The sequence below is a fragment of the Bradyrhizobium sp. UFLA05-89 genome (genome assembly GCF_059803475.1).
Genome location: NZ_JBANBA010000013.1, coordinates 57,460 through 114,636, shown reverse-complemented (window position 1 = coordinate 114,636; position 57,177 = coordinate 57,460). Strand labels below are relative to the sequence as shown.

Genomic DNA, 57,177 nt, shown 5'->3' with positions numbered 1-57,177 from the left:
CAACAGCAATCCCCACCAGAAAATCGGCATCGAATACCCGGTGAGCGATATCCCCATCACGCCATGATCGAAGATGGAGTTGCGGCGAACCGCGGCGATGATGCCGGCCGGCAATCCGAGGCACAATGCAAACAGGATCGCGCAAACAGACAGCTCGATCGTAGCCGGAAACAGCATCCGAAATTCAGAGATCACCGGCTCATGGGTGACGATCGAGCGGCCGAGGTCGCCATGGGCCATCCGTGATAGATAGAGGCCGTACTGCACCAGCACGGGCCGATCGAAGCCGTAGTCAGCGCGCAATTGCGCGAGCCGGGCCGGATCGATGCCGTGTTCGCCCGCCATGGTCTCGATGGGGTCGCCGGGGATCAAGCGGATCAGCACGAACACAAGCAACGTGATCCCGATGAAGGTCGGAACCACGAGACTCAGCCGGGTAAGAGCGAACCGGAGCATGCCGTCCTCAGTCATCTCGAAGGAAGGAGAAGGGCAAGAAAAGCGGTGGAACGGCGAAGGCCCCCCCGCTCTGGTCTTCTACTCCTTGACGTCGACGCCATAGAAGTTGTGGCGTCCGAACGGCGACAGCTTGAAGTCGACAACCCTCTTACTGACGGGCTTCAACTGCACCGCGTGCGCGATAGTGAACCACGGAGCCTGTTCCTTGAAGATCACCTGGGCCTGCGCATACAACCTGGCCCGCTCGGCCTGATCGCTGACGGCCTTGGCCTTCACGACCAGATCGTCGAACGGCTTGTAGCAGAACTTGGCGATATTCGAGCCAGATGCCGATTGCGCCGAGTCGCAGCCCAGCAGTGTGTGCAGGAAGTTGTCAGGATCGCCGTTGTCGCCGGTCCAGCCCAGCATACCCATCTGGTGCTCGCCGGCCTGCATCCGCTTGCGGTATTCGCCCCATTCAAAGGACTTGATTTCGGCCTTGACGCCGATCTTGGCGAGGTCGGCCTGCATCAACTCCGCTATGCGCCTGGCGTTCGGATTGTAGGGGCGCTGCACCGGCATGGCCCACAGATCAGTTTCGAAACCATTGGGAAATCCTGCATCGGCCAGAAGCTTCTTGGCGGCCGCCGGATCATAGGGATCATCCTTGACGTCGTCGTTATACGACCACATCGAGGGCGGGATGGGATTTTTGGCCGCGATGCCGGTCGACAGATAGACGGCGTCGATGATCGCCTTCTTGTCGATCGCCATGCTAATGGCCTTGCGCACGCGCACGTCGTCAAACGGCTTCTTCTGAGTATTGAAGGCCAGATAGCCAACGTTCAGGCCCGGCTGTTCCAGCACCGTGGCGTTCGGATCCTTTTTGATCGCGTCGATGTCGGCCGGGTTCGGATAAGGCATCACGTCGCATTCGCCCTTCTGGAGCTTAGCCCAGCGAACGGATGCATCCGGCGTGATCGCGTAGACGAGGTCGTCGATCTTCGCCTTTCCGCCCCAATATCCAGGGAACGCCTTGTACCGGATCACGGCGTCCTTCTGATACTGCACCAGATAGAATGGTCCGGTGCCGATTGGATCCTGGTCGATCTTCTCGGGCGTGCCGGCCTTCAGCATTGCATCCGCATATTCCTTCGACTGGATGGCCGCGAAAGGCATCGCGAGGTCGGCGAGAAATGGTGCTTCCGGCTGATTGAGCGTCACCTTGATGGTGAAGTCGTCGACCTTCTCTACCGACTTCAACAATTTCGGCATCCCCATATCGCCGAAATACGAATGGTTCGGACTCGTCACCTTGAAGTACGGATTGTCCTCCTTCCATTGCCGCTCGATCGAAAATATGACGTCGTCGGCATTGAAGTCGCGCGTCGGCTTGAACGACCTGGACGTCGAATGCCACTTCACGCCCTTGCGCAGGTTGAAGGTATAGGTGGTGCCATCCGGCGAGATCGTCCATTTTTCCGCGAGGGCCGGCACCACTTGAGTGCCGCCGCGCTCGAACTCGACGATGCGATTGTAGATCGGCTCATTGCCGTCGAACGACGTGCCGGTGGTGTTGACGCCTGGATAGAAGTTTTCCGGACTGCCTTCCGAGCAGAAAACCAGGGTTTTGGCGGAAGCAGCCGAAGCAAACACAAGCGCCGAAGCGCAGACGGCGGCGAGCAGAATTGATCTGTCCACTGTTGGAACTCCAGGTGAATTCTTGGTCGCGGTCGATTCAGGCACAAAAGGCTGAACGAGCTTGCTATCGGGTACTGCCGCTGTCAATGCGTCCCCAGGTGATGCGCCACCGGACTCCGAAGCAGACGATGCTGCGGGGACGTGCGAATCCGGTCCGTAAAACCTCCCTCAGAATCTCCACTGATCTTCCCAGGCGGCAAAAGTCGATAGCGGTACAAAACGCCGATCACAACGCAAACACTCCGGAAGTAAGGGTCGTCGCCACATTCGCGCCTTTGCTTCCGATCCCGGTCAATGATCAGGAAAACCGTGGTTGGCTTGTGAGGTGATAGCTCGCACCGCTCACCAGACCACCTCGATCCGCTTTGCGCCAACAGCTTCACCTCTATTCGATCGACGGAATGGTGCGCAACCAGGCAACGAGGGCGTCGAGATCCTGCTCAGTCATCTTGCTAACTGGAATCTAGGAAAGCTCATCGGTGTCCGGACAGGCAAAGCCTTTGGGGTTGGCGCGATCCGGAAGCACGAGGCAGTTCCGGGCTTCTACTCATCGTCCTGAGAAGCCTCGACCGCTGCGAACGAGGACGACAATTGCTGTTTCCGCTTTTCGGAGCGTGTTTTGGGTGTCACCATGCTCGTGAAACGACGGGAGGGCCGCAATGCGCTGGTGTGTCTCGGTCGGGGCGGTGCTTGTTGCGGGGGCGATGGTCGGAGGTGACGTTGCTGGCATTGCCGCGCCGACCCCGAACTCTCGATTCGCCGACGCCAACCACAGTGTACAGCCCGTCAATGTCGAGCTCGTTATCGCCGTCGACGTCTCCTATTCGATGGATATGGACGAACTTGCCATTCAGCGCGAGGGCTATGCACAGGCCATCGTCTCGAAAGACTTCCTTCAGGCACTGAGGGCCGTTCCGGGCAGCAAGGTGGCCGTGACCTATTTCGAGTGGTCGATGTCAGGCGACGAGAAGATCATCGTTCCCTGGCGCATGATCGACGGCCCGGAATCGGCGGATGCAGTAGCCGCCGAGATCATGAAAACCCCGGTTCGCCGAGGTTCGAGTACCTCGATTTCCGGCGCGATTAATTTCGCGGTGCAGCTGTTCGAAGAGAGCCCCTATCGCGGGTTGCGGCGCGTCATCGATATTTCCGGCGATGGGCCGAACAACGATGGAGCGCCCGTAACCGGCGCGCGTGACGCTGCCCTGGAGAAAGGCATCATTATCAACGGCCTCCCGATCATGGTGAAAGAGCCATCGCTCTCGACGACCGATATCGAGAATCTCGATCTTTATTACGAGGACTGCGTGATCGGGGGGCCGGGCGCCTTCATCATGACGATCAAAGATCGCGAAAAATTCCAGGAAGCGATCCGGACCAAGCTTGTTCGCGAAGTTGCGGGCCTCGCGCCAGAGAGCGGGATCGTCCCAGCCGCTGAGAAAGAGCCTCGGGTGCCCTGTCTGATCGGCGAAAGAAAATCGCAGGAGCGCGGCCGGCGGTGAGTGTCGAGACCATCATTCAGAGCCGCCGGACGGATAGACTTTAGACAGCAGTTTATCATGGTCGCCGCCCCACGCGCCGGAGCATTGGAGGTGCTAACGTCCGTTCGTGGCCCACATCGACGAACTCCCGCGCTCGTCCAAATGGCAGTGTTCCGGGTCGACCGGAAATGGCTGACGTATGGCCAAAACGACGCGGCTGGCGAGCAGGTCTTGGAAATTGTGCCCCAGCAGGCCGTCGTGAGCATATATTGGGCATAAGGAGGTGCGATATGGCAACATCAGCTACCCAAGTCGCTTTTGATACGCCAGCGGCGGTGTTCCAGCTTCCGGCCACCGACGGCAAGACTTACGCACTAGACGACGTTGCGGGCGCAAAAGGCACAGTAGTCGTCTTCATCTGCAACCATTGTCCCTATGTTAAAGCGGTGATCGACCGCATGGTTTCGGACGCCCGCGTGCTGATGTCGGAGAGCATTGGCTTTGCGGCGATTTGCTCGAACGATGCGGCGAGCTATTCCGAAGACTCATTTGAGAATATGAAGCGTTTCGCGAAGGCTCATGATTTCCCGTTTCCATATCTCCACGACGAGACCCAGAGAGTCGCTCGGGCGTATGGGGCGGTCTGTACGCCGGACTTCTTCGGCTACAATGCCGACCGCAAGCTCAAGTATCGCGGCCGGCTCGACGAAGGGCGCACAACTCCGCCTCGCGCGGGGGCGCCCCGCGAGCTTGTCGAGGCCATGCGCGCGATTGCGACCACAGGTCTGGCGCCGGCTGACCAAAAGGCGTCTATTGGCTGCTCGATCAAATGGAAGGACAAATGAAGCCGATCCCTGTCAACGGGTTTCGCATTGAGACCGCCGCGTGCGGCATTTGCTGCACATGTGCGATTTGACTAGCGGCATCTCGAGGGCGCCGCGGCTGCTGCCGGGGTCGCATTCGCCGGCAGAGAACGTCACGAGGGCGAGTGCCTTCGTCCGCGTGTTTGCTTTGCAAAGATGAGGACCGACACGAAAGCGGCGAGCGCAAGGCTATCGACTACTAGCGTCAATATTTCCATTGCATGGCAATATGGCGTTGTTCCTGTCGCGCCTTTTCGGCGATTTGGCGCGCATATCGCCGGCGCTCGCCAGACGGATTACCGAGCTGATCCAGCGCACGGGCACTGCGAACCGTCGTGAGGCTTCTACAATGAAGGGCGCAAGCACATTGCTAGCCTGATCCTTCACTGGCTGGCCAGCGAATTCGTCCCCGGCGAGAACGGCACTGCTGCAGATCGGCGCGGGAGGCTAGGCGGGAAAGATTAAGAAATGACGCCGCAGAAAGGTATCATTATCGTTGCAATGGCCGAGGGGCGCCAGGTCGAGCAGGACTCGACGGCATCCTGTGCATCGTTGCCAGCACAACCTGACGAGTCCACCCTACGGGCCGTCATGTCAGGCGTCGGTCATCCCGCCATTCGCGCAAGGCGCGAGCCAACAAATCGCGGATTCCCGGCGTCACCCATGTCCACAATACTGAACCAACGATCGGCTCCTGCATCGAGCCAATTCACGATAGCTGAATCGAAATGCATAATGAAGGCGTCTTCCTGCTCCCTATGACCTGTCTTGAGGTCGAAATAATCGACCTGGCAGGCCGGGAAAAATTCGTTCAGCAACCGATCGAATTTCTGCAAGAGACCCTGCCGGCTCGCATCTCCAGTGGGAAATTCAGAGTGGGCAGAGAAAGAGCCGTACAGGCAGTCGTCAACTGTACCGGCCTCGTAGATGGTTCTGCCAAGTACACCATGCGGGCGCTCAGCATCGCCGTTGGGATGTTTCCTTATCGGATAATGGAATCCGCTGGTATGAAAACTAATCAAGTGGCCGCCGATTTCACGAAGCCGGAGCGGTTCCTGCGTCAGCCGTCCGAGGGCTTCCGCAGTCAGCCCATCAAGGACCATGTGCAAAAAATCCGATGTCAGGCTCTCGACCGTTGGACAAACGCGATAGCCCACTGTTCTGAACTGATCATCCCAAATTGGCTGTATCAAAGTCGACCCAGGAAATGCCGCTAGAGCGGCTGCGAGCAAGCGCCTTTGCGTGTCGAGGCGGCTTTCAAGCCAGACATCGTAAAAGGTTGTCGAACCGCTTAAGTCGCGACACCCTTCTCGCTGCATCTCCTCAGGCGCCGGCAGTGGCGGGCACACTCCGTCGATCGTGATCCCGAAATAGTTGCAAACCTGCTCGATCGACATGCCTCCATGCAATGGAGGACCAAAGCCAACATCCAGAAGGCGGGTCCCATCTGCAACACCGGGTTCGTTGGTCAAAGTCACCGAGAAATTTCCGCCCCGATAGCGGATATACACTTCCTTGCCCTCTTGCGTTTCACCCCAAAACTGCGCTGGCGCATATCCTCCGCCAGATAGTCGCGCGAGGTCGAGGCTCAGCGGCTCCACCTTGGGTGGCGTGAAATACCGAGAGTGCGAGTATTTGGATCGCCAATGATTCATTCTAGTTGCCGATCGACTTCACTCCCACTCAATCGTCCCCGGCGGCTTGCTCGTCACGTCGTACACCACCCTATTCACGCCCTTCACCTCGTTGATGATGCGCGTTGCGGTCTCGCCCAGAAACTTCATGTCGAACCGGTAGAAGTCCGCGGTCATGCCGTCGGTGGAGGTGACGGCGCGCAGGCCCACGACGTAGTCGTAGGTGCGGCCGTCGCCCATGACGCCGACGGTCTTCACCGGGAGCAGCACGGCAAAGGCCTGCCAGATCTCGTCGTAGAGGCCGTGCTTCCTGATCTGGTCGATGTAGACGGCATCGGCCTTGCGCAGGATGTCGAGCTTGTCGCGCGTGATGTCGCCGGGGCAGCGGATGGCGAGGCCCGGGCCCGGGAACGGGTGGCGGCCGACGAAGATTTCGGGCAGGCCGAGCTCGCGCCCTAACTCGCGCACCTCGTCCTTGAAGAGCTCGCGCAGGGGCTCGACGAGCTTCATGTTCATGCGCGCAGGGAGACCGCCGACATTGTGGTGCGACTTGATCGTCACCGAGGGGCCGCCGGTGAAGGAGACGCTCTCGATCACGTCGGGGTAGAGCGTGCCTTGCGCGAGGAAGTCGGCGCCGCCGATCTTCTTGGCCTCCGCGTCGAACACGTCGATGAAGAGGCGGCCGATGGTCTTGCGCTTCACTTCCGGATCGGTGACGCCATCGAGCTCGCCGAGGAACTGTTTTGACGCGTCCACGTGCACGAGCGGGATGTTGTAGTGGCCGCGGAACAGATCGACCACCGTCTTGGCCTCGTCGAGACGGAGGAGACCATGATCGACGAACACGCAGGTGAGCTGGTCGCCGATCGCCTCGTGGATCAGCACCGCGGCGACGGCTGAATCGACGCCGCCGGAGAGGCCGCAGATCACCCTGCCCTTGCCGACCTGGTTGCGGATCTTCTGGATCGCCTCCTCGCGGAAGGCACGCATGGTCCAGTCGCCGGATAGGCCAGCGATCTTGCGCACGAAGTTGCGGATCAGCTTGGCGCCATCGGGCGTGTGCACCACCTCGGGATGGAACATCAGGCCGTAATATTTACGCTTCTCGTCCTGGATGATGGCGAACGGCGCGTTCGGCGAGGTGCCGGCCACCGTGAAGCCCGGCGGCATCCTGGTGATGCGGTCGCCATGGCTCATCCAGACCTGGTGCTTGCCGCCGAGCTTCCAGGTGTCCTCGAACAGCCTGCTCTCGGCCTTCACCTCGACATCGGCGCGGCCGAACTCGCGGTGATGGCCGCCCTCGACCTCGCCCCCGAGCTGGGCCGCCATGGTCATCTGGCCGTAGCAGATGCCCATCACGGGCACGCCGGAGGCGAAGATGAGTTGCGGGGCGCGCGGCGAGCCCTCTTCGTGCACCGATTCCGGTCCGCCGGAGAGAATCACCGCCTTCGGCTTCATCTCCTTGAAGGCTTGTTCGGCCTTGTTGAACGGGACGATCTCGCAATACACGCCGTCCTCGCGGACGCGACGCGCAATGAGCTGCGTCACCTGGCTGCCGAAGTCGACGATGAGAATCTTGTCGTGCGCCGAGGCCACATGGGGCGACGACGGGGAGCGGTCGTTCTGTGCTGCTGTCATGGCAAGCAAATACGCGAGCGGGGACAGCCCCGCAATGCCGGAAACCGGCTTTCCCGCCGGATTTTTGGGCCGATTTCGGGGGAAAATAGCCGCGTCGGCAACAGGTGAGCGAAGACTCACTTGCGCCGTTCCCACCCGACTGCGCTGAGCCGTGCCGGCAAGGACGGTAGCCAAACAAGGACGGTATACCCAAGATGCAGCGCAAGATAGAAAAGTCATACGATTCCCGACCCGCGGGCGGCGCCTTGAAGTAGCCTGAATATCTCGTTATATTTCAAGCATCGATACTTGGCCGAACGACTGGGCCGCTTCGCCTCGTTTTTGACGGGCGCGCACGCTTCAGATGATTTCTCCAAAACATCGACCAATCCGGATCATGGGCGCATTGATGCGTACCGGTCCACGTGCGTACTTCCCAAATTAAAGGATATTCCCATGGCTATGGGCACCGTGAAGTGGTTCAACAATCAGAAGGGCTTCGGTTTCATCCAGCCGGATGACGGCGCGAAGGACGTTTTCGTTCACATCAGCGCGGTCGAGCGCGCGGGTCTCAGCACCCTCAACGAAGGCCAGAAGGTCTCGTTCGACATCGTCGCAGACCGCCGCAGCGGCAAGTCTTCGGCCGACAACATCCGCGCCGGCTAGTCCGCCCGCGCGACGCATTAGCGCGCTCTGTCCACGGACGTACTGGCAGAGCGTAAGCGATCAAGCCCCGGCACCGAGCTTCGGTGTGCGGGGCTTTTGCTGTTGCCACGGGACAGCGCCGCCCGCTTTCCGCGGTCATTCCCCGCGAAGGCGGGGAATCCAGTGCGCCGCGGCCTATCAATTCAATACGGACGTCTCGGAGTACTGGATCGCCCTGTCCCGGCTGCGCCAAAGGCTTCGCCGGGCGCTCCGGTGTTGGGCCGGCGAAGCTTCAGCGAAGACGGCAAGCAGGGCGATGACAGTTGTGATTGTGGATCCACATCGCGCTTGGGCGGTGTGGGTTACGCTGCCTTCTTCAGCACCGACACGAAGAAGCCATCAGTGCCTGTGCGCCTTGGCGTCATCAGCCAGCCTTCGTCGGATTGCAGCGCGGCCTCGGCAAAGGCTTCCGCCTTGTCCCAAAGCACGCTCGCAGTCTGCTCACTCGGCACGACCGAGAATTCCGGATGGCGCGCCACGAATGCCCTCACCTGCTCGCCGTTCTCCTCCGACAGCACCGAGCAGGTGACGTAGGCGATGCGGCCGCCCGCCTTCACCAGCGGCACGGCGCGCTCGAGCACCTCGGCCTGGTCCTTCAGCCGGATCTCCAGCGCACCCGGGCGCATGCGCCATTTGGCGTCGGGGTTGCGGCGCCAGGTGCCGGTTCCCGTGCAGGGGGCGTCGATCACGACGAGGTCCGCCGAGGCGCGAATCTCGGCGAGCGGATCGGCCTCGCCCTTGGGCGTGCGGATCTCCGCATTGTGGACGCCTGCGCGCGACAGCCGGTCATGGATCGGGGCGAGCTGGCGCTTGTCGCGGTCGGTCGCGATCAGGCGCCCCTTGCCCTGCATGAGGGCCGCGAGCGCCAGCGTCTTGCCGCCCGCACCGGCACAGAGATCGATCACCTGCTCGCCGGGCTTTGCCGCCGTGAACAAGGCTGCAAGCTGCGAGCCTTCATCCTGAACTTCAATGGCGCCCTTGATGAAATCCTCCTCGGCCTGGATGCCGGGATTGCGCGCGTCGGCGCCAAGCTCGATGCGCAGGCCGTTCGGCGACCACGGCGTCGGCTGCGCCTTCAGATGAGATAATCGGCCGAGGACCTTGTCACGACTGCCTTTCAGCGTGTTGACGCGCAGATCCAGCGGCGCGCGGCTCGCCATTGCCGCGGCTTCGGCCGCGCGGGTCTCGCCGAACACTTTTGCAAGGTGCGGATCGAGCCAGTCGGGATAGTCGCCGGCAACCGCTGCCGGTGCATCCTCGAGGGAACGCGAGGCGAGCGCGGCCGCTTCCGCCTCCGTCAGCGGCGCCGGCGCATAGCGGCCGCCGTCGAACAGCGCCGCCATGGTCGGGGTATCCATGTCGCGCTCCAGGCGCAGCATGCCGATCAGGCGGGCGCGCGCCGTGTCGGACTCCATGAGATACGCACTCGAGGCGTAGCGGCGCAGGACGTCCCAGACGAGGCCGGCGATCGCGGCGCGGTCGCCGGAGCCGGCAAAGCGATGCGCAGTGCCCCACTCCTTCAGCGCCTTCGCCGCGGGCACTCGGTCTCTCTCAATGGTGTCGATCAGTTCGATGGCCGCGGACAGCCGGGCAGCAGGGGTCATTTCACTCTTTCAGATCAAGTCTGACGACCAAGCGTCAGATCAACAACAGAATCTTCAGCGCGAAGTAGACCCACATCGCAAGCAGCACAAGCATGCCGGCGAGCCAGACGGTCGAGCGCTGGCCGAGGTCGTTGGAGTTGACGAAGACGCCGGCATGGACGAACCGGGCCACCACGAATACCCATGACATCAGCACGATGAAGAGATCGGCATGGCGCAGCGGCAGCGCCAGTGCGATCAGCACGTAGAACAGCACCGGCAGTTCGAACTGGTTGGCAAAGCAATTGGCGATCTGTGTGGCGCGCTTCGGCCAGTTCGGCTCGCCGAGCGCGATGTCGCGGATTTTGGTCTCGCCGGAGACCAGCGTCTCGCGCCGCGCCAGCGCCATCCAGATCAGGAGCGCGAAAGTCAGCGCGACCTGAGCGAAGACCGGCAGCAAAACCATTTGAACGGACATCGGAATCCTTTCCGCCTGGTGCGGAGGCAAGACCGTCATTAGCCGGCGCCGCTAGCCCTGACAATCAACGACTTGAACCGCCGTTCCCGCATCTGCCACCAACTATCGATAGTTTAAGCGATTTTGGCCTTCGCCGCCGCGCGCGAGCCGCGTGCTGTGACCGTCACGGTTCCGACGTCTGTCGGGACTAACATGGCGCCATGTCCGAATTCCGCCTGACGCAGATCTCAGACACGCACCTTGGCCGCCGCTTCCCGGGCCTCATCGCGAACTTCCAGCGGGTCGCTGGGCACATCGACGCCGCCCGGCCCGATCTCGTCGTCAACACTGGCGATGTGTCCTTCGACGGCCCGACCAGCCGCGACGACATGGAGTTTGCAAAAACCCTTCACGACGCGCTGCCCGCGCCGTGCCGCTATCTGCCGGGCAATCACGACATCGGCGACAATCCGACCGCGATCGGGCCCGCACCCGCGCCTCCGGTGGACGAAGCGCACCGCCGGCAATTCTGCTCCGTCTTCGGCCACGACCATTGGCAGTTCGAGGCGGCCGGCTGGTGTTTCATCGGCCTCAACTCGCTGGTGATGAATTCGGGACTTGGGTTCGAGCCCGAGCAGTTCGACTGGCTCGCCTCGCAATTGTCTCGCGCAGACGGCAAGCCGATCGCGCTTTTTGTGCACAAGCCGCTGTTCTTGAACAGACCCGACGACCCCGAGACCGTCGACACCGCGATCCGCTACGTGCCCCAGCCGGCGCGGCAGCGCCTGATCGAGATGATGGCTGGCGCCGATGTCCGCCTCGTCGCCAGCGGGCACGTCCATCAGCGGCGCGATTTCACCTATGGCCGCACAAGGCATGTCTGGGCGCCCTCCGCCGGCTTCGTGATCTCCAGCGATACGCGCCAGGTGCGGATCGGGATCAAGGAGACCGGACTGGTCGAATACCGCTTTCAGCCCGACGGTTTTGAGGTGCGCCACGTCAGGGCGGCCGGACAGGTCGACGTCGACATCGAGGAATTGCTGGCGCAGATGGGCCAGCCTCATCCCTAGGCCGCGCTCTTCAGAACGCGACCAAGGAGGTCGAGCTGAAATTCCTGATCCGCCAGTCGCCGGCCCATGTCGGCGTGCGCCAGGGTGAGCAGAACCTGCTCAACTGGATCAACACCGACATCTTCACGAACAAGCTCAACGGCAAGCTCGGCGCGCTGCATCTCAAATGGTTCAAGGAAGAACAGTTGCTGCCGACATTGTAAGCTTGGGCAACGCTCCTGCGCGCCGTGCGCGGGAGCTCACCTTCACGAGGAGAATTCAGATGATCAAACGTTACGTCGTCGGCCCCCGTATGAGCCAGGCCGTCGCCGCCGGCGGCATGGTGCACATTGCCGGTCAGGTCGCCGATGACCGCAAGGCCGGCATCGTGTCGCAAACCCAGCAGGTGCTCGCCAAGATCGACGCGCTGCTGAAGGAAGCCGGCTCCGATCGCTCCAAGCTCGTGGCGGTCAACGTCTTCCTGCCGCACATCACCGATTTCGACACCATGAACTCGGTCTATGACGCCTGGATCGATCCGGCCAATCCGCCTGCGCGCGCCTGTGTCGAAGCCCGTCTCGCAGATCCCGATCTGCGCGTCGAGATGACCGCAGTCGCCTTGCTCTAAAGGCCCTTTGTTCCAGCCTTCGGCCGGCGTCGGCGACGACGCGGCCCTGAGGCCATCCATGCATACCGCACTTTTTCACGAGATCCTGGTCGAGCGCGGCAGCGTCTAACGCTTACGCGACATCCCTCAGATCCTGCTGGATCGCGGCCAGCAGCGATTGCAGGGCGTCGCTGTTCACGGGCTTTGCACTCGCGACCACCCGCGGCGCGGGGCGCTTGGGAAAGACCGGCCGGGCCGGAAATGGCGGCGGAGACAGCGCTGCGGCTGCCGTGCTTTCGGCCTCATCATCGCTGTGAACGAACTTGCCATGCAGCACGTCGTCGTGACGGCCCATGATGAACATGGTCGCCCAATAGCCGGCGGCCAGCACAATTACGCTGAAAATACCAATCTCTAACATCATCGCACCAAAATATGCGCGATGATTCAATGCCTTCGCCGGCCCGTCAATGAACGGAGGGTCACACCTGCGGCTTTTACGGGCCGGTGTTGCCGATTGGTGACTCTTTGTGAACCAGGCGCCGGCGCGCGGAGGCCGGCGACCGCCCATCAAGTCTTATCCGGCCCGACCCGAACGAGTTGCTTGCCGAAATTGGCGCCCTTCAGGAGGCCCATGAAGGCGCCGGGCGCACTGTCCAGGCCCTCGGTGACGAACTCCTTGTACTTGACCTTGCCCTCGCGGACCCAGGCGGACATGTCGCGCAGGAAGTCGCCGTGGCGGGCGGCAAAGTCGCTGACGATGAAGCCGCGGAAGGTCAGCCGCTTGGTCAGCGTCGCGCGCATCATGCTGGCTGCCCATTTCGGCGGCTTGGCCTCGGTGTCGTTGTAATGCGCGATCAGGCCGCAGACCGGCACGCGAGCGAAGGCATTGAGCTGCGGGAAGACCGCTTCGAACACCGCGCCGCCGACATTCTCGAAATAGACGTCGATGCCCTTGGGGCATGCGTCCTTCAGCCTGGCCGCGAGATCGGTTTCGCGGTGATCGACGCAGGCATCGAAGCCGAGCTCCTTCACAACGTAGTCGCACTTGTCCTTGCCGCCGGCGATGCCGACTGCACGTGCGCCCTTGATCTTCGCGATCTGGCCGACGGCCGAGCCCACCGCGCCGGAGGCGCCGGCCACGACGACGGTCTCGCCGGCTTGCGGCTTGCCGATGTCGAGCAGGCCCGTATAGGCGGTCATGCCGGGCATGCCGAGCACGCCGATCGAGGTCGAGATCGGCGCCAGCTTCGGATCGACCTTGATCAGTCCCTTGCCGTTCGAGACCGCATGCGTCAGCCATCCGGCGCGCGTGCGCACGATGTCGCCCTTGGCGAAATCGGCATTGTTGGAGGCTATCACCTCGCTGACCGTCTCGCCCTCCATCACGCCGCCGATCGGCACCGGCGCGGCATAGGACGGACCTTCGCTCATGCGCCCGCGCATATAGGGATCGAGCGACAGCCAGATCGTGCGCAACAGCACCTCGCCTGCGCCCGGCGTTGGGACTGCGAATTCCTCGATGCGGAAATCAGACGGCTTTGGCTCGCCAACGGGACGCGCGGCGAGAACGATGCGCTTGCCTTGGGACATGATGGCTTCCTCACTGTTTTATTCGTCATAGCGAGCGAAACGGAGGGAACGAGGCGCGTCAATACAAAAGGACTAGATTGGGGGATGACGGTGGCGCGCACGCGCTCACAATATTCTCGGTGTCATCGCCCGCCTTGTGCGCAATTGCGCACTGGAGCGGGCGATCCAGTATTTCAGAGGCGGTGATGGATACGGAGAAGCCGCGGCGTACTGGATGCCCCGCTTGCGCGGAGCATGACAGCGATACGCGAGGCGAGCGCGCGAAAACCAGCGCGCAGCCCGGACGCCTAACCCCCGCCCGGATAGTTCGGGGCTTCGCGCGTGATGGTGACGTCGTGGACGTGGCTTTCGCGCAGGCCCGCGCCGGTGATGCGGACGAAACGCGCCTTCTCATGCAGATCCTTCATGTCGCGCGCGCCGACATAGCCCATCGCGGCGCGCAGGCCGCCGGCGAGCTGATGCATGACGTTACCGACCGGCCCCTTGTAAGGCACCTGGCCCTCGATGCCTTCGGGCACGAGCTTCAGGGTGTCCTTGATGTCCTGCTGGAAGTAGCGATCGGCCGAGCCGCGCGCCATCGCGCCGACCGAGCCCATGCCGCGATAGGCCTTGTAGGAGCGGCCCTGCCACAGGAACACCTCGCCGGGCGTTTCGTCGGTGCCAGCGAGCAGCGAGCCGACCATCGCAATGTCGGCACCGGCCGCGAGCGCTTTCGCGAGGTCGCCGGAGAACTTGATGCCGCCGTCGGCGATCACGGGAATGTCCGCCTTCTTCGCCGCTTCCACCGCATCCATGATCGCGGTGAGCTGCGGCACGCCGACGCCAGCGACGATACGCGTGGTGCAGATCGAGCCCGGGCCGATGCCGACCTTGATGCAGTCCGCGCCCGCATCGATCAGCGCCTGCGCGCCGTCTTCGGTCGCGACGTTGCCGGCGACGACCTGCACCGAGTTGGACAGACGCTTGATGCGGTTGACGGCATGGAGCACGTGACGGGAGTGACCGTGCGCGGTGTCGACGACGACGAGATCGACGCCGGCGTCGATCAGCCGCTCGGTGCGCTCGAAGCCGGTATCGCCGACGGTGGTCGCGGCAGCGACCCGCAGGCGGCCCTGCGCGTCCTTGCAGGCGAGTGGATGGGCGACCGCCTTCTCCATGTCCTTGACGGTGATCAGGCCGACGCAGCGATACTGGTCGTCGACGACGAGCAGCTTTTCGATGCGATGCTTGTGCAGCATTCGCCTCGCTTCATCCTGGCTGACATTCTCTCGTACCGTGACGAGATTTTCGTGCGTCATCAGCTCGGAGACTTTTTGCCGGCGGTCGGTGGCAAAGCGCACGTCGCGGTTGGTGAGGATGCCGACCAGCTTGCCCGGCGTGGTCTTGCCCGCGCCGGTGACGACGGGAATGCCGGAGATGCCGTGATCGCTCATCAGCTTGAGCGCGTCGTCCAGCGTGGCGTCGGGGCTGATGGTAAGCGGGTTCACCACCATGCCCGACTCGTATCGCTTGACCTGCCGCACCTGCGCGGCCTGCCCTTCGGGATCGAAATTGCGGTGGATGACGCCGAGGCCGCCGGCCTGCGCCATGGCGATCGCCATGCGGGCCTCGGTGACGGTGTCCATGGCGGAAGCCATGATCGGGATATTGAGCGGAATGGCGCGCGTGACGCGAGAGCGGATGTCGACCTCGGATGGAAGCACGTCCGAGAGGCCCGGCTTCAACAGCACGTCGTCGAACGTAAAGGCTTCGCGGATGCCTTGAAGTTGCACCGTGGCCATATGCCAACTCCTTCCTGCGGCCGTGCCGCAAATGCTTATGGATGAGCGCCGCCCTCGGCGTACCTTGCGGCAGCACCGTCGAATCGGAGCCCATCGGTGGGGTTGACGCCGGTCGATAGCACGGCCGGGTGACGAATCAAAGCAATTCGGCCCGATTGCCAGCCATGCACAGGCTTTTTTGCGCCTTTAGCGCGGATAACCTGGCGGCGGGCCGTGCTGGCGAATCGCGTCCACGACCTCCCGATGCCGCCGGTCCTCCCGCTTCATGTGCACCGCGATGACCGCATGCGCCGACGGGACCAGCAGCAAAATATGGAAAACCAGGCCGAAAATCACGCAAACCACGCACAGGACGAGGTTGAAGATCGCCGAGAACGGCTGCCCGTTCAGGAGCAGCCCGATCGGCGGAAGAAGCGCGGCAAGGATGTAGATCATCGCGGGATCTCCAGCAGGCGCTGCAACCCGGGACACAGTCTGGGGGCCGCACCGTCACGCAGGATTTAGGTGCTATGCGCGGTTCCGCAATGGTCTCGAAGCAGCGACGGTGTTAAGCCGCATCGCTCACCTCTCCTTCCGATTTTCCATTAAATATCCGTCATGTCGGTCAACAAGCAACGCGTGATCCCGCTGATCGTAGCGACCGCCCTGTTCATGGAAAACATGGACTCGACGGTGATCGCGACGTCCCTGCCCGCGATCGCCGCCGACATCGGCACGAGCCCGCTGACGCTGAAGCTCGCGATCACCTCCTATCTGCTGTCGCTGGCGGTGTTCATCCCCGCGAGCGGCTGGACCGCCGACCGGTTTGGCGCGCGGCTGGTGTTTGCCATCGCGGTGGGCGTGTTCATGGTCGGCTCGGTCGGCTGCGCGCTGTCGGGCTCAGTAGTCGACTTCGTGTTCGCGCGCATTCTCCAGGGCATGGGCGGCGCGATGATGACGCCGGTCGGGCGGCTCGTGCTGCTGCGTTCGATCGACAAGAGCGACCTCGTCAACGCCATGGCCTGGGTCACCGTTCCCGCGCTGATCGGTCCTGTGGTCGGCCCGCCACTCGGCGGCTTCATCACGACCTACGCGTCGTGGCACTGGATTTTCCTGATCAACCTGCCGATCGGTCTGCTCGGCATCTTCATGGCGCTGCGCTACATCGATCCGATCAAGAGCGAGGCGCAGGAGCCGTTCGATCTCAAGGGCATGCTGCTCGCGGGCATTGGACTTGCCGGTATTGCCTTCGGCCTGTCGGTCGCGGGCCTCAATCTGCTGCCCTGGAGCACCGTGCTCGCGCTGGTCGCGGGCGGCGCGATCTCGATGACGCTCTACGTCGTGCATGCGCGGAAAACCGGATCGCCGGTGCTGGACTTTTCGCTGCTGAATCTCGCGACGCTGCGCGCGGCCGTCATCGGCGGATTCATGTTCCGGCTCGGCATCGGCGCGCTGCCATTCCTGCTGCCGCTTCTGATGCAGATTGGCTTCGGGCTGACGCCGTTCCATTCGGGCCTCGTGACCTTCGCCTCTTCGCTTGGCGCCATGGGCATGAAGACGCTGGCCGCGCGCCTCATCCGCGCCTTCGGCTTCCGCAACCTGATGACGGTGAATGCGATCATCAGCGCATTCTTCCTCGGCGTATGCGCGCTGTTCACGGTGACGACCCCGCTGCTCATCATCATGGTCATCCTCGTGGTCGGCGGTTTCTTCCGCTCATTGGAGTTCACCGCGATCAACACGGTTGCCTATGCGGAAGTCGAGGCTCCGCAGATGAGCCGCGCGACCACGCTCGTCAGCGTGAACCAGCAACTCGCCGTCTCCGCTGGAGTCGCGGTCGGCGCCTTCTCGGTGGAATCGACGATGTGGTTCCGCCACGTCACCGAGATCGACGCCACCGTGTTCTGGCCCGCTTTCATCGTCGTCGCGCTGACGTCGGCGGCCTCGAGCTGGTTCTTCTGGCAGATGCCTCAGGACGCCGGCCACGAGATCTCCGGCCGCAAGGCGGTCGAGATCGCCAGCCGCAAGGGCGCCGCCAAGAGCGCGGCGAGCGCCGCCGTCAAGGCGGCGACGGAGGATACGCAGGACATGCGGGATCAGCGCCTGGGGTAGGCGAAAGCAGAGTGCCAATCCCTCATCCTGAGGAGCGCGGAACGCGCGTCTCGAAGGATGAAGGCCCCGCCGGTGGCCTCGCCCTTCGAGACGCCGCTACGCGGCTCCTCAGGGTGAGGGTCAGCCGCCTGAATTCACTACTCTCGCGCAGCGTCGAGCCGTTTCGGAAGCGGCTCGCCAAAAATCCGGAAAATAACCCATGCAAAGTAGCAGGGAGCGCCGCGACCTACTTCGTATTTTTCGAACTCGCTTGACGCGTCGGGCAAATCATTGGCAATATGCGACCGTGGCGCAATTCGCGAAAGTCTAAAGGACCCGTCCGAAAGCGGCATTCAATTGGGCGTAGGGCAGCGTCGGCGCACGGGTTAGGCCGAGCGCCTCGGCGCCTTGAGCTTGATCATTTGAAGCCGTTACCCGTTCTGCGTTCCATCCACGTAGCCGCCGCCAATCTGTGTTCCTGGAGCGAGCAGCCCTTTGCCGGGAACATGATTGATCTCCAGCCTCGTGCCGTCTGGATCCTCGAACAGCACCGAGTAGTAGCCGGGAGCAAAACTGTCGTCTCGCGGTTCGTGGATGATATGTACGCCGATCTTTACGAGGAAGTCATACGCCTCGTCGACATCGGCACGCTCTCGCGCGCGGAAACAGTGGTGATGCAATCCAACGGAGCCCTGGCGGAATCGTTGGCCAACATACTCCTCCGCGGGCGCATGAACGCCAAATCCCGTACGGCCGCCGACACAATAGAAGGTGTTCACCGTGTCGGCCACGATCGTAAGGCCCATAAACGGTAGTAGTTGTCCGTAGAAGGCACGTGCGGCTGGAAAATTTCCAGCCGTGATGAATGTGTGGGCAACGCCATTGATTTGCATGCTCGGTCCTCCCGCAAATATCCATTTTCGCAATGATCAATTTTACGAACAATAGTCTGGGCATGCTTAGGTCCGCTGCACCTCAGATAGCGGCGCAATAGCCGACCTCGCCAGAAGTTCGAGTTGGGCCATCCCACTACGACCGTCCTCGTGGAAAGTGTTGAACGGGCTCAGGGATCACAACCCAATCGTGCTTGCCTTCCTCCCAAACTGACCGAACGGGAGCCGGGTATGTTGGATCGCATATCGCCCCGACAACGATCCCGATCAAGGTGGGATGCTTTCCGGCACGGGCATAGACGGTAGACCCGCAGGTTGGGCAGAAGAATGTCTCGAACGTGCTACCTGTTGCAGTCGGCCTCTCATAGCGGGTCGCCTCGCCTGTGATCTTGACGCTATCATTGGAGTAGTAGGCTAGTACGCCGAACGGCGACCCGCTTCGCCGCTGACGGTCGCTGCAATGACAAGCGACAACCGACGAGCTCGGGCCCGGTAAATTCACGGAGAGCTGCCCGCACTGGCACTTGGCATCCATCGTAGACTCCATTGCTTCCTTCCTGGCACAGTAGCGCTGGGCACAAGGTCCGCAATGGATCAAAATGAAGGGCTCAACGTCAGTAGCGGATCTCAATGAAGTCTCTGTCCGCTACTTCGCTGACGCCACGAGCGGGCTGGTGAATGACGGTCGCGCCCTAGTTGTTGCCGCGGAACCCCGTCGCCAGCACGTAGCGCTCCGACGAGTCCTGCCTACTCGCCGCCGGCTTGACGTGCCGCACGGTCGCAAAATCGCGCTTGAGCTGGGCGAGCAGCTCGGCGTCGGCGCCGCTCTGGAATGTCTTGGCGAGGAACGTCCCACCGGGCTTCAGCACGTCACAGGCAAAGGCCGCTGCTGTCTCGACGAGACCCACGATGCGGAGCTGGTCGGTCTTGCGGTGGCCGGTGGTGTTGGCGGCCATGTCGGACATCACGATGTCGGCGCCGCCGCCCAGCATCGCGGTGAGCTTGTCCGGCGCCGCGTTGTCCATGAAATCGAGCTTCGCGAAATCGACGCCGGGAATCTCCGGCATCTCCAACAGATCGATCGCGACGACCTTGCCCTTGCCGTCGACCGAGCCGACGCGCTTGGCCGCAATCTGGCTCCAGCCGCCGGGCGCGGCGCCGAGATCGACCACGGCCATGCCGGGCTTGAGAAGGCGGAATTTGTCGTCGATCTCGAGCAGCTTGAACGCGGCCCGCGAGCGATAGCCTTGTGCCTTGGCCTTGGCGACATAGGGATCGTTGAGCTGGCGCTCCAACCAAAGCTTCGACGACAGCTTGCGCTTGCCGCCGGTCTTGACCTGGACGTGCAAGCGGCCGGTGGTGTCTTTCGCCATCTCACCAGCTCCTGAGCGCGCCGTCCTCGCGCATCATCTCGACCAGCATGCCCTCGCGAAGGCCGCGGTCAGCGACGCGCAGGCGCGGCAGCGGGAAGGCGCGGCGGATGGCATCGAGAATGGCGCAGCCGGCGAGCACGAGATCGGCGCGCTCGATGCTGATGCAATTGTTGCCCGCGCGCTCCTCATAGCTCATGCCGAGCAGCCTGTTGATGGTTGCCGTGATGTCGGCATCGTCCATCCAGATGCTGTCGATGCGACGGCGATCGTAGCGCGCGAGATTGAGGTGAATGCCGGCGAGCGTCGTCACCGTGCCCGAGGTGCCGAGCAGATGCATGTCGGCGAGATCGCGGCCATGCTCCTCGGCAAAGGGGGCGACATGCCGGGCGACCTCCTCTTCCATCGCCGCATAGGTCTTCCGCGTCACGTCGCGGCCGCCGAAGTGCTCGGCCAGCGTGACGACGCCAAGCGGAATCGACATCCAGGCCTTTATGCGCGGCTGCGGATTCTCGTCGGCCGGGTCGCGCTCGATACGCACCAGCTCGGTCGAGCCGCCGCCGATGTCGAACAGGATCGCGCCGCGCCCCCTGGGGTCGACCAGCGGCGAGCAGCCGAGCACGGCGAGCGCGGCCTCGGTTTCGCGGTCGATCACCTCGAGCTCGATGCCCGTCTCTGCCGCGACGCGACTGCGAAAGCCTTCCGCGTTCGACGCGGCGCGGCAGGCCTCGGTGGCGATCAGCCGCAGCCGCTTGGCCTTGCGCAGCTCGATCTTGTCGCGGCAGATGCTGAGCGCCGCGATGGCGCGCTCGATCGCGGCCTCGCTGATGCAGCCGGTGGCCGAAACACCCTCGCCGAGCCGGATGATGCGCGAGAAGGAATCGACCACGCGAAACCCGTCATTGGTCGGACAGGCGATCAGCAAGCGGCAGTTATTGGTGCCGAGGTCCAGCGCCGCGTAGACGCCGGTTCCCGACATTTGCGCAGGGACGGCGGTCGGTTCGACGGCCAGTGCCGCCGCAGCCATCGTCCCCAGCTCTCCGTGCGGCGCAAGGCCGTCGCGGAGCCGCGTGTGGTCATTCATACAAACTGTCTTTCCACGGCCCGAAAGGGCCGACCCGGAATTGCTTTTTCGCGGGAAACTTTAGCAGCGCTTGGGCCTCGCGCAACAACCCATCACAATGGGACCATGCCTATTCGTGCGTTGTCGTGAACGGGCCCGTGCGTTATCTGAACGGGGGTCCGGGCCTTCCGCCGCCCGCGAAACCCGCGCAAAAGCCGGCTTTTCAGGTCATTTCAATGCAAGAACACACCAAATCGTCTTCGCTCGAAAACGCTATTGCACTGCAAAAATACGGCGTCGGACAGCCGGTCCGGCGCAAGGAGGACGATACGCTGGTCCGCGGCTTGGGCCGCTATACCGACGATTTCAACCTGCCGGGCCAGGCCTATGCCGTGATCGTTCGCTCGACCCACGCCCATGGCGTGATCCGTGGCATCGGCACCGAGGCGGCCAGGGCGATGCCGGGCGTGCTGGGCGTGTGGAGTGGCACCGACCTTGACGCCGCCGGCTACGGCCCGTTCACCTGCGGCCTGCCGCTGAAGAACCGCGACGGCTCGCCGCTGCTCCAGACCAACCGCCAGCCGCTTGCGACCGACAAGGTCCGCTTCGTCGGCGATCCCATCGCCTTCGTGGTGGCGGAAACGCTGGCCCAGGCGCGCGATGCCGCGGAAGCCGTCGAGGCCGACATCGAGCCCCTGCCCGCGGTCACCGATCCCGAGGAAGCCGCGCAAACAGGTGCGCCGCAGCTTTACGACCACATCCCCGGCAACGTCGCGCTCGACTATCACTTTGGCGATGCCGAGAAGGTCGAGGCGGCCTTCGCCAGCGCCGCGCATGTGACCAGGCTCGACATCGAGAATACCCGCGTCGCCGTGGTCTCGATGGAGCCCCGCGTGGGGCTCGCCTCCTACGACAAGAAGACTGAGCGCTACACGATCCAGGTGCCGACGCAGGGCGTTTCGGGCAACCGCGCCAATCTCGCCAAGAACCTCAAGGTGCCGAACGACAAGGTGCGCATTCTCACCGCCAATGTCGGCGGCTCCTTCGGCATGAAGAACATCAACTACCCCGAATACATGTGCATCCTGTTTGCGGCGAAGACGCTGGGCCGTCCGGTAAAGTGGACCGACGAGCGCTCGACGAGCTTCCTTTCCGACAGCCACGGCCGCGCCCAGAAGATCCACGCCGAGCTGGCGCTCGATGCCGAGGGTCATTTCCTCGCAGCAAAGCTCTCCGGCTACGGCAATCTCGGCGCCTACATCACCGGCGTCGCGCCGAGCCCGCTCTCACTCAACACCGGCAAGAACTTTTCCAGCGTCTACCGCACGCCGCTGATGGCGGTCGACATCAAGACGGTGTTGACCAACACCACCTTGATGGGCGCCTATCGCGGCGCCGGCCGGCCCGAGGCGAACTACTACATGGAGCGGCTGATCGACCGCGCCGCCGACGAGATGGGGATCAGCCGGCTGACCTTGCGCAAGCGCAACTTCATCAAGCCGAACCAGATGCCGTTCCCGGCTTCCTCCGGCGTGACCTATGACAGCGGCGACTTCCAGGCCGTGTTCAACAAGGCGCTGGAGCTGTCGGACTATGAGAGCTTCTCCAAGCGCAAGAAGGAGAGCAGGAAGAGCGGCAAGCTGCGCGGCATCGCCATCGGCTCCTATCTCGAGGTCACCGCCCCTCCCGGCGTCGAGCTCGGCAAGATCGTGTTCGATCCCGATGGCACGGTGCAGCTCATCACCGGCACGCTCGACTACGGCCAGGGCCACGCGACGCCGTTCACGCAGGTGCTGTGCGCGCAGCTTGGCGTGCCCTTCGAGAACGTGAAACTCGTGCAGGGTGACAGCGACATCGTGCACACCGGCAACGGCACCGGTGGCTCGCGCTCGATCACCGCGAGCGGCATGGCGATCGTGGAATCCTCCCGCCTCGTCATCGAGAAGGGCAAGCGCGCCGCGGCGCATTTCATGGAGGCGTCCGAGGCCGACATCGAGTTCGCCGACGGCCGCTTCACCATCGCGGGCACCGACCGCAGCATCAACATCATGGACTTGGCCAAGCGCCTGCATGACGGCAAGGTGCCGGAGGGCGTGCCCTCCTCGCTCGACGTCGACCACACCACCGAGCCGGTGCCGTCGGCCTTCCCGAACGGCTGCCACGTCGCGGAGGTCGAGATCGATCCGGACACCGGCGTGGTGGAGATCGTGCGCTATAGCGCGGTGAATGATTTCGGCACGGTGATCAATCCGATGCTGGTCGCGGGCCAGCTCCACGGCGGCGTCGTCCAGGGCATCGGCCAGGCGCTGATGGAGCATGTCCGTTACGACGAGAGCGGTCAGCCGATCACGGGTTCGCTGATGGACTACGCGCTGCCGCGCGCGGAGGACGTTCCGTTCATGAGCGTCGGTGATCACCCGGTGCCGGCCACGAGCAATCCGCTCGGCACCAAGGGCTGCGGCGAGGCTGGCTGCGCGGGCAGCCTGTCGACGGTGGTGAACGCGGTGGTCGACGCGCTCTCCGACTACGGCATCAAGCACATCGACATGCCCCTGACGCCGGAGCGCGTGTGGCGGGCGATTCAGGACGCGAAGGGGACGGCGTGAGGGACGGCATTTTCGCCTCACACCTACCACTGTCATCGCCCGGCTTGCCCGGGCGATCCAGTACGCCGCAGCCGTCGTAATAGATCTCGATGTCTCTGGAATCCTGGATGCCCCGCCTTCGCGGGGCATGACAGCGAGTGAGAGGCACCCACCTGCCCCTTCCCGCGTTACGCCGCCGCCTGCTCCCGCGGCTGGTAGATCGCGATGTGCTGGCAGTGGGCGAGCGGTGTGTTGCCGTTGGCAACGACCAGCGCGTCGAGCTCGACGAAGCGGTGGCCCTTCTTCTCGTAGTTCGCGGTGACCCTTGCCCGCGCCGTGATCTCGTCGCCGGCGCGCGCGGCCGACAGCAACTGCATGCGGCTGCCGACATGGATCCATGGTCCGAGAACCGTGTTGTCGACCAGCACGCGATTCATGACGCGCTGGATCAGACCGGGATGACCAAGTCCTTCCCGCGCGAAGATCGGATCGGCCTCCCTGACCTCAGCGAGATACTCCGCAGCCGTCTCTCCCGCCCAGCAGCGCGGCGCGGTGCCGAGCCATCTGCCAACCTCGAAGGTGACCGCATTGACGGGCTTGCGCTCGGCCACGGCGGGGACCTCGAGATAGTCGGCCAGAACGAGCGCGGGAGCGGACTCGGGCAGTGACGCCGCTCCGGTCGCGCAGAGCTCTCCGCGTGAAAACACCTCGATCGTGAGCACGCCGTTGTGCTCGACCGCGTCGACGTCGGCCGTCTCGCCGTCATAGACGGGCTTGACGAAGCGCGCCTCGATCAGGCCGCGGCCGAGGAAATCGCGGCCCCAGCGGGCGACCGGCACGTGCATCATGTAGGCAATGACGTCAACGCCGGGGACCAGCCCGCCGGAAAAGCCGAAGCGGCGCGCCACGGTGTCGTCGTGCATCTTGTTTTCAGATTGTTTGGCGGTGTTGTAGGCCTCAACACGGTAGGTTTCGAGCCGGGTCGGCATGCTGTCGCCCTGATTTTTGCTGCTTCAGAGGCCGATCGTAGGCCTGCAGGAACCCCGGTCAATCCCCTCGCCTTTGAGCGGCGAATGCGGTACCACGCGGCCGATGACGAGCCCTGCAGCCACGCCCCGCATCTATGTCGACGCCGACGCCTGTCCGGTCAAGGACGAGATCTATCGCGTCGCTGTCAGGCATGGCGTGCCCGTGAGCGTGGTCGCGGGTAATTTCATCCGTGTGCCCCAGGACCCGCTGATCGAGCGCATCGCCGCGGGCGCAGGGATGGACGCTGCTGACGACTGGATCGCGGAGCGGGCCGGTGACGGCGATATCGTGATCACCGCCGACATCCCGCTCGCGAGCCGCTGCGTGAAGACGGGGGCCGACGTCATCGCGCCGAACGGCAAGCCGTTCACCGAGGAGTCGATCGGCATGACGCTCGCGGTGCGCAACCTCATGACAGATCTGCGCTCGGCTGGCGAAGTCACCGGCGGCCCGAGATCGTTCGCGCCGCGCGATCGCTCCGCATTCCTGTCCGCGCTGGACCAGACCATCCGCCGCATCCAGCGCCGCCGAGCCGAGCAGGCCGCAACGGTCAAGGGCTGAGCATGGCGCCGCCGCTGATCCAGCTGAAAGACATCCGCCTCACATTTGGCGGCACGCCTCTGCTCACGAGCGTCGAGCTCAACGTCGCGCCGTCCGAGCGGGTCTGCCTGATCGGGCGCAACGGCTCCGGCAAATCGACACTGCTCAAGATCGCGGCCGGTCTCGTCGAGCCGGACGGCGGCACGCGCTTTGTGCAGCCCGGCTCGACTATCCGCTATTTGCCGCAGGAGCCGGATTTCGGCGATCATGCGACGACACTCGCCTATGTCGAGGCCGGGCTCGCGCCCGGCGATGACCACCATCAGGCGCGCTATCTGCTGGAGCAGCTCGGGCTCACCGGCGAGGAGAATCCGGCCAATCTCTCCGGCGGTGAGGCGCGCCGCGCGGCGCTGGCGCGGGTTTTGGCGCCCTCGCCCGATATCCTGCTGCTGGACGAGCCGACCAATCATCTCGACCTCACCACCATCGAATGGCTGGAGCAGGAGCTCAACAGCCGGCGCAGCGCGCTGGTGCTGATCAGCCACGACCGCCGCTTCCTCTCCAATCTCTCGCGCTCGACCGCATGGCTCGATCGCGGCAGGATCAAGCAGATCGATCGCGGTTTTGCCTCGTTCGAGGCCTGGCGCGACGAGGTGCTGGCCGAGGAAGAGCGCGACCAGCACAAGCTCGACCGCAAGATCGTCGACGAGGAGCACTGGCTGCGCCACGGCGTCTCGGGCCGGCGCAAGCGCAACGTCAAGCGGCTCGCCAATCTGCATGCGCTGCGCGCGCAGCGCCGCAATTATCGCGGCACGGCAGGCAGCGCCAACCTCGCCGCCGCGGAAGCAGAGGCCTCCGGCAAGCTGGTGATCGAGGCAAAGGGCATCACCAAGGCCTATGGTGAGCGCAGGATCGTCGAGAATTTCTCCACCCGCATCCAGCGCGGCGACCGGCTCGGCATCATCGGGCCGAACGGCGCCGGCAAGACCACGCTGGTCAATCTTTTGACCGGCGGGACAGAGCCGGACTCCGGCACCGTGCGGCTGGGGGCCAATCTCGAGATGGCGACGCTCGACCAGCATCGCGAGAGCCTCGATCCCAAATCGACGCTCGCCGAGGCGCTCACCGGCGGCCGCGGCGATCACGTCGTGGTCGGCGGCAAGCCGAAACACGTGGTCGGCTACATGAAGGACTTTCTGTTCGCACAGGAGCAGCGGGGCACGCCGCTGGAAGTGCTCTCGGGTGGCGAGCGCGGCCGCCTGATGCTGGCGCGCGCATTGGCGAAGCCGTCGAACCTCCTGGTGCTGGACGAGCCGACCAACGATCTCGACCTCGAAACGCTCGACGTGCTCGAGGAGATGCTCGGCGATTACGAGGGCACGGTGATCCTGATCAGCCACGACCGAGACTTCCTCGACCGCGTCGTGACATCGGTGATCGCGCCCGAGGGCAACGGCCGATGGATCGAATATGCCGGCGGCTACAGCGACATGCTGGCGCAGCGCGGCGCCGACCTGAAGCGCGAGACAGTGAAGGCGCAAGCTCCCGCCGAGAAGAAGGAAGATCGCCCCGCTGCCCCGACGTCCGCGCCAAAACGGCGGCTGAGCTTCAACGAGAAGCACGCGCTGGAAACGCTACCGAAGAAGATCGACACCCTGCATGCCGACATCGCAGAGCTTCAGCACGTGCTTGACGATCCCAATCTCTACGCCAAGGATCGCAAGAAATTCGACGATACATCTGCCGCGATCGCCAAAGCGCATGAGGAACTTTCCGCCGCGGAAGAACGCTGGCTTGAATTGGAAATGCTCCGCGAAGAGATCGAACAGGCATAGCGCGTATTCCGCAAAAATGGGCACCGGTTTTGCGATGGAAATACGTGCCAACTAAAGGATTCCCATGACAACGCCCCTCGCCGCCAAGATCGCTCGTGAATATGGCACGCCCTGCGCCGTCATCGACATGGACAAGGTCGAGCGCAACATCGCGCGGATCCAGAAGGCCTGCGACGACGCGGGCGTTGCCAACCGTCCACACATCAAGACGCACAAGAATCCGACGCTGGCAAAGATGCAGGTCGCGGCCGGCGCGAAAGGCATCACCTGCCAGAAGCTCGGCGAGGCCGAGATCATGGCCAATGCCGGCATCGACAACATTCTGATCAGCTACAATCTGCTTGGCGAGGAGAAGATGGCGCGCCTGGGGGCGCTGCAAACCAAGGCCAACATGACGGTGGCAGCCGACAACTCCACCGTGATTGCGGGATTGCCCAAGGCGGCCGCGGCCTCTGGCCGGCCGCTGTCGGTCGTCGTCGAATGCGACACGGGGCGCAAGCGCGCGGGCGTCGAGACACCGGCCGAGGCGATTGCGCTGGCGCGCGAGATCGCCGCCTCCAGGGGACTGCAATTTGCCGGCTTCATGCTCTATCCGACCGAGACCGGCTGGGCCGAGGCGCAGAAGTTCTACGACGAGGCACTGGCTGGCGTGCGCGCGCAGGGGTTAGAGGCCACGATCGTCTCGACCGGCGGTACGCCGAACCTCGTCAATATCGGCAAGCTCAAAGGAGGCACCGAGCACCGTTTCGGTACCTATATCTACAACGACCGCATGCAGGTGGCGGCCGGCTCCGCCACCTGGGACGACTGCGCGCTCCAAATTTACTCCACCGTCGTCAGCCGCGCCGCGCCCGAGCGCGGCATCCTCGATGCCGGCTCGAAGACGTTGACCACGGATACCGGCGGGCTCGACGGCCATGGCCTGATCCTGGAGCACCCCGAAGCCAAGATCGCGCGCTTCGCCGAGGAGCATGGTTTTCTCGATCTCTCCCGCAGCAATACGCGGCCGAATGTCGGCGATGTCGTCCGCATCGTGCCCAATCATGTTTGCGTCGTCGTCAACATGATGGACGAGGTCGTGATGGTGCGCGGCGACGAGATCATTGGAACGCTGCCAGTGGCTGCGCGCGGGAAGCTTAGGTAGGCGCCCCCGGGGGGATTCAGCCGTAGGGTGGGCAAAGGCGCGCAGCGCAGTGCCCACCATCTCTCAAAGATTGCGACAGAAGAGGTGGGCACGCTCCGCTTTGACCACCTACGATTTCGAGAGCCACTTCAACACGCCCCGCCCCGCGGCAACGCCGGTCGCGAACGACGCCTGCAAGAGATAGCCCCCCGTGGGCGCTTCCCAATCCAGCATCTCACCGGCGGCGAAGACGCCTGGCAATTTGCGGATCATGAAGTCCGCATTGAGTTCGTCGAACGAAATGCCCCCGGCGCTGGAGATCGCACGTGCGATTGCGGCCACGCCGATGAGCCTGACCGGCACGGCATTGATCAAGTCGGCGAGCCGCTCGGGCGGCTGTGATGAGAGCGATAGGCCCTCCTTGATCGCTGCCTCTTGCAGCAGGCCAACGGCAACCGGCGAGAGCTGAGCAGCTTTGCGCAGGAAGTTGGAGACCGACTGTTTGCCGCGCGGAGCGGAGAGCCGGTTGGCGAGCTGGCCTCGATCGAGATCTGGCCGCAGTGCGACGTGCAGAACCGCCTCGCCTTTACCCGCAATCGTCTCGCGCAATTCGGCCGACAGCGCATAGATCGCGCCGCCTTCGATGCCGGTACGGGTGATGATCGCCTCGCCGCGCACCGCGTGTCCGCCGAAGACGAGGGCAATGCCTTTCAGCGGCTGGCCTTCGAAGCGCGTCCGGAACACCTCGGACCAGGCGACATCGAAGCCGCAATTCGCAGGCCGTAACGGTGAAATCGTCACACCCTTCCCGGCAAGCGTACTTGCCCAGCCGCCGTCAGAGCCGAGGCGCGGCCAGCTTGCGCCGCCCAGTGCGAGCACGGTGGCGTCGGCCCCGATGGCGGAGGGGCCCTTCGGCGCCAGAAACAACAGCGGCCCCCCATCATCCCATCCGGTCCAGCGGTGGCGAAACGCAAACCGAACGCCGCCGGCGTCGAGCCGGCGTAACCAGGCCCGCAGCAGGGGCGAGGCCTTGAACGCCCTCGGAAACACACGCCCGCTGGTGCCGACGAAGGTCGGCTCACCCAGCGCCTCGCACCATTCACGCAACGCGTCCGGCGGAAACGCGTCGATTGCGGCTTGCAGCTTCCGTGCCGCCTCGCGGTAGCGTGCGATGAACTGCGGCAGCGGCTCGCTATGCGTGAGGTTGAGCCCGCCGCGGCCGGCCATCAGGAATTTGCGCCCCGCAGAGGGCATGGCGTCATAGACGGTGACGGCAGCGCCGCCCGCTGCCAACACCTCCGCCGCCATCAGCCCGGCGGGACCGGCGCCGATGACAGCGACGTTGGTCAGAGTTTTACCCCCGCGCGCGCGGCCGCCTGTGCGACGTACTTCTGCGTCTGCTCGAATGCGCCTTGCAGCGCCTTGGCCTTCGACATGTCGCTGATCTCTGCAAAACGCGCGGCGATCGCGTCCGGCGTCCAATCCGACTGCGCCAGGTTGATCCCTTCGCTCTCGACGATCCTGATCACCGCGAAGGAGCCCGCGCCGGCGCCCATGATGGTGCGGGTCGGGGCGTCCTCGCTGAGCATGTATTCGACTGCCGGCGTGATCGCCTCCGGTCTCATCAGTTGCAACGCCTGCGGCGGCAGCAGCTCTTCGGTCATGCGGGTGGCGGCCGTCGGCGAGATGATGTTGACGCGGATGTCGGTCTTGCGGCCCTCTTCGGCCAGTACGTTCATCAGGCCGACCATGCCGGATTTCGCCGCGCCGTAATTGGCCTGCCCGAAATTGCCATAGAGTCCGGACGACGACGTCGTCAGCACGATGCGGCCGTAGTTGCGGTCGCGCATGCCGGCCCACACCGCTTTGCAGCAGTAGAAGGTGCCGACGAGATGCACGTCGAGCACCTTCTGGAAGTCGGCCGCTTCCATCTTGCCGAACGACTTGTCGCGCAGGATGCCGGCGTTGGCGCAGAGCAGATCGACGCTGCCCCACTCCTTGGTGGCGCGCTCGACCATCGCAGTGACCTGCTCGAAATTGGAGACATCGGCGCCGTCGGCCATCGCGGTGCCGCCCGATTTACGGATCTCCTCGACGACGGCCTCGGCCGGCGACAGCGAGGCTCCGGTGCCGTCGCGCGCGCCGCCGAAATCGTTGACCACGACCTTGGCCCCGCGGCTCGCGAGCCCCAGAGCATGCGCCCGCCCCAGACCATTGCCCGCGCCGGTGACGATGGCGACGCGTCCGTCAAACCTGATTGCCATGGGAATGCTTCCTGGATGTTAGATCGTCATGACCGAGCTCGACCCGGCCATCCATCAGAATTGACAGGCCTTTGAGCAGCGATGGATTGCCGGGTCAAGCCCGGCGATGACGGGTACGTTCAGGCGAAATAGATCAACCCGAGCCATTCGGCGACCAGCGCCGGCTTGTCCTCGCCTTCGATCTCCACCGTGACATTGGTGCGAGACTGCAATTCCGTGGGCTTGCGGAGCTTGGCTTCGGCGAGCACGAACCGGCCGCGGACGCGCTTGCCCGAACGCACCGGCGAGATGAAGCGCAGCTTGTCGAAACCGTAGTTCACGCCCATCGTGGTGCCGATGATCGCCGGCATCACCTCGTAGGACATGATGGACAGCAGCGACATCGTCAGGAAGCCATGCGCGATCGTGGTGCCGAAAGCGGTCTCCTTCTTGGCGCGCTCGGGATCGACATGGATGAACTGGTGATCCTCGATCACATCGGCGTAGGTATCGATGCGCGGCTGGTCGATCAGGTGCCACGACGACACGCCAACCTCCTTGCCGACCAGGGCCTGATAGGCCTCCAGCGTGATCGGCGGCTTCTTCCAGACTTCGTTCATTCGCTTCAGGTCTCGCTTCTTGCTTTGGGCAGCTCAGGAAAATCCTCCTCGCGGAATTCCCGGCCGCGCAGCGGATCGCCGCGATCGTCGTCGCGTTCGAGCCTGCGTAGCTGCACGCGGCGGATTTTTCCAGAGATCGTCTTCGGCAGCTCGGTAACGATCTCGATGCGGCGGATGCGCTTGAATGGCGCAAGGCGCGCGTGCAGATGTTTGAAGATCGACAGCGCCGTTTCCGGCGAACGCTCGGCGCCCGAGGTCAGCAGCACGAAAGCCTTGGGGATGGCAAGCCGGATCGGATCCGGGCTCGGCACCACGGCAGCTTCAGCGACCAGCTCATGCTCGAGCAGCACGCTCTCGAGCTCGAACGGGCTGATACGGTAGTCGGAGGATTTGAAGACGTCGTCAGAGCGGCCGACGAAGGTGAGATAGCCCTCTTCGTCAGCGAACACCACGTCGCCGCTGCGATAGAGCTCGCCCTCGACGCCCGACAATTTGCCGTCGTCGCCCTGATAGCCCTGCATCAGCCCGGCGGGACGGCTGTCGCCGAGCACGAGCGTCACCTCGCCCTCCTTCGCGGGATTGCCGTCGGCATCGCTGATCTGCACGCGAAAGCCCGGCAGCGGCCGGCCCATCGAACCGATCTTGACCTTCTGGCCCGGCGAGTTGCCGGCAAGCGCCGTCGTCTCGGTCTGGCCGTAGCCATCGCGGATGGTGAGGCCCCAGGCGGCTCGCACCTGGTCGATGACTTCAGGATTGAGCGGCTCGCCGGCGCCGCAGGCTTCACGCAAGGACACCTTGAACGCGGCGAGGTTCTCCTGAATGAACAGCCGCCACACGGTCGGCGGCGCGCACAGCGTGGTGACGCCGCAGCGGCCGATGGTGGCGAGGAGACCTTTTGCGTCGAAGCGCGGCTGGTTGACCACGAAGACAGTGGCGCCGGCATTCCACGGCGCGAAGAAGCAGCTCCAGGCGTGCTTGGCCCAGCCGGGCGAGGAGATGTTGAGGTGGACGTCGCCGGGCTGCAGGCCCAGCCAGTACATCGTGGAGAGATGACCGACGGGATAGCTGCGCTGGCTGTGCCGCACGAGCTTTGGCTTTGCCGTGGTGCCCGAGGTGAAATAGAGCAGCATTGGATCGTCGGCGTTGGTCGGCCCGTCGGATGCAAAGCTCTCCGAGGCCTTCGCCGCCTCGTCATAGGAGAGCCAATCATCGGCAGCCCCGACGACGATGCGCACGAGCCCGTCCGCACCGAGGCCAGCAAACTTCGCGACCTGATCCTGCGCCGCGACCACCGCCTTCGCCTTGCCGCGATCGAGACGATCGCGCAGCTCATCCGCTGTGAGCAGCGTCGTGGCTGGAATCACGACGACGCCAAGTTTCATCGCCGCAAGCATGGTCTCCCAGAGTGGAACGACGTTGCCAAGCAACAGCAGGAGATGATCGCCGCGCTTCAGGCCCTGCGCGCGCAGGAAGTTGGCAACCTGGTTGGAGCGGCGCGACAGCGCGGCAAAGGACAGCTTGGTCTGCCGATCCTGCGCGGCATCGACGATCCAGAGCGCGGGCCGATCCCTGCTTTCATCGTTCACCGCCAGCTCGGCATCGAACCAGTCGAGCGCCCAGTTGAAGGGAACCGGATCGGGCCAGCGGAAGCCTTTGACCGCGGCAATGTGATCCGTGCGGTGCTCTAGCAGAAACGCGCGCGCTTCCTGAAATGTCGTCATGATCCGAGTCCGTCGAATTGACCTTCGAGCGTAGCTCGGATGGAGCAAAGCGCAACGCGAGGCCGGCTACGCGATTCGAAGAAGCCGTCCCGGATTTCGCTTCGCTCCATCCGGGCTACGAGCAAAGCCTCGCTATTGTCCAGCGAGGCTGCGAACGTGCTTGATAATTCCGGAAAAATCCACCCCGCCGTGACCGGCTGCGTCGAAAGACTGATAGATCTCCTGCGCATGCTTGCCGAGCGGGGTTGCGGCGCCCGCGGCCTTCGCGGCGTCCTGGGCCAGGGTCAGGTCTTTCACCATCAGCGCCGAGGCGAAACCAGGCTTGTAGTCGTTGTTGGCGGGCGAGGTCGGCACCGGTCCCGGCACCGGGCAATAGGTCGTCAGCGACCAGCACTGTCCCGACGAGGTCGAGGCCACATCGAACAGCGCCTGGTGTGAGAGGCCAAGCTTCTCGGCGAGTGCAAAGGCCTCGCTCACGGCGATCATGGAAATGCCGAGGATCATGTTGTTGCAGATCTTTGCCGCTTGGCCGGCGCCGGCGCCGCCGCAATGGACGATCTTCTTGCCCATCTTCTCGAGCACAGGTCTTGCCGCCGCGAAGGCCTTCTCGTCGCCGCCGCACATGAAGGTAAGCGTCGCACCCTTCGCGCCACCGGTGCCGCCGGAAACCGGCGCATCGACCGAGAGCACGCCCTGCTTGCCGGCAAGCGCATGTGCCTGCCGCGCACTCTCAACGTCGATCGTCGAGCTGTCGATGATCAGTACGCCCTTGCTCATCGCCGGCACAATGTCGTTCCAGACCGCCAGGACATGCTTGCCGGCCGGCAGCATGGTGACGACGACATCGGCACCCTTCACGGCACCGGCTGCGCTCTCAGCGATGCTGGCGCCGTCGGCCTTGGCCTGGTTGCGCGAGGCCTCGACGAGATCGAACGCGACCACCTTGTGGCCGGCCTTGACCAGGTTGGCCGCCATCGGGCCGCCCATGTTGCCGAGACCGATGAATGCGATCGTGGCCATCTTCGTTTCCTCCACTTGAAAGCCGTTGTTAATTGAATTTCAGTTCGTCGGTGCCGATCTCGGCGAAGTACGGCGCGACCATGTCAGGCGTGACATTCTCAATCCGCGGCGGTGACCATTTTGGATTGCGGTCCTTGTCGATCACAGCGGCACGCACGCCCTCGCGGAAATCATCGCTGCGGAACACTTCGAGCGCGGCCCGGTATTCGCGGACGAGGCATTCTTCCAACGTCGACACCTTGCGCGCTAGCCGCAACAGCTTCAGCGTCACCACCATGCCGCGCGGCGATTTCTCGCCGAGTGTCGCGAGCGTGGACCGCGCGAAATCCGAGCCGTCGCCCTTGAGTGCAGCGACGACGTCTTCCATGCGATCGAAGGCGAACAGTGCATCAATCGTCGCCTGCTTTGCGGCTACGGGCCCTGCGGTCTCGTCGGTTGCAAAGTTGCCAATGAGCTTGCTCACCTCAGCCGCGGTTACGCCCGGACGAGCCTTCGTGAGCGCCTCGCGCAGCTCCGGCAGCTTCGCGGCGGGCACGACAGCATCGGCAAACTTCGCGTAGACCGCATCCGGCCCGTTCATGGTCTGGCCGGTCAGGCCGAAAAACGTGCCAATCTCACCCGGCGCGTGCGACAACAGGTAGGTGCCGCCGACATCGGGGAAGAAGCCGAGGCCGACCTCGGGCATCGCCAGCTTGGTGCGATCGGTGACGACGCGATGGCTCGCATGCGCGGAGAGGCCGACACCGCCGCCCATCACGATGCCGTCCATGAAGGCGACGTACGGCTTTGAAAACTTCTTGATCCGTGCGTTGAGGATGTACTCCTCGCGCCACAGGATTTTTCCGAGATCGCCATCGACCTTCGAACTCTCCCAGAGCGCGCGGATGTCTCCGCCGGCGCATAGGCCGCGCTCGCCGGCGCCCTCCAGCAGAATCACGCCGACGGCCGGATCGGACTCGAAACGGTCCAGCGCCTTGTCGATGTCGCGAAACATCTCCAACGTCACCGCGTTGATCGCCTTGGGACGGTTGAGCCGGATCACGCCAGCCGAACCTTCGACACGCGCGATCAGATCGCCCTCTTCCACCGCAACCGTCATCGCGCACCCTCGATCAGCTTGCGCGCCACGATCAGCCGCATGATCTCGTTGGTGCCTTCGAGGATCTGGTGCACGCGCAAATCGCGCACGATCTTCTCGATGCCGTATTCGCTGAGGTAACCGTAGCCGCCGTGAAGCTGGAGCGCATGGTTGGCGACCTCGAAACCGACATCCGTGCCGAACCGCTTTGCCATGGCGCAGAGCATGGTGGCATCAGGGTCTTTCCGGTCGAGCGCCGCCGCAGCACGCCACAGGAGCGTGCGGGCGGCCTCGAGCTCGATAGCCATGTCGGCAAGGCGGAATTGCAGCGCCTGAAATTCGTCGAGACGTTTTCCAAACGCCTTGCGTTCCTTCATGTAGGCGCGCGCCTTGTCGAGTGCGGCCTGCGCGCCACCGAGCGAGCACGCCGTGATGTTGAGGCGGCCGCCGTCGAGGCCGGCCATCGCGATCTTGAAGCCGATGCCCTCCTCGCCCAGCCGGTTCTCCACGGGCACCCGCGCGTTCTCGAACGTCACGGCGCGGGTCGGCTGCGCGTTCCAGCCCATCTTGCGCTCGTTGGCGCCAAAGGAGACGCCCGGCGTCTTGCCGTCGATGACCAGCGTCGAAATGCCGCCCGGACCGTCGCCGCCGGTCCGCACCATCGCAACGAGCACGTCGGTGCCGCCGGCGCCCGAGATGAACTGCTTTTGGCCATTGAGAACGTAGTGATCGCCGTCGCGCTCCGCGCGGGTGCGGAGCGCCGCCGCATCGGAGCCTGCGCCCGGCTCGGTCAGGCAGTAGCTTGCGATCAGCTCCATGGTGCAGAGCTTTGGCAGCCACCTCTGGCGCTGGGTGTCGCTGCCGAAGGCATCGATCATCCAGGACGCCATGTTGTGGATGGAGATGAACGCCGAAGTAGTCGGACAGCCCGTCGCGAGCGCCTCGAAGATCAGCGCCGCATCGAACCGTGTCATGGCGGAGCCGCCGACGTCGTCGCGGATGTAGATGCCGCCCATGCCTAGCTTTGCGGCCTCGCGCATCACGTCGACGGGGAAATGCTTCTCCTCGTCCCAGCGCAGCGCATGCGGCGCGATCTGCTCCGCCGCAAACGCCAACGCCATGTCGCGAACCGCGACCTGATCCTCGTTCAGAGCGAACTGCATCTCAATGCCCCCGCCGGCTAGGGTCACCTCTCCCCTCCGGGGAGAGGTCGATTTGCGCAGCAAATCGGGTGAGGGGGTGCTGCTCCAACGAGAGACCGTAACCCCTCACCCGGCGCTTCGCGCCGACCTCTCCCAAAGGGAGAGGTGATTTCCCGATGCCGCCGGAGCTCACGCCAGTCGCACTACTTCATCAGCGGGATCGAGAACTCCGCGCCCTCCTTGACGCCGGACGGCCAGCGCGAGGTCACCGTCTTGGTCTTGGTGTAGAAGCGGATCGAATCCGGGCCGTGCTGGTTGAGATCGCCAAAGCCCGATTTCTTCCAGCCGCCAAAGGTGTAATAGGCGATCGGCACCGGAATCGGCACGTTGATGCCGACCATGCCGACGTTCACCTTGGCCGCGAAGTCACGCGCGGCATCGCCGTCACGGGTGAAGATCGCAACGCCGTTGCCGTAGTCATGATCCGACGGCAGGGCAAGCGCCTCGTTATAGTCGTGCGCGCGCACCACCGAGAGCACGGGGCCAAAAATCTCTTCCTTGTAGATCCGCATGTCCTTGGTGACGTTGTCGAACAGCGAGCCGCCGAGATAAAAACCCTTCTCGTAGCCCTGCATCTTGAAGCCGCGGCCGTCGACCGCAAGCGTCGCGCCTTCCTTGATGCCGATGTCGATGTAGCTCTTCACCTTCTCGACAGCCTCGCGCGTCACCAGCGGACCGTAATCGGCTGACGGATCGATCGAGGTGCCGATCTTGAGCGACTCGACCCGCGGGATCAGCTTCTCCATCAGACGGTCGGCAGTGGTCTTGCCGACGGGAACGGCTACCGAGACAGCCATGCAACGCTCGCCGGCGGAGCCGTAGCCGGCACCGATCAACGCATCAACCGTTTGGTCCATGTCGGCATCGGGCATCACGATGGCGTGATTCTTGGCGCCGCCAAAGCACTGGCAGCGCTTGCCGGTCTGGGCTGCGCGCTCGTAGATATATTGCGCGATAGGCGTCGAGCCGACGAAGCCGATCGCCTTGATATCGGGATCGTCGAGGATCGCATCGACCGCTTCCTTGTCGCCGTTGACGACGTTGAGGATACCGGCCGGCAGCCCCGCTTCCATCATCAACTCGGCGAGCCGCATCGGCACGCCGGGATCGCGCTCGGAGGGCTTGAGGATAAACGCGTTGCCGCAGGCGATCGCGGGCGCGAATTTCCACATCGGGATCATCGCCGGGAAGTTGAATGGCGTGATGCCGGCGACGACGCCGAGCGGCTGGCGCAGCGAGTAAATGTCGATCCCGGGCCCGGCGCCTTCGGTGTATTCACCCTTCATCAGGTGCGGAATGCCGCAGGCGAACTCGGCGACCTCGAGGCCGCGCTGGATGTCGCCCTTGGCGTCGGGCACGGTCTTGCCGTGCTCGCGCGCCAGAAGCTCGGCGAGCTTGTCGTAATCGCGCTGCACCAGTTCAACGAATTTCATCATCACGCGGGCACGACGCTGCGGATTGGTCGCGGCCCATTCCGGCTGCGCAGCGCGGGCATTCTCGACGGCTGCACGGACTTCCGCTTTCGACGCCAGCGCCACCCTGGCCTGGACGTCACCGGTCATCGGCTCGAAGACGTCCGCGGTGCGGCCCGAGGTGCCCTTGACCTCCTTGCCACCGATGAAATGTCCGATTGCGCGCATGGAAATATCTCCCTGAGACCGAGCCTGATCGCTTTGACAAATCCTATTGACCTGCATTTTATAGGATTCAAGTCTGAGATAATGCACCATAGATGTGCGAAAATGCTGGATCAAGGCGCGATCGATTGGGACGACTTCCGCTTCGTGCTGGCCATCGTACGGGGCGGCTCGGTGTCGGCTGCGGCAAAACAGCTCGGCGTGGATCATGCGACCGTGATCCGTCGGGTCGACCGGCTGGAGAAGCATCTCTCGGCAAAACTGTTCGACCGGCGGAAGACGGGCTACCTGCTCACCGAGGCCGGCCAGCGCGTCGCCGACAGCGCGGAGGCGATGGAATCGACCATCGTCGCCAACCAGGAGCAGGTCGGCGGATCGCTGGCGCGGCTGACCGGTACCGTGCGGATCGGCGCGCCCGACGGGTTCGGCACCGCCTTCCTCGCGCCGCGGCTCGCGCCGTTCGCGGACCGGTATCCCGATCTCGATCTGCAACTTGTGGCTACGGCTCGGCTTTTCAGCCTCTCCAAGCGCGAGGCCGACATCGCGATCAGCCTGACCATGCCGAAGGAAGGCCGCATCGTCGGCCGCAAGCTGCTCGACTACCGCCTCGGGCTCTATGCCGCCCCCGCCTATCTCGATCGCTTCCCGGAGATCACCTCGCGCGAAGCTCTGCTACAGCATCGCTTCGTCGGCTACATCGAAGAGCTGCTGTTCACGGCGGAGCTCGATTATCTGCCGCAGGTGTCGCCGAAGATTTCGGCACGTTTCCGCAGCGCCAATCTGATCGCGCAGCTCAACGCCACGCTTGCAGGTTTCGGCATCGCCGTGCTGCCGCATTTCATGGCGGCCGATTATCCGCAGCTCAGGCCGGTGCTGCCTGCGGAGATCTCGATCACCCGCACCTTCTGGATGCTGATGCATGCCGACAGCAAGGACCTCGCGCGGATCCGCGCGGTCGCCGATTACATCTGTGAGATCGTGGAGCGCGAGCGGGCGCTGTTTGCGGGACGGTGAATTGGGGATCTCGTAGGGTAGGCAAAGCGACTTGTCCGCCGTAGCTCGAAGAGCGAAGGCGGAAGCGTGCCCACCTCATTTCTCGCCGGGGGGACAGAAGCTGTGGGCACGGCGCTGACGCGCCTTTGCCCACCGGCATCCCGCCTAGTTCTGCTTCGGCTTCCTGGCCGCCGGTTCACGACGCGCGTTGTCGAGCGCGGTATCCTTGCCGACCTTCAGCACCTCGTCGGACAGCTCGCTCGAGCCGGCAATCCGCGCCAGCAGCATGGTGCCGGCCATCGTCGCAAGCGTCGCGATCGCCTGCTTGCGCGCGGCCCTTCGAGGCACGCCGGTGACGTGATCGGCCAGCATTTCGATCATCTCGTCGAGCTTGCCGGCAAAGGCTTTGCGTGTCTTCGGGCTCTCGCGGGCGATCTCGGCGCCGAGGGCTGGGATCGAGCAGCCATGGCCGGGATCATCGCGGTGCAGCGCGGAGAGATAGCTCTCCGCGATCAGCGGCAGCCGCTTCTCGGGAGCGACCTCGCCGGTCATCTTGCGCCAGTGGTCCATCGAGCGATCCATGGCATAGGCAAAGGCCTCGATCACCAGCGCCTCGCGGGAATCGAAATGCGCATAGAATCCGCCATGGGTCAGGCCCGCCTCCTTCATGAGGTCGGCGACGCCGATGCCGTGGGCCCCCTTCTCGCGCAGCCGCACGGAGGCCTTCCTCACGATGCGGTCGTGGGTTTCCTGCTTGTGTTCCCTGGAATAGCGCATGCTGGTCTCATTGGATGTCGGAAATCATCTAATAACACGCCACTTGCGAAAATGGAGCATTAATTCGCTGTCAGGTTATTGCCGATCATTGCAAAGGTCGCGGTTGCGTGCACCGCAAGGTCGCCCTTGCCATTGCGGACGAAGCCTTCGGTGTAGCTGGTCTGACGTCCGAGCTTGATCACCCTGCCTTCCGCCGAGATCAGTCCCGAGCGTACCGAGAGCGGGCGCAGGAATGTCAGCTTCAGATCGAGGGTGACCGAGCCCTGGCCGGCTTCCAGCCTGGTCGTGATCGCGCAACCCATGGCGGTATCGAGCAGCGCGGCGGCGGTGGCCCCATGCAAAAGCCCGATGGTGTTTTCGAGGTCTTCCCGCGGCTCCAGTTCCATGACGATCCGGCCCGGCTCGACCACCGTCATGATGAAGCCGATCAGCATCGCGAGCGGCGGACCGGGCAGCCGGCCGTCGCGGATCCCCTCCATGACTTCGATCCCGGATAATCCCATCGCAGCCTTGGCGACCGGCCTCGGCGCCTGCCAGCCCACCACCCGCTCGCGCCGCAGCGCAGGCGAAAACAGCTCGAACGTATCGGACGCACTCACGACCGCCTCTTTTATATGACATACATCATACTATAGGGCGGATTTCGTCCTTGGCAACTCGATCTCGCCAGCGCTTGACAAGCCCTGCGTTCGGACCGGAAGTGACGCTGACCCGTGCGCCCCGCACTCGTGTCCACCAACGTTCGAGTTCCCACGATGGAAATGCTCAATGCCCACTGCGGCGTGACGCGCGATGTGCGCGGCGTCGTCCACGTCACGATCTGCAATGCCGGCTCGCTCAACATCTTGAGCTCACCCGTTACTGATGCCATGCGTGACGGCTTGCAGCGCCTCGCCGCCGACCGCAGCATCCGCGTGCTGGTGCTGCGCGGCCAGAGCGAGAAGAGCCTGATCGGGGGCGCCGACATCAAGGAGATGGCGAAGCTCGACCAAGCGTCTGCCGAGGCGTTCATCTGCCGCCTGCGCGATCTCTGCGAAACCGTACGCAACTTCCCTGCCCCTATCATTGCGAGGATGCCGGGTTGGTGTCTCGGCGGCGGGCTCGAGGTCGCGGCGGCCTGCGATTTCCGGATCGCCGCGCATGATGCGCATTTCGGCATGCCAGAGGTCCGCGTGGGCATCCCCTCCGTGATCCATGCGGCGCTGTTGCCGCGCCTGGTCGGCTGGGGCCGTGCGCGCTGGCTGGTGATGACGGCGGAGAATATCGATGCGCCGACGGCGCTGGCCTGGGGCCTTGTCGACAAGGTCGCTCCGGAGGGCGGACTCGACGATGCGGTCGAGCACACGGTGAAGGCGCTGCTCGCCTGCGGCCCCGAAGCGCTGCGATCGCAGAAGGCGCTGCTGCGGCAATGGGAGGAATTGCCGCTGACCGAGTCGGTCAATCTCAGCGTCAAGGCGTTCGGCGAGTCCTTCCTGACGGATGAGCCGACGCGACTAATGCGGGAATTCGTGAATCGGAAGCGGTAAGTCGCCTCCCCCTCGGTGATGTCATGCCCCGCCACCGGGTCTCGCCTTCGGCGAGCCCGATGACAGGCTCCAGCGGGGCATCCAGTACGCCGCGGCCTCTCCAATATCCTTGCGCTGCCTCTGGAATAGTGGATCACCCGCTTTCGCTTTCGCCGGTGATGACGGCGTTGTTTGTGGCGCGGCCGCACGACGAAGGCTAAAAATCTCATCCCACACACGATAATTTGTCATGACTGGCACGGTTGCATTTTTTGCGGCGCATCATATGATGATCGTAATCTTACAACGTCATCCTAGGGAGCCCGCCATGGCCGCCGATCCCGTCGTCATCGTCTCCGCCGCCCGCACCCCGCTCGGCCGCTTCATGGGCGAGCTGTCGCCGCTCGCTGCGCACAAGCTCGGCTCGCACGTGATCTCCGCGGCACTGGAACGCGCCAAGCTGGCGCCCGAGAAGGTCGACGAGGTCTTCATGGGCTGCGTGCTGCCCGCCGGCCAGGGCCAGGCGCCGGCCCGCCAGGCGGCGCGTGCTGCGGGCCTGCCCGATGCCACCGGCGCGACCACCGTCAACAAGGTCTGCGGGTCCGGCATGAAGGCGACCATGCTCGCCCACGACATCATCCGCGCGGGCTCGGCCGACATCGTCGTCTCCGGCGGCATGGAGAGCATGAGCAATGCGCCTTATCTCCTGGCGAAGGCGCGCGGCGGCTACCGCGCCGGCCATGACCGCATCATCGACCACATGATGATGGACGGACTGGAGGACGCCTACGAGACCGGCCGCTCGATGGGCGACTTTGGCGAGGCCACCGCGGAAGCCTATCAATTCACACGCAGGGATCAGGACGCCTTTGCAATGGAGACGCTGAGCCGCGCGCGCAAGGCGGTGGAGAGCGGCGCGTTCAAGGCCGAGATCGCACCGATTACGCTCAGCGAGAAAGCCGGTCCTCGCGTCATCGCCAATGACGAGCATCCGCTGAAGGTCGATCCGGCGAAAATCCCCGGATTGAAGCCGGCGTTCCGCGCCAACGGTACCATTACGCCGGCGGCCTCCTCCGCCAATGCCGACGGCGCGGCCGCGCTCGTGCTGACAAGGCGCGCGCTTGCCGATCGCAACGGCTTGTCGGTGCTGGCCGAGATCAAGGGCCACGCCACCCACAGCCAGGAGCCGCAATGGTTCACCACGGCGCCGATCCCGGCGATCCGCAAGCTGCTGGACAAGATCGGCTGGGGCGTCGATGACGTCGACCTCTTCGAGATCAACGAGGCGTTTGCCGTTGTCGCCATGGCCGCGCAGCGCGATCTCGGCATTCCCAGGGAGAAGCTCAACGTCAATGGTGGCGCCTGCGCGCTCGGCCATCCCATCGGCGCCACCGGCGCGCGGCTGATCGTGACGCTGTTGCATGCGCTGGAGGCGCAGAATCTGAAGCGCGGCGTCGCGGCGCTGTGCATCGGTGGCGGCGAAGCCACCGCGATCGCGGTGGAACGTTTTGTGCGCTAGGCACAATGTCCGAAATTGAGGGAAGTCTGGCATTTTAGCCGCGCCTGATCCGTGGCAAGATGCCAGACTGAAAACAGACCACGCAGATTTCTAACCGACGTGGGGGCCCAATGATTTCGAACTGGCTCGCGGCAGCACTTGGCCGCCGTAACATCCACTACGGCTGGGTGATGGTCGGCGTGACCTTCCTCGCCGCGCTGATCAGCGCCGGCACCGTCGGCGCGCCCGGCGTGTTCATCGTGCCCCTGCAAAAGGAATTCGGCTGGAGCACCGCGGAGATTTCCTCCGCGCTCTCGATCCGCTTCATCCTGTTCGGCCTGATGGCGCCGTTCGCGGCCGCCCTCCTCAACCGCTACGGCCTGCGCAACGTGACACTGACGGCGCAGCTCATCGTCGTCTCGGCGCTGGTGGCTTCGCTCGCGATGACACAGGTCTGGCAGCTCATGCTGCTGTGGGGCGTCGTGATCGGCATCGGCACTGGCATGACCGCGCTGGTGCTCGGTGCCACTATCGCCACGCGCTGGTTCGCCGCGCGGCGCGGCCTCGTGGTCGGCATCATGACCGCGAGCGTTGCCACCGGGCAACTCGTGTTCCTGCCTCTGCTTGCGAGCCTCACCGAACGCTTCGGCTGGCGCCTTGCGCTCAGCTTCGTCTGCGTAATGCTCGGCGTCTCCGCCACCGCCGTGGCGCTCGTGATGCGCGACCGCCCGAGCGATGTGGGCCTGCGCCCGTTCGGCGACGAGGGCAGCGAACCACTGCCCACGCCGCCGGTCAGCCACGCGCCGATCACGGCTGTTGCACTCGGCACGCTGCGCGATGTCTCGACGTCCAGCGCATTCTGGATCCTGTTTGCGACCTTCTTCGTCTGCGGCGCCTCGACCAACGGCCTCGTCCAGGTCCACCTGATCCCGATGTGCCTGGATTTCGGCATCCCGCAGGTGCAGGCGGCGGGCCTGTTAGCTGCGATGGGCATCTTCGACTTCTTCGGCACCATCATGTCCGGCTGGCTGTCCGACCGCTACGACAATCGCTGGCTGCTGTTCTGGTATTACGGCCTGCGCGGGCTCTCACTGGTGTTCCTGCCGTTCAGCGACTTCTCCTTCTACGGCCTGTCGCTGTTTGCGATGTTCTACGGCCTCGACTGGATCGCCACCGTGCCGCCGACGGTGCGTTTGACCGCGCAAAAATTCGGCCCCGAGCGCGCCAATCTGGTGTTCGGCTGGATTTTTGCCGGCCACCAGCTCGGTGCCGGCACCGCCGCCTTCGGCGCCGGCCTGTCGCGGACGCTGCTGGCGAGCTACCTGCCCGCCTTCTTCATCGCCGGCGCACTCTGCGTGTTCGCCGCGCTGATCGTGCTGGCGCTCGCGCGGCATCCAAAGCCCGTGGTGGCGTAAAGGGCCGCCATGCCGCGCTGTCGAAAGTGGCCCATGCAGGGATGACAGCGCGAAAGAGGGCATCGCTCATGGTCGCGGGAGAGAGACGCGAGACCTAGGATCCAACAGCCCGATTTGGCGCTACCTCCACTCTGGCGCTGTAATCCGCCTGCCCAACGGAAAATGGAAAAAGACTGAGGGCGTCTCCGGCGAGAACCGCTTCTCCGGATGTCAGATGATTCAGGCCCACCCATCCATCGCGCATCCAGACCACACCCGGCTGTACGTCGCTGGTGATGCAGGCCTTTGCCGCAAACTCACCCCGGTCGTTGAAGATCCTGATCGCATCGCCGTTGGCGAGCTGGCGCGCCTCTGCATCCGCCGGAGATATCCACAGCTGCGGAGCGACGTTGTGCTTTGCCAGGGACGAAAGCGCTTTGCCCTCGTCGTAGAACGAATGGAAATGTGTAAGCGTTCTTCCGAAGCTCAACGCCAGCGGATAGCGTGAACTTTGGCTAACCTCGTGCACCGGAAGTGCCGGCAGTCCGAGCATTGCTGCTTGTGATGAGTAGAGTTCGATCTTGCCGGACGGCGAATCAAACTTTCGCTCAGCATAGGCGATTGCGGGTACTTGCAGAGGCACAATGCCACCCGCAGCGCGCAGGGAAGCGACCGTCGCGTGGCCGGTCGTCGGATCATTCAGGAGCAGATCGATCACCTCTTCTATCGACGCCCACGGAAAGAAGTCGACGACCCCCAGAGACGTCGCCAGAGATCTCAGGATTTCGTGGATCGGACGGGCCTCTCCCTCGCGATCAAGCGCACGCTCCATCAAATAGAGATGCGTGTTCGTCACCTTGAATCCCAATTCCTCAAGCCAGGCGGTTCCCGGCAACACGACATCCGCGTAGCGCCGCGCGGTCTCGTTCATGAACAGATCGACGCAGACGATCATCTCTGTGTTGTCGAGGCCGCGTGAGATTTCTCCGGCATCGGCGAAAGATGACAGCATGTTCGTGCCCAGGAGCAGCAGAACCTTGAGCTGCCCATTGGACAAGGCCTTTGCAATGTCGGGCATCTGGTTCGGAATGTAGTTGCCCGGCGGGCGCGTCAGACCCGCGCTCAGATGGCGCAGGCTCGCGCTCTGGGCGCCGTGACGTGGCCCAAGACCGCCGCCCGGGACCCCAAATTGGCCGGTCAAAGCCGGCAGGCAGCTGATCGCACGCGCTGCGTGCCAACCGTTGGTACTCTTGTGCATGGAACTGCCGCCGAGCAGGATCATGGCGGGACGCGTGGAAGCGTATGCTCTGGCGAACGCAACTATTTGGCCTTCCTCAAGACCCGTTTCTCCTGCTGCCCATGCGGGGGTGAAGGGCAGCACGTGTGACGAGAGCTCCTCAAATCCAACGGTGTGGGCTCCGACAAACGCGGGGTCATGGAGCTTTTCCGTCACGATGACGTGCATGACGGCCAGTGCGAGGGCGGCGTCCGACCCGGGTCGGATCAGGAGAACCTCATCCGATTGCGCCGCGGCTTCCGTTCTTCTCACATCGATGGTGACAACTTTGGCACCGCGACGCCGCGCCGCGACGATATGGCGGGCCGTATTGGGCTGGCTCGAAATGTTTGAGCCCCAAAGGACGATCATGTTCGAGTTCTCGGCCATGTCCTCCTTGGTATTGACCTTGAGTGCGCCGGACAGGCCAACGCCAAACCCGCCAAGGCCCCAGCAGATCATTGCGGGATGCCAATTCTGACATCCGTACATATTCGCGAACCGCTGCATCAACTGGACTGTTATGGCGCCGCCCGCAGTGAAGCCGCCATGGCCTGCCCACAGGCCGACCGCCTCGGGTCCGACTGACCGCATCCGCTTCGCCATGAAATCCAGCGCCTCGTCCCAACTGACGCGGCGCCAAGTGTCTGTACCGCGGTCATCGCGAATCTGCGGATAAAGAAGACGTTTCGAATTGCCGAATATCTCACTCGTGGCGCGGCCGCGCACGCAGAGAAACCCGGAACTGTCGGGATTATCCTTGTCTCCGCTCAGCGTCTTGAGCCGGCCGCTCTCGACCTCGACCAGCATTCCGCAGAAAGTCGGATGACAATTCATCGGACACATGGTGCGGACAGTCTTCGAATCGACAGCCGACATCACCGGATCCTCCTGGTCCTGCTCTAAAGCGCGATGAGGTAGGCATGAATCGTCATCGCGCTTTAGGTTATTGTTTGAGCATGATCTTTTCGGAAAACCGCTTCACATCATGCTGTAGACTCATCCTATCAGAAGCGGCATGGGCCGGCAGCCCCCAAGCCGGCTTCCCGCGGCAGCCGAAGCCATAGCCGGCCACCCGCGTGAGAGCATGCAGGAACGTCGGCGCTGCCAGGCCTAGTACTTGATCGTCGTGGTCAGCCCGAACACCGCGGCATCGCCGATACGCGAGAGACCGCTCGGATCGTTCGGATTCGGGATGCCACCGGACGGCCGCCACACGTATTGGAAATAGGGCGCGAGCAGCCAGCCCGGCTTGATGTGCGCCTCGTAGATCACCTCGAGCAGGGTCTCATTGCTGCGAACGGGGCTCTGGATGCCGTTGAAAAACTGGGTGTCGACATCGAGGCTACGGGCAGAGCCCGAAATCCGCATATAGGCCATCCCGATTCCGAACCGGTCGAGGGGACGGCCGGGGGTAAAGCCGACGAAGCCGACGCCGCCGTCGAGATAGAGGTCGATCAGGTTGCGGTCCGGCGGGCTGTAGGCGATCCGGCCGAACGCGGTGACACCCGGCAGCGACGCCGAAACCGTCTTCTCGGTCACGCCTGGCGGCCGCCAGAGCGCCTGCTCTACGACCGCGTAGATTCCATAATTGCCGCGCAGCTTTGCCGGAATGCCGCTTCCGGTAGGATCGGCGATAGAAAGGCCCTCGGCTGTTAAGCGCTGACTGTCGAAATCGCCGAAATGATACCAGCCTCCGGGCGTGAAATTGCCGGCGAGCGAGTTTCCACCGACATCGAGACGATAGTCGAAGTGAACCTGCCCGATGACCCATGACGGATCATTGACGCGAAACGCCAGGCCGTGATTGTCACGCAACTGCGGATCGCCGTCGCCGGGCCGCGCCGGATTGCCATTGAACACGGCACCGAAGACGGTGACGTTGTCCGAAACCGCGGCCTTGACGCGAATCCCGGGCACCGCGATCGGCGGCGCCGGCCCGCCGGCCGGCAGGTTGGTGGCCTTGATAGCCGGCCAGCCGAAGGTGCCGTTGATGAAGAGGTCGTCGGTCTCGCTGTCAAAGAATTCGACGTCCGCGGCCTGCTGGCCGGCCCTGATGTTCAACCTGCCATCGAAAAGGCTCTGCTCGAAATAGGCGTTGTAAAGCCTGGTGTCGGGCAGCGCCTCGATCTCGCTGATGGTGGCGAGATTGTAGATGTAGTTGCGCGTCAGCCCGCGCCCGTAGATCTCGAAGGCGTTGGCGTAGAAGCGGCCACCCGTCCAGCCGACGAGCTTGTCGAGGTCGGCGTCAACAGAGAAATCGAAGCGACCGAAATGGATGGCGCCCCGCGCGACGCCTCCGGACACATTGCCGATGTTGTCGCCGATATAAGTGAGGCCGAAATTCAGGCCCTTGTTGGCGAGCCCATCGTGCCAGTCGTTGAACCATTTTGGCGTCAACCATTCGGCCACGGTCTCATCCTTGGCACCGGCGAGCGCGCCCGTGCTTGCCAGCGCGCTGGCAAGACACGCCACCACGATTGCGACCCGACTTCGCAGCGGAGGCATGACTCTGCACATATGGCTGATACCGGCTGGGCGCCCTATTTGAAAATGCCCATGCGCCGCATGAAGACGTAGGCAAGACCGACCGACGCAGCCATCAGGCCCATGGCGTAAAGAAACCCCGTCTCGACGTCGGTGAGCGGCAACCCCTTCGTGTTCATGCCGAACACGCCGGTGATCAGCGTCGGCGGCAGCAGCAGCGTCGTCACGATGGACAGGGTGTGGAGATGGCGGTTGCTCTCCTCCTCGGTCTTGAAGTGCAGCTCTTCCTCGAGGAGACGGCTGCGCTCACGCAGCTCGACGATGTCGTGGTCAAGGCCATCGAGGCGCTGAGCGAGCTTGGCGGCGTGAAGCCGTAGACCCGGCGGGATATTCTCCGGGCTCTTCAGGTCGAGGCGGTGAAACAGGATGCGCAGGCCCGTGAGCTGCCGATGCAGCCGGACGCAGGTGCGACGAAGCCGGCTCAGGCTGCGGCGCATCTCCGGCTTGGCCTCATCGGCGGCGATACGCTCCTCGATGCCGTCGATGTCCTGGCCGATCTTGTCGGCCATGCGGTCCATGGTGTCGGCGACCTCGTCGACGATCTTCTCCAGAAGCGCCGCGACATTCTCGACGCGGTAGCCGCCCTCCAGCACCCGCCGCGCCGCGTCCGCCGAACACAGCGCCTGATGGCGGCCGCTGACAAGAAGCCGCTCCGTCATCGCAAAGCGCAGGAACGCAGTTTCCTCGGTCGGGCTCTCGATGTCGCGCACGAGGTCGGAAAACACGCCGTAGACGCAGTCATCGATGACATGGAGCTGCTGAAACGTGTCCTTGGACAGGAGCAGATCGCGCGCAAGCTGCGGCAGGCTGGACTCGGCGACCCAGGGCCGCGACCGCGCATCAGTCAGATTGAAATGCAGCCAGAGGCGGCCGTCATGCGTGAACTCGATCGGTTTGTCGATCGGCAGAGCCTCCGCGCTGCCGTCGCCGTGGAGGCGAAAGGCCCATACCAATCCCGGAATAGCGGATGCGGCATCCGAGAACGCGCTGACGATCTTTGCCGGCTCAGCCATGGCCAACCCCACGGTCAAACGATGTGATTTCTCCCGGCTGGCCAATGCCGCCCGCCGGGACCCGCGGGTACTCAAATACGTGTGTGTTACAGCTTGATGATGGGCCGCCCTACTCCGCCGCGAGACCCGTCGCGGCCGCGGCTTCCTTGACATAATCATGCACGACGCGGCCGAACGGCAGGGTCAGGTCGGCGATGTAGTGATGCGCGCCGACCACGCGTCGGACCGGGAAGTCCGCAACCGGCGCATTGACGTGGGGCACGAGGTGCAGCCGACCGGGCCCCATCCAGGAGCCCTTCGGAACGATGTCGGTGAGGTTGATCGCGACGAGCTGGCAGACCTCAAGATGGCCATCGACGCCCGGGATCATCTTCAGATTGATTTGCGTCTTCGACAGTGTCGCACGGGTGAGATCGCCGTTGCCGGCCATGCTCTCGTGCTTGTAACCCATCGTGCCCATGGCGACGAGCTGACCGGCATATTCCAGCGTGCCGGTCAGCGTGTCCTTGACGATCTCGAGCTTGGGATGGGCGTACTTCTTGGGAAAGCCCCAGATTTCGCGGCCCGCGGCGATCGGCGGATCGTCGTCGAGATACATCTGCGAGACGAAGTTGACCTCTTCGCCATGCAGGCGCGCCGGGATCACCAGGCCGGACTCGGTGTAGCTGCCGAAGCCGGAGGAATCCGGCATCCTGATCCACTCATAATGCACGATCGGCTGGTCGATCGGCTCCAGCGGCTCAGGCAGGCCACCGCGGATCAGATCCGGATCGGTCTCGTAGGTGATGACGAGAAATTCGCGGTTGATGAAGCTATACGGACCGGCGGGATAGCTGGGTCCGGCGGCCGGCATGGACGGGAGTCTCAGAACGTCTTCCCTGCGCATCGCTGATCTCCTGTGTGACGCTAATGTGATGTCCGCCTGGCAGCTACAAGCCTAACGCGAATTGCTAGCCGTCGTCATTGACTGCGGTGTGATGGATTTCCGTCAGGCGCGTGACCCTCCTGTCATGTCAGGCGCGACTGACCTGCATGCCCACGACGCATCGGCACCGCAACTGTCATCACGCCGTCACTGCCGGGCGCAATTGCTTGTTGTTCAAGCATGATCTTGTCGGAAGACCGCTGCGCACTTTTCCGGATCATGCTTGCCAGGAGACAGCGCCATGGACGCCCGCACGTCGCAACCGACTTATCAGACACATCAGCCTGCCTCGCGGGGCTGGCGGCCCGAGCGCTGCGATCGCGTCGCGCTGGTGCTGCAAGGCGGCGGCGCGCTCGGCGCCTATCAGGCTGGCGTCTATCAGGCGCTGCACGAGGCCGGCATCGAGCCGGACTGGGTCTGTGGCGTCTCGATCGGCGCGATCAACTCCGCCATCATCGCGGGCAACAAGCCGGAGAAGCGGCTCGATCAGCTCCGCATTTTCTGGGAGCGCATCACCAACCGCAAGATCTGGCACTACACACCGGATGGCGACGTCTTCCGCCAGTGGCGCAACCTCACCAGCGCGTGGATGACCTCGGCGATGGGGCAGCCCGGCTTCTTCACTCCGCACCAGGTCAATCCCTGGTTCAGCCCGGTCGGCGCCAGGACGGCGACCAGCTATTACGACACGACGCCTTTGCGCGACAGCCTGCGCGAGCTCGTCGACTTCGACCTGATCAACGAAAAAAGGATCCGCTTCGCGGTCGGCGCCGTGAACGTGCTGTCCGGCAACTTCATCTATTTCGACAATGCCCACGACGAGATCGAGCCCGAGCACATCATGGCCTCCGGCGCGCTGCCGCCGGCGCTGCCCATGGTCAGGATCGGCACCGATCATTTCTGGGACGGCGGCATCGTCTCCAACACGCCGCTCCAGCACCTGCTCGACCAGGAAGACGATCTCAACTCGCTGGTGTTCCAGGTCGACCTGTTCAGCGCGCGCGGCGTGCTGCCGCGCTCGATCCAGGACGTGATGGCCCGCCACAAGGACATCATGTATTCCTCGCGCACGCGCCACAACACCGACGTCTATCGCCGGACGCACAATCTGAAGGCCATGCTCTACAAGGCGCTGGCGAAGCTTCCCGACGAGCAATTGTCCGAGGATGAGCGCAAGCTCAAGGCGAACCTGCGTAACATGCCCGAGATCGCGATCCTGCATTTGATCTATCAGCAGAAGGCCTATGAGGGCGACGCCAAGGACCACGAATTCTCAGGTACCTCGATGCGCGAGCACTGGACGAGCGGCTACGAGGACACCAAGCGCACGCTGAAGCGCCGCGACTGGATCAAGATGCCCGAGGAAGGCATGGGTCTCGTCGTCCACGACGTGCACCGGGAGACGGAGAGCGCGTAAGGCCTGAAACTGCCTTCGCGCGTGCAGGAGCGCGCCCCCTTCGGGGACGCTCCGACCAAAAGTGTGAAAACAACCCCATGCACAGTAGCCGACGGCCGGCGGGGACGACTTTCGTATTTTACGAAATCAAGTGACACGTCGGGCAAATCAGGGGTATTATGGCATCATAGGGCATTGCGCATGACGCTCTTGCCCTAGGGCCCCACTTCCACATCAAGCGTCCTTGCCTGGGCGTCCGCGACGGGCGGTGCACGACACGAAGTCCAGCGGGTCGCTGGCGAGCACCTCGATTTCCGCCCGCTCCAAAGGCGTCAGCGCGGATCCGAAGCCGGGATCGGCCAGGCGCTGGCGCAAGACGGCGATGGCGGCCTGGTGGTCCGAGTTGGCATACGCCGTTGTTGCAACCATCAGACCAGGTTCGCCGAAGAAGCGATGAATGACCTCGCCCATACTTTTTCGATTCTTGAAATATTGCAGGATCATGGCATCCCGGCCGGCAGGAGACGACGCTCCGTTCACGAGTCGGGCGGTCGAGACGCTCACATCCAGATAGCGCGGCAGCGAGATCGTTTCGCCGGCCTTTGGCACCTCCGTGACGTAATGGAGGCCACGATCGCCAACCGTATAGCTGTCGGTCTGAAAGCACCGTGCCCGCCGGACTTCGGCGATCTGCTCATCCGCGGTCGGAACATTGCTGAACGTGCCGTTCGGCCGTCTCTTGACCCCGCTCTCCTGGGGGCCAAAGGGGATATCCGGCTGCAATTTCTTCATCAGCGTTACGAGAATGCCGGCATCGGAACTGCGGGCCGCGAGCATGTTCTCGATCGCTTCCTGGTCGCATCCAGCCGGCGGCGCACTCCTGAGCCCCAAGGCCCCGCCGATTCCCTGTCTCTGGCAACGCGCCCCCTCGCCTACCGCCGCGAAAAAGGTTCGCAGCGACCCGGGGTCGAGGGCCCGCACGAGCGCGGAGGGCCTGGTGAGGTCGGCGCTGTGGGCCCACAGAAACAGGCAGATCGCGGCGACTGCGCCAACCGTCATCTCGCGCGTCAGCCCGAGCCGATTGAAATTGGCATCGAATGATGCCGGCGAGGTCGCGAGACTGGCCTCGCGCAGTGAACCGCGCAGACCCGTGACGTCGAAAGCGGATGCCGACCTGCGACCGAAGCTGGCCGCGGCACGAATTTCCTGCGGCCTTGTGTCGCGCCGCGCAGGCGCGATCAGGGCCATCGAACCTGTGACGGAGACGATCGCCGCGATCCGCTCGGCGATCGTGGGATGCGTGGCGAAAGCTCCCTTGTGCGCGCCATCGATCATCATGGCGTCCTGGCCGGCCGCGAGGCCCGGTATTGCACTGCGCCCCTCGATGCGTTGCAGCGCCGAGACGAGCGCGGCAGGATTCTGGGTCAGCCGGACGGCTTCTGCATCGGCGATGAATTCGCGTGCCGACGCTATCAGCAGCCGCACGAGGTGACTTCCGTCATGCGCCAGACGGTGCAGGAACCAGAAGATGAGAATGAGCACAACCATTATCGGAAATACCAGAGCCAAAACCGGCAGTGCGAGAGCCTGCGAGATCCGGTTGGCCTGCATCCAATTGCTGCGAGGCTGCAACAGGCTCAGCGTATCGAGGCAGACGTTCGTAGCCGCGATCAGCCGGATGTCTCCGTTGACCACGTGCATGATTTCATGCGCAGCGACCGCCGCGAGCTCATCGTCGTCAAGTGCGTCGATCAGGCCCTTGGTGAAGACCAGCACGGCATCCTTCTGCCGGATGCCGCAGGCAAACGCGTTCAGCGCCGGACTGTCGATGACGGCGACATAGGGGGTCGGCAGGCCGGCCGCGATCGTCAGCGGTTCGACGATACGGCAGAGCCGCGGCTCGTCCTGATCGTCCACGAAGCGAAATTCCGTTCTTCGCCTGATGGTGCGGACGTGCCATGCCATCTGCACCGCAAACAGCAAGGCGCCGACGATCGTGACGACCGGCACCCAGCGGATGAAATAGCCGGTCCATCCATAGAGCGGCGCATGCTCCGGATCGTGCATGGCCAACGGCAACAGCAGCGCCAGCATGGCAAGCAGGTGAAACGCCAGCACAAAGCCCGCGAAGAGCAACAGCGAGCGCGCGTCATTGCGACTGACGTGGCCGTAGAGCCCGTTCACCGGCATGGCGAATCCCCGTATTTCGATCAGAATTTGACCGCGAGAGGTTCGTCGATCAGAACGCGTTCGATACCGAGATCGTAGGGCGTGCGCGCGTCCATCTTGAACAGACGGCCGATATAGCTGCCGGGAAACTGGCGCAGCGTGGTGGCGTATTCTTCGACGGCGAGGTTGTAGAAGCGGCGCGAGGCGGTGATGCGGTTTTCGGCGTCGACGAACTCGCGCCGCAGCTCGGCGAAGTGGGTGGACGCCTTGAGCTCTGGAAAGTGCTCGGCCATGCCGATCAGGGCGTTGATGTTTTGCGTCAGATTGTTCTCGGCGCTGAGCCGCACGTCCGGGCCGGCTGCAGAGAGCGCTTCGGCGCGGGCCTTCGTAACGCCGAGCAGAATGTCGCTTTCATGTTTGACGAAACCGCGCACCGTCTCGACCAATGGCGGGATCAGATTGTGGCGATGCTTGAGATGAACGTCGATGTCGCCGAACGCAGTTTCGCAGCGCTGATCGAGCGCGACCAGACGATTATGCGTCGCATAGGCGACGTAGGCAGGTATCGCAATCGTCATCAATAATGTCGCCAGGCAAATAAAAATGACCGTCAATAGCATGACCCGCTCTCCCTTGGGGTGCATCCCAAGGTAGCGTCAGGCGGTTGCGGAAACGTTGCAAAGAACAGCTAAAATTTGCTGAAAAGCATAAGGCCACCTTAAATGGATCGGGTGTCTACTCGACGCGGATTTTCACACAGGGGTTTTGTCCATGGCTGAATCGATTTTCGCGCGTGTGTCCCGTCTGCTCTCGGCGACCGTCGAGGACACTGTCGACCGTATGGAGCAGGCCGGCAGCGATGCCGTGATGCGCGAGGCGATCCGCGAGGCGGATCGTGCGATCGATCAGGTGAAAGCGGAGCTCGAATCCACGATGGCGCGCCGGCTGCAGGCCGCCCGTCAGCAGAAGATGCTCGGCGAGCGTGTCGAGGAGCTCACCGCCAAGGCCCAGTTCGCCGTGAACCAGCAGAGGGATGATCTGGCCGAAGCCGCGTTGTCCCGCCAGATCGATTTCGAAGCACAGGCCAAGAAGCTGGACGCCGTGCAGGAACAGGCGCGTGAGCTGGAGAAGCGTCTGGAAGACAGTCTCGCCGCGCTGCACGCCCGCAAGCGTCAGATGGAGGACACCCTGCAGGCCTTCCTGATTTCGCGGCAGCAGGCTGCGCTTGGCGGCGATGGCCCGGCTCAGCCCAACCGCTCCGCAGAGAAGAAGCTCGATGCGGCCGAACAGGCCTTTGATCGCGCCATGGTCGGGGCCGGCGGCGTAGGTTTCACTCGCACCGACGCCAGCACGATCAACCGCGTCGCCGAGATTGATGGCATGCAGAAGAGCGCGACGGTGGCCGAGCGGCTGGCCGCGCTGAAAGCCGGTCAGGCCGCCTGATGATCCGCAAACCGCCAGCATCATGGGATCGGATCGACGAAGGCGCAGCCGTCAGAACGATCCGCACAGCTTCCGCCGTCGCGACCACGGGCGTCGGCGTCGCGCGTCGCAGCGGACAGGCCGTCATTGGCCTGATCTGTTTCTTCTTTGCAATCATGTGGGGCTTTGCCGCGATTGGCTCCGGCCTCGGGGGCAGTTTTCCAAGCCTGATCGGCATTGGAGCGATGGCTGCCTTCATGTTCTGGCGGGGCCGTCGCGCTTTCGCGAAAGCGCGGGGCGAGTAAAGTTCAATCGCCGTCAGAACGAAGTTTTCCGTGGCGCAACAGCCTTTTGCGTCACGGCCTGATCGTCATGTTCGCCGGCGGGCCCGGCGTCCTCAGCGGCTCCGCCAGCCGCGCGAACTCGCACAGCAGGGACCGCGTCTTGCGGGGGTCGATGATCTCCTCGACCCAGAACTTTTCGGCGGAGCGGAACGGCGAGCGCAGCTTGTTGAGGCGGTCCTCGATCTCCTTCAGCTTCGCCACTTTGTCCTCGGCCGCGTCGATGTCGGCGCGATAGGCCGCCTCGATGCCGCCTTCGAGCGGCAGCGAGCCCCAATAGGCCGACGGCCATGCATAGCGGATCGAGAAGCGATCGGCCGGCTGATGCACGACGCCGGCTACGCCAAAGGCGTTGCGCAGGATCACCGTGCACCAGGGAACCGTGGTCTGATTGACCGCGGCCATGGCGCGCACGCCGTGGCGGATCGTGGCCGCTTTCTCGGCGTCCAGCCCGATCATGAAGCCCGGGCAATCCATGAGATAGACGATCGGCAGATGGAAGGTTTCCGCAAAATCGACCCAGCGCACCACCTTCTGGCAGGCATCCGCGGTCCACGAGCCGCCATAGTGGAAGGGATCGCTGGCGAGCAGCATCACCGCCCTGCCCTCGAGCCGCGCGAGGCCAACGATGACCGGCTTGCCGAAATTGCTGGCGACCTCGAAGAACGAGCCCTTGTCGACGACGGACTCGATGATGGGACGCATCTTGTAGACCTGCCGCCGACTCCGCGGCACGGCCTTCGTCAAGCCTTCGTCAGTACGTTCCGGGTCATCATGGCAAGGCAGCGTCGGCGGCAATTCGTAGACCGACGCCGGCAGATAGGACAGGAAGCGCCGCGCGCAGGCGAACGCCTCAGCCGCAGTCTCGACGGCATGATCGACCGCGCCAGCGCGGGTCTGGATTTCGGCGCCGCCGAGATCCTGCTTGGACAAATCCTGCCCGAGCCGCTTCACCACCGGCGGGCCCGCGACGAACATCGCGGACGCTTTGGTCATGATGGAGTAGTGGCTGGCGGCAAGCCGCGCGGCGCCGAGGCCTGCGACCGAACCGAGCCCCAGCGCCACGACCGGCACGCGCGCAAGGTTCTCCGTCGTGAAGCGGTACCAGCGCGTGCCGCCGATACCGCCCGGCAGGTTTGCCGCGCCCTTGGTCTCGATCGTCTTGACCGAGCCGCCGCCGCCGGAGCCTTCGATGATGCGGATGATGGGCAGACGGAAGTCGTGCGCCATCTCCTCCGCCATCAGTGGCTTGGCGGAGATCGACGCATCCGCCGAGCCGCCGCGCACGGTGAAATCGTCGCCGACCACCACAACGGTGCGGCCGTCGACCCTGGCGCGGCCGAACACGCAGTTGGCCGGCGTCACATGCTTGAGCTCGCCATGCGCATCGTATTCACCGATGCCGGAGACGGCACCGATTTCGTGAAAGCTGCCTTTGTCGATCAGCCCGTCGATACGCTCCCGAACAGTCAGCCGGCCCTGGTCATGCTGTCGCTTGACCTTGTCAACGCCGCCCATCTCCCGCGCGAAGGCTTCGCGCCGGGCGAGCTCGTCGAGTTCCGGCTTCCAGTTCATTCAGTCCCTCCGGCGCGATCGGCTTGTTATTGTTTCGCACGGCCATCGCGATCGGCTTGCGCTCGAGACGGTTGTTGAGGAAGTCGCCCTCGGCGCCTTCGAGCAGGTCGCCGACCGCCTTGCCGAGCTTGACCATCAGCGGCGCGACCTCGCTGTGCAGCCGCTCCTCGTCATACATCGCCGCCAGGAGGCCGATCGTGACCACCACGACGGTCTGATATTGCGGCGACCACATCGGTACCGCGACGCCATTGATGTGCGGGCTCCACAGGCCGCAGGTCACGACATAACCGTGCTCGCGCAGGAACTGGCGATTGGCCTCGATGCGCGGTTTCAGCAGCCGGGCCGCCTCCGGCGCCTCCCGCTCCATTTCCGCAACCAGGGCATCGCCGATCTCCGGCTGCAGCGCCGCCGTATAAGCGGCGCCCGCGGCGGTCGAGGCCATCGCGATCCGGCTGCCGGTTCCTTCGTGCAAACCGAGCGCGCTCGCCGAGCGGGCAAACTCGAGATAGACCAGATGGAACCGATCGGGGATGACGAAGCCCACCGTTCCCGGCAATTGCTCGGCGACATCCTCTAGCCGCAGGCGAATGAGGTTGCGCAGCTGCGCGCCCTTCATCATCGAGGCGCCCATCGCGACCGCGCTCGGCCCAATCCGGTATTTCTGATCGCGCGGCAGGTACACGAGCTGCCCCATGCGCGTCAGCGTGTGCGTGAGCCGCGACACCGTCGAGCGCGGCAGGCCGCAGCGGTTGGAGATTTCGAGATTGCCGAGCCGCGCCTCGTGGCCCTCGAAGCATCGCAACACATC

50 protein-coding genes and 1 pseudogene (2 of these 51 cut by a window edge) are annotated in these 57,177 nt (G+C 63.8%); 18 read left to right on the top strand and 33 right to left on the bottom strand.

Annotated elements, in window-relative coordinates:
* Positions 1-456, bottom strand: the 5' portion of a protein-coding gene (locus tag SO139_RS09980) for an ABC transporter permease subunit (protein WP_449383869.1). 555 nt of this gene lie to the left of the window's left edge; 456 of the gene's 1,011 nt are visible here — the first part of the coding sequence; the start codon lies at positions 454-456; its stop codon lies off the left edge, out of view.
* 78 nt (positions 457-534) lie between these two features.
* On the bottom strand, positions 535-2,136 hold the full coding sequence (locus tag SO139_RS09975) for an ABC transporter substrate-binding protein (protein WP_449383868.1): 1,602 nt from the start codon (positions 2,134-2,136) through the stop codon (positions 535-537).
* A gap of 659 nt (positions 2,137-2,795) precedes the next feature.
* Between SO139_RS09975 and SO139_RS09970 the strand changes: the two genes are divergently transcribed.
* Complete coding sequence (locus SO139_RS09970) at positions 2,796-3,638, top strand: DUF1194 domain-containing protein (RefSeq protein ID WP_449383867.1); 843 nt, start codon at positions 2,796-2,798, stop codon at positions 3,636-3,638.
* Between the two features lie 269 nt (positions 3,639-3,907).
* Positions 3,908-4,462 (top strand): thioredoxin family protein, encoded by a 555-nt coding sequence (locus tag SO139_RS09965; RefSeq protein ID WP_449383866.1) that lies wholly within the window; start codon positions 3,908-3,910, stop codon positions 4,460-4,462.
* A gap of 623 nt (positions 4,463-5,085) precedes the next feature.
* Here SO139_RS09965 and SO139_RS09960 read toward each other — a convergent pair.
* Together SO139_RS09960 and guaA are read right to left on the bottom strand one after the other, a co-directional pair.
* On the bottom strand, positions 5,086-6,135 hold the full coding sequence (locus SO139_RS09960) for a hypothetical protein (RefSeq protein WP_449383865.1): 1,050 nt from the start codon (positions 6,133-6,135) through the stop codon (positions 5,086-5,088).
* Positions 6,136-6,153: 18 nt separating this feature from the next.
* Positions 6,154-7,752, bottom strand: a complete 1,599-nt coding sequence (guaA, locus tag SO139_RS09955; protein WP_474797066.1) for a glutamine-hydrolyzing GMP synthase — start codon at positions 7,750-7,752, stop codon at positions 6,154-6,156.
* Positions 7,753-8,187: 435 nt separating this feature from the next.
* Between guaA and SO139_RS09950 the strand changes: the two genes are divergently transcribed.
* Positions 8,188-8,397: a cold-shock protein gene (locus tag SO139_RS09950; protein ID WP_027526965.1), complete on the top strand. Its 210-nt coding sequence runs from the start codon at positions 8,188-8,190 to the stop codon at positions 8,395-8,397.
* A 341-nt stretch (positions 8,398-8,738) separates the two neighbouring features.
* On the opposite strand, the gene SO139_RS09945 is transcribed toward SO139_RS09950, so the two are convergent.
* Both SO139_RS09945 and SO139_RS09940 read right to left on the bottom strand, forming a co-directional pair.
* Positions 8,739-10,040, bottom strand: coding sequence for an RsmB/NOP family class I SAM-dependent RNA methyltransferase (locus SO139_RS09945; protein WP_449382251.1), 1,302 nt, complete (start codon positions 10,038-10,040; stop codon positions 8,739-8,741).
* Between the two features lie 34 nt (positions 10,041-10,074).
* On the bottom strand, positions 10,075-10,497 hold the full coding sequence (locus tag SO139_RS09940) for an MAPEG family protein (RefSeq protein WP_449382252.1): 423 nt from the start codon (positions 10,495-10,497) through the stop codon (positions 10,075-10,077).
* Between the two features lie 200 nt (positions 10,498-10,697).
* Between SO139_RS09940 and SO139_RS09935 the strand changes: the two genes are divergently transcribed.
* From SO139_RS09935 to SO139_RS09925, 3 genes and pseudogenes are all read left to right on the top strand, one after another.
* The gene (locus tag SO139_RS09935) at positions 10,698-11,546 is read left to right on the top strand and encodes a metallophosphoesterase family protein (protein ID WP_449382253.1); all 849 of its coding nucleotides are present in this window, start codon (positions 10,698-10,700) and stop codon (positions 11,544-11,546) included.
* A gap of 11 nt (positions 11,547-11,557) precedes the next feature.
* A pseudogene (locus SO139_RS09930) lies at positions 11,558-11,749 on the top strand (transporter substrate-binding domain-containing protein); the annotation flags it as partial.
* Between the two features lie 59 nt (positions 11,750-11,808).
* Positions 11,809-12,153, top strand: coding sequence for a RidA family protein (locus SO139_RS09925; protein ID WP_284265801.1), 345 nt, complete (start codon positions 11,809-11,811; stop codon positions 12,151-12,153).
* Between the two features lie 112 nt (positions 12,154-12,265).
* Here SO139_RS09925 and SO139_RS09920 read toward each other — a convergent pair whose 3' ends face one another.
* From SO139_RS09920 to SO139_RS09905, 4 genes are all read right to left on the bottom strand, one after another.
* Entirely contained in the window at positions 12,266-12,703 is a 438-nt protein-coding gene (locus SO139_RS09920) for a hypothetical protein (protein WP_474797065.1), read from the bottom strand.
* Positions 12,703-13,725 (bottom strand): NADPH-dependent curcumin/dihydrocurcumin reductase, encoded by a 1,023-nt coding sequence (gene curA / locus SO139_RS09915; RefSeq protein WP_449382255.1) that lies wholly within the window; start codon positions 13,723-13,725, stop codon positions 12,703-12,705. Before curA ends, SO139_RS09920 begins: the two co-directional genes overlap by 1 nt.
* Positions 13,726-14,012: 287 nt before the next feature.
* A complete protein-coding gene (gene guaB / locus SO139_RS09910) occupies positions 14,013-15,506 on the bottom strand; it encodes an IMP dehydrogenase (RefSeq protein WP_449382256.1) in 1,494 nt (497 codons plus the stop codon).
* A gap of 186 nt (positions 15,507-15,692) precedes the next feature.
* Positions 15,693-15,941, bottom strand: coding sequence for a hypothetical protein (locus SO139_RS09905; RefSeq protein WP_449382257.1), 249 nt, complete (start codon positions 15,939-15,941; stop codon positions 15,693-15,695).
* Positions 15,942-16,103: 162 nt separating this feature from the next.
* On the opposite strand from SO139_RS09905, the gene SO139_RS09900 reads away from it, so the two are divergent.
* On the top strand, positions 16,104-17,597 hold the full coding sequence (locus SO139_RS09900; protein ID WP_449382258.1) for an MFS transporter: 1,494 nt from the start codon (positions 16,104-16,106) through the stop codon (positions 17,595-17,597).
* Positions 17,598-18,007: 410 nt separating this feature from the next.
* Here the strand turns inward: SO139_RS09900 and SO139_RS09895 are convergent, their stop codons facing one another.
* The 4 genes from SO139_RS09895 to SO139_RS09880 form a co-directional block, all read right to left on the bottom strand.
* Entirely contained in the window at positions 18,008-18,469 is a 462-nt protein-coding gene (locus tag SO139_RS09895; protein ID WP_449382259.1) for a VOC family protein, read from the bottom strand.
* A gap of 136 nt (positions 18,470-18,605) precedes the next feature.
* Positions 18,606-19,004 carry a GFA family protein gene (locus SO139_RS09890; protein ID WP_498539962.1) on the bottom strand — a complete coding sequence of 133 codons (399 nt, stop codon included), beginning with the start codon at positions 19,002-19,004 and terminating at the stop codon, positions 18,606-18,608.
* Between the two features lie 157 nt (positions 19,005-19,161).
* Positions 19,162-19,842, bottom strand: a complete 681-nt coding sequence (locus SO139_RS09885; RefSeq protein ID WP_449382261.1) for an RlmE family RNA methyltransferase — start codon at positions 19,840-19,842, stop codon at positions 19,162-19,164.
* Position 19,843: 1 nt separating this feature from the next.
* Positions 19,844-20,923: a Ppx/GppA phosphatase family protein gene (locus SO139_RS09880; protein WP_449382262.1), complete on the bottom strand. Its 1,080-nt coding sequence runs from the start codon at positions 20,921-20,923 to the stop codon at positions 19,844-19,846.
* A gap of 215 nt (positions 20,924-21,138) precedes the next feature.
* On the opposite strand from SO139_RS09880, the gene SO139_RS09875 reads away from it, so the two are divergent.
* A complete protein-coding gene (locus SO139_RS09875; protein ID WP_449382263.1) occupies positions 21,139-23,508 on the top strand; it encodes a xanthine dehydrogenase family protein molybdopterin-binding subunit in 2,370 nt (789 codons plus the stop codon).
* 167 nt (positions 23,509-23,675) lie between these two features.
* On the opposite strand, the gene SO139_RS09870 is transcribed toward SO139_RS09875, so the two are convergent.
* On the bottom strand, positions 23,676-24,476 hold the full coding sequence (locus SO139_RS09870; RefSeq protein ID WP_498539961.1) for a hypothetical protein: 801 nt from the start codon (positions 24,474-24,476) through the stop codon (positions 23,676-23,678).
* A gap of 103 nt (positions 24,477-24,579) precedes the next feature.
* Between SO139_RS09870 and SO139_RS09865 the strand changes: the two genes are divergently transcribed.
* The 3 genes from SO139_RS09865 (at position 24,580) to SO139_RS09855 (ending at position 28,035) form a co-directional block, all read left to right on the top strand.
* Complete coding sequence (locus tag SO139_RS09865; protein WP_449382265.1) at positions 24,580-25,077, top strand: YaiI/YqxD family protein; 498 nt, start codon at positions 24,580-24,582, stop codon at positions 25,075-25,077.
* A gap of 2 nt (positions 25,078-25,079) precedes the next feature.
* A complete protein-coding gene (locus SO139_RS09860; protein WP_449382266.1) occupies positions 25,080-26,891 on the top strand; it encodes an ABC-F family ATP-binding cassette domain-containing protein in 1,812 nt (603 codons plus the stop codon).
* A gap of 64 nt (positions 26,892-26,955) precedes the next feature.
* Entirely contained in the window at positions 26,956-28,035 is a 1,080-nt protein-coding gene (locus tag SO139_RS09855) for a D-TA family PLP-dependent enzyme (protein WP_474797063.1), read from the top strand.
* A 108-nt stretch (positions 28,036-28,143) separates the two neighbouring features.
* Here the strand turns inward: SO139_RS09855 and SO139_RS09850 are convergent, their stop codons facing one another.
* The 8 genes from SO139_RS09850 to SO139_RS09815 form a co-directional block, all read right to left on the bottom strand.
* The gene (locus SO139_RS09850; protein WP_449382295.1) at positions 28,144-29,364 is read right to left on the bottom strand and encodes a BaiN/RdsA family NAD(P)/FAD-dependent oxidoreductase; all 1,221 of its coding nucleotides are present in this window, start codon (positions 29,362-29,364) and stop codon (positions 28,144-28,146) included.
* The gene (locus SO139_RS09845; protein ID WP_449382268.1) at positions 29,361-30,278 is read right to left on the bottom strand and encodes an SDR family NAD(P)-dependent oxidoreductase; all 918 of its coding nucleotides are present in this window, start codon (positions 30,276-30,278) and stop codon (positions 29,361-29,363) included. Before SO139_RS09845 ends, SO139_RS09850 begins: the two co-directional genes overlap by 4 nt.
* A 119-nt stretch (positions 30,279-30,397) precedes the next feature.
* Positions 30,398-30,877: a MaoC family dehydratase gene (locus tag SO139_RS09840; RefSeq protein ID WP_449382269.1), complete on the bottom strand. Its 480-nt coding sequence runs from the start codon at positions 30,875-30,877 to the stop codon at positions 30,398-30,400.
* 5 nt (positions 30,878-30,882) lie between these two features.
* Positions 30,883-32,598, bottom strand: coding sequence for an AMP-binding protein (locus tag SO139_RS09835; RefSeq protein WP_449382270.1), 1,716 nt, complete (start codon positions 32,596-32,598; stop codon positions 30,883-30,885).
* A 132-nt stretch (positions 32,599-32,730) separates the two neighbouring features.
* Positions 32,731-33,633, bottom strand: coding sequence for a 3-hydroxyisobutyrate dehydrogenase (gene mmsB / locus SO139_RS09830; protein WP_449382271.1), 903 nt, complete (start codon positions 33,631-33,633; stop codon positions 32,731-32,733).
* A gap of 13 nt (positions 33,634-33,646) precedes the next feature.
* The gene (locus tag SO139_RS09825; protein ID WP_449382272.1) at positions 33,647-34,717 is read right to left on the bottom strand and encodes an enoyl-CoA hydratase/isomerase family protein; all 1,071 of its coding nucleotides are present in this window, start codon (positions 34,715-34,717) and stop codon (positions 33,647-33,649) included.
* Positions 34,714-35,859 (bottom strand): isobutyryl-CoA dehydrogenase, encoded by a 1,146-nt coding sequence (locus SO139_RS09820; protein ID WP_449382296.1) that lies wholly within the window; start codon positions 35,857-35,859, stop codon positions 34,714-34,716. The genes SO139_RS09825 and SO139_RS09820 overlap by 4 nt, the downstream gene beginning before the upstream one ends.
* 182 nt (positions 35,860-36,041) lie before the next feature.
* Complete coding sequence (locus tag SO139_RS09815) at positions 36,042-37,538, bottom strand: CoA-acylating methylmalonate-semialdehyde dehydrogenase (RefSeq protein ID WP_449382273.1); 1,497 nt, start codon at positions 37,536-37,538, stop codon at positions 36,042-36,044.
* A gap of 102 nt (positions 37,539-37,640) precedes the next feature.
* Between SO139_RS09815 and SO139_RS09810 the strand changes: the two genes are divergently transcribed.
* The gene (locus SO139_RS09810) at positions 37,641-38,549 is read left to right on the top strand and encodes a LysR family transcriptional regulator (RefSeq protein WP_449382274.1); all 909 of its coding nucleotides are present in this window, start codon (positions 37,641-37,643) and stop codon (positions 38,547-38,549) included.
* A gap of 144 nt (positions 38,550-38,693) precedes the next feature.
* On the opposite strand, the gene SO139_RS09805 is transcribed toward SO139_RS09810, so the two are convergent.
* Both SO139_RS09805 and SO139_RS09800 read right to left on the bottom strand, forming a co-directional pair.
* Entirely contained in the window at positions 38,694-39,305 is a 612-nt protein-coding gene (locus tag SO139_RS09805) for a TetR/AcrR family transcriptional regulator (protein WP_449382275.1), read from the bottom strand.
* Positions 39,306-39,364: 59 nt separating this feature from the next.
* Entirely contained in the window at positions 39,365-39,904 is a 540-nt protein-coding gene (locus SO139_RS09800) for a PaaI family thioesterase (RefSeq protein WP_449382276.1), read from the bottom strand.
* A gap of 156 nt (positions 39,905-40,060) precedes the next feature.
* Here SO139_RS09800 and SO139_RS09795 point away from each other — a divergent pair, with 156 nt between their 5' ends.
* From SO139_RS09795 to SO139_RS09785, 3 genes are all read left to right on the top strand, one after another.
* A complete protein-coding gene (locus SO139_RS09795) occupies positions 40,061-40,831 on the top strand; it encodes an enoyl-CoA hydratase (protein WP_449382277.1) in 771 nt (256 codons plus the stop codon).
* Between the two features lie 307 nt (positions 40,832-41,138).
* Positions 41,139-42,329: an acetyl-CoA C-acyltransferase gene (locus SO139_RS09790; RefSeq protein ID WP_449382278.1), complete on the top strand. Its 1,191-nt coding sequence runs from the start codon at positions 41,139-41,141 to the stop codon at positions 42,327-42,329.
* Between the two features lie 110 nt (positions 42,330-42,439).
* Positions 42,440-43,723, top strand: coding sequence for an MFS transporter (locus SO139_RS09785; protein ID WP_449382279.1), 1,284 nt, complete (start codon positions 42,440-42,442; stop codon positions 43,721-43,723).
* A gap of 94 nt (positions 43,724-43,817) precedes the next feature.
* Here the strand turns inward: SO139_RS09785 and SO139_RS09780 are convergent, their stop codons facing one another.
* From SO139_RS09780 to SO139_RS09765, 4 genes are all read right to left on the bottom strand, one after another.
* On the bottom strand, positions 43,818-45,857 hold the full coding sequence (locus SO139_RS09780; protein ID WP_449382280.1) for a molybdopterin-containing oxidoreductase family protein: 2,040 nt from the start codon (positions 45,855-45,857) through the stop codon (positions 43,818-43,820).
* 234 nt (positions 45,858-46,091) lie between these two features.
* Positions 46,092-47,486 carry a carbohydrate porin gene (locus tag SO139_RS09775; protein WP_449382281.1) on the bottom strand — a complete coding sequence of 465 codons (1,395 nt, stop codon included), beginning with the start codon at positions 47,484-47,486 and terminating at the stop codon, positions 46,092-46,094.
* 35 nt (positions 47,487-47,521) lie between these two features.
* A complete protein-coding gene (locus tag SO139_RS09770) occupies positions 47,522-48,538 on the bottom strand; it encodes a transporter (RefSeq protein ID WP_449382282.1) in 1,017 nt (338 codons plus the stop codon).
* A 109-nt stretch (positions 48,539-48,647) separates the two neighbouring features.
* Positions 48,648-49,424, bottom strand: a complete 777-nt coding sequence (locus SO139_RS09765; RefSeq protein ID WP_449382283.1) for an acetoacetate decarboxylase — start codon at positions 49,422-49,424, stop codon at positions 48,648-48,650.
* Positions 49,425-49,704: 280 nt separating this feature from the next.
* On the opposite strand from SO139_RS09765, the gene SO139_RS09760 reads away from it, so the two are divergent.
* Complete coding sequence (locus SO139_RS09760; RefSeq protein WP_474797062.1) at positions 49,705-50,880, top strand: patatin-like phospholipase family protein; 1,176 nt, start codon at positions 49,705-49,707, stop codon at positions 50,878-50,880.
* A gap of 213 nt (positions 50,881-51,093) precedes the next feature.
* Here the strand turns inward: SO139_RS09760 and SO139_RS09755 are convergent, their stop codons facing one another.
* On the bottom strand, positions 51,094-53,049 hold the full coding sequence (locus SO139_RS09755) for a M48 family metalloprotease (protein WP_449382284.1): 1,956 nt from the start codon (positions 53,047-53,049) through the stop codon (positions 51,094-51,096).
* Between the two features lie 20 nt (positions 53,050-53,069).
* Positions 53,070-53,606 (bottom strand): LemA family protein, encoded by a 537-nt coding sequence (locus SO139_RS09750; RefSeq protein ID WP_449382285.1) that lies wholly within the window; start codon positions 53,604-53,606, stop codon positions 53,070-53,072.
* A 193-nt stretch (positions 53,607-53,799) separates the two neighbouring features.
* On the opposite strand from SO139_RS09750, the gene SO139_RS09745 reads away from it, so the two are divergent.
* Positions 53,800-54,471 carry a PspA/IM30 family protein gene (locus SO139_RS09745; protein ID WP_449382286.1) on the top strand — a complete coding sequence of 224 codons (672 nt, stop codon included), beginning with the start codon at positions 53,800-53,802 and terminating at the stop codon, positions 54,469-54,471.
* The gene (locus tag SO139_RS09740) at positions 54,471-54,755 is read left to right on the top strand and encodes a hypothetical protein (RefSeq protein WP_449382287.1); all 285 of its coding nucleotides are present in this window, start codon (positions 54,471-54,473) and stop codon (positions 54,753-54,755) included. The genes SO139_RS09745 and SO139_RS09740 overlap by 1 nt, the downstream gene beginning before the upstream one ends.
* Positions 54,756-54,806: 51 nt before the next feature.
* On the opposite strand, the gene SO139_RS09735 is transcribed toward SO139_RS09740, so the two are convergent.
* Both SO139_RS09735 and SO139_RS09730 read right to left on the bottom strand, forming a co-directional pair.
* Positions 54,807-56,366, bottom strand: coding sequence for an acyl-CoA carboxylase subunit beta (locus tag SO139_RS09735; protein ID WP_449382288.1), 1,560 nt, complete (start codon positions 56,364-56,366; stop codon positions 54,807-54,809).
* Positions 56,296-57,177: the 3' portion of an IclR family transcriptional regulator gene (locus SO139_RS09730; protein ID WP_449382289.1), read on the bottom strand. 93 nt of this gene lie beyond the right edge of the window; the window shows 882 of its 975 coding nt (coding positions 94-975); its start codon lies off the right edge, out of view; it ends in the stop codon at positions 56,296-56,298. Before SO139_RS09730 ends, SO139_RS09735 begins: the two co-directional genes overlap by 71 nt.

What these genes read in the sequence shown, in the direction of transcription:
- SO139_RS09970 (WP_449383867.1), top strand. Translation starts at nt 2,796, where the DNA reads ATGCGCTGGTGTGTCTCGGTCGGGGCGGTGCTTGTTGCGGGGGCGATG.
- SO139_RS09965 (WP_449383866.1), top strand. Translation starts at nt 3,908, where the DNA reads ATGGCAACATCAGCTACCCAAGTCGCTTTTGATACGCCAGCGGCGGTG.
- SO139_RS09960 (WP_449383865.1), bottom strand. Translation starts at nt 6,135, where the DNA reads ATGAATCATTGGCGATCCAAATACTCGCACTCTCGGTATTTCACGCCA.
- guaA (WP_474797066.1), bottom strand. Translation starts at nt 7,752, where the DNA reads ATGACAGCAGCACAGAACGACCGCTCCCCGTCGTCGCCCCATGTGGCC.
- SO139_RS09950 (WP_027526965.1), top strand. Translation starts at nt 8,188, where the DNA reads ATGGCTATGGGCACCGTGAAGTGGTTCAACAATCAGAAGGGCTTCGGT.
- SO139_RS09945 (WP_449382251.1), bottom strand. Translation starts at nt 10,040, where the DNA reads ATGACCCCTGCTGCCCGGCTGTCCGCGGCCATCGAACTGATCGACACC.
- SO139_RS09940 (WP_449382252.1), bottom strand. Translation starts at nt 10,497, where the DNA reads ATGTCCGTTCAAATGGTTTTGCTGCCGGTCTTCGCTCAGGTCGCGCTG.
- SO139_RS09935 (WP_449382253.1), top strand. Translation starts at nt 10,698, where the DNA reads ATGTCCGAATTCCGCCTGACGCAGATCTCAGACACGCACCTTGGCCGC.
- SO139_RS09925 (WP_284265801.1), top strand. Translation starts at nt 11,809, where the DNA reads ATGATCAAACGTTACGTCGTCGGCCCCCGTATGAGCCAGGCCGTCGCC.
- SO139_RS09920 (WP_474797065.1), bottom strand. Translation starts at nt 12,703, where the DNA reads ATGGGCGGTCGCCGGCCTCCGCGCGCCGGCGCCTGGTTCACAAAGAGT.
- curA (WP_449382255.1), bottom strand. Translation starts at nt 13,725, where the DNA reads ATGTCCCAAGGCAAGCGCATCGTTCTCGCCGCGCGTCCCGTTGGCGAG.
- guaB (WP_449382256.1), bottom strand. Translation starts at nt 15,506, where the DNA reads ATGGCCACGGTGCAACTTCAAGGCATCCGCGAAGCCTTTACGTTCGAC.
- SO139_RS09905 (WP_449382257.1), bottom strand. Translation starts at nt 15,941, where the DNA reads ATGATCTACATCCTTGCCGCGCTTCTTCCGCCGATCGGGCTGCTCCTG.
- SO139_RS09900 (WP_449382258.1), top strand. Translation starts at nt 16,104, where the DNA reads ATGTCGGTCAACAAGCAACGCGTGATCCCGCTGATCGTAGCGACCGCC.
- SO139_RS09895 (WP_449382259.1), bottom strand. Translation starts at nt 18,469, where the DNA reads ATGCAAATCAATGGCGTTGCCCACACATTCATCACGGCTGGAAATTTT.
- SO139_RS09890 (WP_498539962.1), bottom strand. Translation starts at nt 19,004, where the DNA reads ATGGATGCCAAGTGCCAGTGCGGGCAGCTCTCCGTGAATTTACCGGGC.
- SO139_RS09885 (WP_449382261.1), bottom strand. Translation starts at nt 19,842, where the DNA reads ATGGCGAAAGACACCACCGGCCGCTTGCACGTCCAGGTCAAGACCGGC.
- SO139_RS09880 (WP_449382262.1), bottom strand. Translation starts at nt 20,923, where the DNA reads ATGAATGACCACACGCGGCTCCGCGACGGCCTTGCGCCGCACGGAGAG.
- SO139_RS09875 (WP_449382263.1), top strand. Translation starts at nt 21,139, where the DNA reads ATGCAAGAACACACCAAATCGTCTTCGCTCGAAAACGCTATTGCACTG.
- SO139_RS09870 (WP_498539961.1), bottom strand. Translation starts at nt 24,476, where the DNA reads ATGCCGACCCGGCTCGAAACCTACCGTGTTGAGGCCTACAACACCGCC.
- SO139_RS09865 (WP_449382265.1), top strand. Translation starts at nt 24,580, where the DNA reads ATGACGAGCCCTGCAGCCACGCCCCGCATCTATGTCGACGCCGACGCC.
- SO139_RS09860 (WP_449382266.1), top strand. Translation starts at nt 25,080, where the DNA reads ATGGCGCCGCCGCTGATCCAGCTGAAAGACATCCGCCTCACATTTGGC.
- SO139_RS09855 (WP_474797063.1), top strand. Translation starts at nt 26,956, where the DNA reads ATGACAACGCCCCTCGCCGCCAAGATCGCTCGTGAATATGGCACGCCC.
- SO139_RS09845 (WP_449382268.1), bottom strand. Translation starts at nt 30,278, where the DNA reads ATGGCAATCAGGTTTGACGGACGCGTCGCCATCGTCACCGGCGCGGGC.
- SO139_RS09840 (WP_449382269.1), bottom strand. Translation starts at nt 30,877, where the DNA reads ATGAACGAAGTCTGGAAGAAGCCGCCGATCACGCTGGAGGCCTATCAG.
- SO139_RS09835 (WP_449382270.1), bottom strand. Translation starts at nt 32,598, where the DNA reads ATGACGACATTTCAGGAAGCGCGCGCGTTTCTGCTAGAGCACCGCACG.
- SO139_RS09825 (WP_449382272.1), bottom strand. Translation starts at nt 34,717, where the DNA reads ATGACGGTTGCGGTGGAAGAGGGCGATCTGATCGCGCGTGTCGAAGGT.
- SO139_RS09820 (WP_449382296.1), bottom strand. Translation starts at nt 35,859, where the DNA reads ATGCAGTTCGCTCTGAACGAGGATCAGGTCGCGGTTCGCGACATGGCG.
- SO139_RS09815 (WP_449382273.1), bottom strand. Translation starts at nt 37,538, where the DNA reads ATGCGCGCAATCGGACATTTCATCGGTGGCAAGGAGGTCAAGGGCACC.
- SO139_RS09810 (WP_449382274.1), top strand. Translation starts at nt 37,641, where the DNA reads ATGCTGGATCAAGGCGCGATCGATTGGGACGACTTCCGCTTCGTGCTG.
- SO139_RS09805 (WP_449382275.1), bottom strand. Translation starts at nt 39,305, where the DNA reads ATGCGCTATTCCAGGGAACACAAGCAGGAAACCCACGACCGCATCGTG.
- SO139_RS09795 (WP_449382277.1), top strand. Translation starts at nt 40,061, where the DNA reads ATGGAAATGCTCAATGCCCACTGCGGCGTGACGCGCGATGTGCGCGGC.
- SO139_RS09790 (WP_449382278.1), top strand. Translation starts at nt 41,139, where the DNA reads ATGGCCGCCGATCCCGTCGTCATCGTCTCCGCCGCCCGCACCCCGCTC.
- SO139_RS09785 (WP_449382279.1), top strand. Translation starts at nt 42,440, where the DNA reads ATGATTTCGAACTGGCTCGCGGCAGCACTTGGCCGCCGTAACATCCAC.
- SO139_RS09780 (WP_449382280.1), bottom strand. Translation starts at nt 45,857, where the DNA reads ATGTCGGCTGTCGATTCGAAGACTGTCCGCACCATGTGTCCGATGAAT.
- SO139_RS09775 (WP_449382281.1), bottom strand. Translation starts at nt 47,486, where the DNA reads ATGCCTCCGCTGCGAAGTCGGGTCGCAATCGTGGTGGCGTGTCTTGCC.
- SO139_RS09770 (WP_449382282.1), bottom strand. Translation starts at nt 48,538, where the DNA reads ATGGCTGAGCCGGCAAAGATCGTCAGCGCGTTCTCGGATGCCGCATCC.
- SO139_RS09765 (WP_449382283.1), bottom strand. Translation starts at nt 49,424, where the DNA reads ATGCGCAGGGAAGACGTTCTGAGACTCCCGTCCATGCCGGCCGCCGGA.
- SO139_RS09760 (WP_474797062.1), top strand. Translation starts at nt 49,705, where the DNA reads ATGGACGCCCGCACGTCGCAACCGACTTATCAGACACATCAGCCTGCC.
- SO139_RS09755 (WP_449382284.1), bottom strand. Translation starts at nt 53,049, where the DNA reads ATGCCGGTGAACGGGCTCTACGGCCACGTCAGTCGCAATGACGCGCGC.
- SO139_RS09750 (WP_449382285.1), bottom strand. Translation starts at nt 53,606, where the DNA reads ATGACGATTGCGATACCTGCCTACGTCGCCTATGCGACGCATAATCGT.
- SO139_RS09745 (WP_449382286.1), top strand. Translation starts at nt 53,800, where the DNA reads ATGGCTGAATCGATTTTCGCGCGTGTGTCCCGTCTGCTCTCGGCGACC.
- SO139_RS09740 (WP_449382287.1), top strand. Translation starts at nt 54,471, where the DNA reads ATGATCCGCAAACCGCCAGCATCATGGGATCGGATCGACGAAGGCGCA.
- SO139_RS09735 (WP_449382288.1), bottom strand. Translation starts at nt 56,366, where the DNA reads ATGAACTGGAAGCCGGAACTCGACGAGCTCGCCCGGCGCGAAGCCTTC.